The following is a 54,904-nucleotide window of genomic DNA, read 5'->3' on the forward strand; positions in this document are numbered from 1 at the left end:
GCTTGAATACGGCACGCTTGCAGGCCTGCAAAAGCAGTTGGCCGAACAAGAAGCGGCTCTGAGCGAAGGCACTGATGGCAGCGAGAAGTCCCTACTGCGCGAAGAGGTCAGCGAAGACGACATCGCCGAGGTGATCGCCAAATGGACCGGCATCCCAGTTGCCAAGCTGGTGCAGTCGGAAATGGAAAAGCTGCTCAGCCTCGAGGCGCAGCTGCACGAACGCGTGGTGGGCCAACAGCAAGCCGTCAGCGCCGTGGCCGATGCCATTCAGCGCTCTCGCGCAGGCCTCAGTGACCCACATCGTCCCATTGCCAGCTTCCTGTTCCTCGGCCCCACCGGAGTCGGCAAGACTGAGCTGTCCAAAGCCCTTGCGGCGCAGCTGTTTGATAGCGAAGACGCCATGGTGCGCATCGACATGTCGGAATACATGGAGAAGCACAGCGTCAGCCGATTGATTGGCGCACCTCCTGGTTATGTGGGCTACGAGGCCGGCGGTCAGCTCACCGAAACGGTGCGCCGACGCCCCTACGCGGTGATCCTCTTCGACGAAGTGGAAAAGGCCCACCCCGATGTGTTCAACGTGATGCTGCAGATCCTCGATGACGGTCGCGTCACCGACGGACAGGGACGCACTGTGGATTTCACCAATGCGGTGCTGATCCTTACCAGCAACATCGGCAGCCAAGCCATCCTCGACCTAGGCGGCGATGACGACCAGCATGAGGAGATGGAGCGTCGGGTCAACGACGCCTTGCGCGCCCACTTCAGGCCCGAGTTTCTGAACCGACTCGATGAAACGATCATCTTCCACAGCCTGCGACGCGAGGAACTACGCCGCATCGTGAGCCTGCAGGTGGATCGGCTGCGCAGCCGCCTGGATGAGCGCAAATTGAACCTCAGCATCAGCGATGAAGCCACCGACTGGCTGGCGAATGCCGGCTATGACCCGGTCTATGGAGCCAGGCCTCTGAAACGAGCGATTCAACGTGAGCTGGAAACACCGATTGCCAAGGCGATCCTGGCTGGGCGCTACAGCGATGGCAGTTCGGTCGACGTCACGATCGACAGCGGTAGTGGCCCCGATGGACAGCAGCGTCTGGTTCTGCGCTGATCAGCTAGCAACAGCGCTGAACCACGCAGGCCAGTCTTCATAGCTGGCGGCATTGGCCCGATTCTCACGGGCCTCCACCTTCCAACAGCAACTGCGGCTGCCGTCCCGCGCATGCAAAAGAGCATTGGCCCACTGCCACACCAGCCGGGCCGTGGACTCCATACCAACGTTCTCCATGACCCGTAGGTCTAAAGCCCCTTGGTCATGGAGGGCTTGCCACTGAGAGAGAAGGGGATCATCACCATTGACCAGAAACGTGTGATCAAACTGCTGGCGCAGCTGGGCTTCCAGGGGTCTGAGGCCGGAGAAATCAACGACAAAGCCACAGGCATCCAGCTCTTTTGCCGCAAACCAGACCGTGAAACTGCGGCTATAGCCATGCACGAAACGGCAATGGCCAGGATGTCGCCACTGCCTGTGACAACAGGGATAGCCCTCGAACTGCTTGCTGCAGGTGTAAGCGGTGGGGGGCAGAGGCATCGGGCAGAGGGACGGGACGGCACTGCGGCAGGATTCTTCCTGTCTACATCTGCAACACGCCCCGCCCGATGCAGCCGCTCACCTCAGCCTTCATTGATCAGCTCCGTTTCAATGAAGCGGGCCTGATCCCAGCAATCGCCCAGGACTGGCTGGACGGTGCCGTGCTGATGGTGGCCTGGATGAACAGGCAGTCGATTGAACTCACCTTGAGCACGGGAGAGGTGCATTACTGGAGTCGCTCACGCCAAGAGCTGTGGCACAAAGGAGCCACCAGCGGCCACACCCAGACAGTGCGGAACATCCGTTACGACTGTGATGCCGACGTGATCCTGGTTACGATCGAACAGAGCGGCGACGTGGCTTGTCACACCGGAGCACGCAGCTGCTTCTACGAAGACAGTGACCAACGCGCGCCTGGGGGAGCTGATGCGCTGCCACCACCGGCTGATGCCTGCACAGAGCTGATGCGGGTGATCGAAGCACGCCGTGATCAACCGGAGCCAGGCAGCTACACCAACAAGCTGCTTGACGGTGGCGACAACCGCATCCTCAAGAAAATCGGCGAGGAAAGCGCTGAGTTCGTGATGGCCTGCAAGGACAACAGCCCAGAAGAGATCGCCGGCGAGGCCGCCGACATCCTGTTCCACATGCAAGTGGCCCTGGCCCATCACGGTGTGAGCTGGCGGCGCGTCCAGGAAGTGCTGGCGAAACGCCGGGGGGCACCTCGCCGGGAGTGATCAGGGTGTGCAGGGCGAGTCGGAGGCGATCACCACTTCATCACCAAGCTGCACGCTGTTGAGCAGGGCCTCCATTGCCGGGCCATTCACATTGATGCAGCCACCGGTCACAGACTGACCTACCCGGCTGGGATCGTTGGTGCCGTGAATGGCAAAGCTGTACCAGCGGAATGTGCCGTCGTAGTTATTAAAACGGAATGGCTGTGGAGTGGCAGGCACAGGCGCCAGGCTGATGTAACCCTTGCCGTACTCACCGGTTTCGCCATCGCCCTTGAAATCGATGGAACTCATGTTGCGAAACAGGCTCTCGCGCAGATAGGCCTCGGTCTTGCCCGACTCTTTCACCAGCGCAGGGTCCATCTCGAAGCGGTCTTCACTGAGAATTGCATTGACACGGAAGGTCCCGAGGGGGGTCCATCCCTCCTCAAATGTCGACCCCTCGCAGGCAATACCATTTCGCCCATATCCAACCGGAAAGACCAAGGGTCCGTCTTCTCGCTGCAGCGTTGCCTCACTACTGGACGGCTGCTTGCCATCCAAGCTGATGCGGAGGTCCTGCTTCAGCTCAGGCTTGCCACCACTGACTCCATCAATCCAGCCACATCCTGTAAGCAGGGCAAGACCAAGGGGCAAAAAGGCTGAAATGGAACGCATATCAACGATGCAGCGGCGCGCATCATGACCGGTTCTCAGCCCAATGGCACGACAAGCCAAGACCCTCGACCCAGAACAAACGGTGCTGACTGAGCAGGGGACACATCGTGCGTGGTGCAACAAGGGACTATGTGCCGCTTCAACGCACCTCTGGCAACAGCGCATCCGACGGGCGCCGCCCGAAACGAGTGGGCTGCGCCTGCAACCAACGCACTGTCTCCCGATCTCGAGCCGTGAGCCTCAGCACAGGCAAGTGCCCCTGATGAACAGCCATCACATCACTTGGATCGTCACTGTGCCCCCAGAGCCCAAAAGCATGCCCCAGCTCGTGCAGGGCTGTGGACCGAAGCACGGATGCCCTCAACTCAGGCGACACCAGCACGGTGACACGAGGTTCTAATGACCAGCTCCCGCCGCGACGCACGGCGAGAACCTCCAACAAACTGCGTCCATTGCTGGCACGCCAGCCGCTGGCCAATTGACGTAAAGGGGGGCGCCGACGCTCGATCCAAATCTGGGCTCGCTCCGGCTCCTTCACGCGGGTAATCGGCAGCACTTCCTGCCAGGTTGTGAGCGCAGCATCCACAGCTGAAAGCCAGCGCTGTTCCCACCGATCGGCGGTCGCCCCCCGCGGTGGTTCCAGCCAAACGCACCAGCGAGGCAGCGTCGGCGGCCCCTGGGGAGAGGTGGCAAGTCGGTGGCCATAGCCAGGAGGATCTCCTGGCTGGGCAGCCTCAAGCGCCATATCGATGGGGCGAACGTCCTGTTGCGGCGGGCAAGGATCAGGGATCATTCAACCGTCCTCTCAACAGGCTCAGGCTGGAGGAAGGCCAACACCACGGGCCATCAAAGTGGCCAAGAAGGGAATTAGGGCAAACCCAACCAATTCAATATTGATAATCCAAGCCAGACGCGAGGCCAACGCCTCAGAGACCTTGGGGAGTTCTCCTTTCCGCAGCGGAATCGCCCAGAGCACATAGGTGATCGTGGGATACAGCGAAAGACCACCGACGGAGAGGTAAAGGCCTACCTTCCACCAAAACAAGGGGTTGACGGTATAGAACTCCGTGCCCTGCCCGAAGTAAAGCACTCTCAGAATGCCGCTCAGCAGCACCGCCAGCGCTGCCATCCCGTAAACGATGTCAGTAATCACCATCACCGTGGCGGTCCGACGGTCGGGATCGGGACGAATCAGACGACGCTCAACCACAAGCGCGGCAAAACAGAGCATGAAGCTCAGGTAATGGACGTAAGCAACCCCGGCGCTTTTGGCGATTTCGGGGGTCAAGATCGTGGCCAAGGTCATGGCAATCACCGCGGAGCCGTGAGAGTAGCGACCGTCGCCACCATCCGGTCAAGCCGGAATGGGGACGAGATCACCAGCCAAGCGGAAGCAGAACTCGCCATCAAGAACCTCTAGCCGCAACGCACTAGAGGAGAAAACAGATGCGTTGATGACATCGCAAAACATAAATAAAAAAAGAAAGCGGAATAACGCATCAATCATTAATTCCGCAGTCTTTATTACACCCCTGAGTCGCAATCATTTCCGCCCTAGGTTCAAAAAAAGACAGGAGTTGAAGATGGTGAGCTCCCTGAGCGCATTCCTTGGCGAAATCGGCAGACACCAGCTGCTGACCCCTGAGCAGGAGTTAACCATGGGCCGCAAGGTTCAAGCCATGGTTTCGATCACAGAACGTTGCATGCTTGCAGGGGGTACTGGCCCGGCATGCGTTTACAGCGATGACGAGAAGAGGACAATCAAGAGAGGAGAAAAAGCAAAGAATCAGATGATCACGGCCAATCTTCGTCTCGTGGTCAACCTTGCCAAGCGCTATCAGGGCAAGGGTCTTGATCTTCTCGACCTGATCCAAGAGGGAACTCTTGGTCTCACTCGTGCGGTGGAGAAATACGACCCCACCCGCGGACATCGATTCTCAACCTATGCCTACTGGTGGATTCGCCAAGGCCTCAATCGAGCCCTATCCACCCAGAGCCGCACGATTCGAATTCCCGTCAATGTGAACGAAAAGCTCACCAAACTACGTGCCGCCAAAGCACGATTGATGCAACGTAATGGACAGGCCGCTACTCCAGATCAGCTGGCGGAGGCGATGAATCTTTCCAGAACCGAAGTGGATGACCTTCTCGGTTGTGAATTGCGCAGTGTGACCGTGAGCCTGCAAGGCATCGTGAAATCAAAATCCGACCCTTCGGAACTGGTTGATGTGCTGCCAAGCGATGAATTACCACCGATGGAACGGGCCGAAATCGCTGAACGATCTGCCTCAGCCTGGAAGCTGCTCGACAAATCCAATCTCACCCCCAAGGAACGCACGGTGGTGATGCTGCGCTTCGGACTTGATGGTTCCAACGAATGGCGCACCCTGGCCGAGGTCGCCCGCCATATGGGCTGCAGCAGGGAGTACTGCCGTCAAGTGGTGCAACGGGCCCTGCGCAAACTGAGAAAGACCGGGATTCAGAACGGCCTGATCGAGGCCCGGGCAGAGGCCTGAGGGCGAGAGTGGGAGGAACGTGACACCAGGAGAGACAGGCCATGGCTGAGGCTTCTTCGTTCCACGAGCCAGCTGTCGATGCCGAAGTCATTGACAGCTCCGTCATCGATGAAGGCAACCTGCGGCGTCTACTGCGCCGAGCCGGTCGCAGCGTTGCCCGACCAGCCCTGGAGGTGCTTGAACTCCTGCTGGACCAAGACACTCCACATCAGGCGCGCCTCACCCTGCTCGCGGCTCTGACCTACCTGTTGATGCCCGCCGACCTGCTGCCGGATTTTCTGCCAGTCGTGGGCTTCAGCGATGATCTCGTGGCACTCACAGCCGTGATCGGACTGTGGCGACATCACATCAGTGATGACATCCGACTCAGGGCACAGCGCAAACTGGACCGGTGGTTTCCGCCCGGTCGCCCTTGACCGGCTTGCCCATGAGTCAGTGGAATAGGGCAATGGAGGAGGAGCTGGTCGTGCTGCTCAAGGACTGGCTCAAGCACCAGGGGCGAACACAGGCTGATTTGCGTCGCTGCCTGCGGGCAAGCTCCACGCGGATGCCAGCACTACTTGAGGTCCTCGAGCGGGAACATCGCCAGGGAGGGCTACCCAAATTGGCGGCTCGGCTTTGTGCGGTCGAGGCCGATTGGAGTCGTTCACCCTCTCCAGCACTCGGCAATGAGAGTGCTTCAGGGGAAGTGGCAGAGGTCGATCCTTTCGGGCAGTTGGATCTGCTTCTCCAGGAAATCCGCGACGATTCCGTCAGCTGACGCCGATCCCATGCAAAGTGTGGGAAGTCGACCGCAAGACGTGTCCGTTGGATCTGGCCTGATCGCCACAGCAGCCGCACTCATCAGCCTGCAGATGGCTGCCATCTCACCCGTGATGGCTCAAAGGGAAACCTGGCTCCTTGGCCCTGACAGCCGCACCGGCCAGGAAAGCAAGGTGGTGCCCACTGACTGCGTCCAAAACAGCGACGGATCCATTACCTGCAACACCAAGATCGAGAATCCTCCCGGGGATACACCAGCACGCCCCTCCTATCAGCCCTTCACCAACTGAGAGCATCCGTGACGCGATCACGACCCTCCTGGCCAACCTTTTTGAAGGTTGTTGATTCGGCCGAGCGCAAAGTAGCCAAGTTGCTCACCGTGATCACCGGGGTGGTGATCGTGGCCGCACTGGTGCAATTGACCATCAGGGTGGGAACTGACTTGATCAGTCCACAGCCCGCCAACTGGTTGGGGGATGGACTGATCAAAGTGCTTGGTGATCTGCTCACCGTGCTGATTGCTCTCGAAGTGCTGCAAAACGTCACCAGCTATCTGCGCCGCCATGTGGTGCAACTGGAACTGGTGCTGGTCACCGCTCTGACTGCGGTGGCAAGAAAAGTGATCGTGCTCCCCGCCAGTTCCGAAAACAAACCACAGCTACTGATCGGATTGGGCGTGGCATCCGTGTCCCTGGCTTGCGCCTACTGGTTGGTGATGCGTGCAGGAGCCGGGCGCCCCTCGCCAACGGACTCCTCCCAGTAGAGCGCCAACCACAAGGTTCCAGGGTCAGGGTCGGTGCGTTCCAGCCGATGACGACGATGCGGAGGCAGATAAAGACTGTCTCCAACCGAGAGATCGAGCATCTGATCAGGCTCGGTCAGGCAAAGCCGCGCACTGCCACGCAACAGGATGAGCCACTCATGTTCGGTCTGGTCGTACCAGAACTGAGGAGGACTGGAGGCCTCACAAGAATGAATCAGATCGAGCCGCCAGTCGGAACCGCGCTGTAATTCGCGCACCCGCTCCGTTCCTGCTTCGGGCAGGGGACTGCGCAGCAGTGGCTCGGGATCGACGCAGAATGGAGATCTGCATGGGGCATTCGCCGCGGGCGCGGCGGATTCCAGCTCCGTTGAAGCCTCACCCCAACGCCTTCCGATCTCAAAGCCCCAGCCACGGGCGAGTTGAACCACCTGGTTGTGGTCGACACAGGCCGCGAAGGCTTGACGGCGCAGAGGATCCTCCTCCAGGGATGCAACCAAGGCATTGAGCTGCTCCACTTTGCGCAAAAATCTCTGCAGATCTGCTTCCGCCAATCAATCCTCCAGACCCAACACTGTGATCCTGACAAGCAACAGGGAAAGCCATGCCCCCCGGACTTGCGCAGCAGTCTCAGGATCATCATGGCGACGGCAAAAGCCGCCGAGTCGATTGGAGCTCGAAACGACATTCCCAGGGAGTATCGATCCGCTGCAGACCTGATGACGCACGATCAACGCTGTCTGCAACCTGTAGGAGCAGAATGCCCTGCAGCAGCCTGGCGTGAATGGCAGCCGATCTGAGCCTCACCCTATCGATCCTTCGCCACCGATTGAGGAGGCAGATGCTGATTGTGGCTGTGGTGATCGGCCTTACTTGGGTTGCTTTTCCTGCCCAAGCGCTCACAAGTAGTGGCGAGGAGTTGTTCAACAACCACTGCATCGGCTGCCATGTCAATGGAGGCAACATCATCCGCCGCGGCCGCACCCTTAAACTCGCGGCCTTAAAGCGCAACGGGATCGATGATCCTGAAGCGGTCGCCAGAATTGCCCGGGAGGGAATCGGCCAGATGTCCGGTTATGGGGATGTTCTAGGTGAAGGCGGAGACCGTCTTGTTAGCGAATGGATCTGGGACCAGGCTCAAAATGCCTGGACCCATGGATAAACCTCAAGGGCCGTCCAAATCCCTTCGCGCCAATACACATCCTGCTCAAGCAGACCACGAAGCTGCTGCTCATCTGTAGCTTCAAAGATCCCAAAAACATGAGTGCTGGCTTGAGTTGGGCCCAGTGTGATCAGTGTGCCCTGTTCCTGAAGAGTCTTCAAACGGCTGAGATGCTCATCACGAAAAGGGGTGCGCTTTTCAAGAGCATTTTCGCAGTAAGTGCCCCAAAGAACGAAACGAGCCATCGACGCTTTCTGCTCCAAACCAGGGAAAATAACCCTCTGAGAATGGCACAGTGGAATCATCAAAGGCTATGTTCATAATGGTGATCTTCTCTCAAACAATCATGCTCACAGGGAGTGACCTGCTCAACAAGGTCAAAGAGCTGGGCGATGTCAGCAAATCCGATCTCGTCAGGGCCTGCGGCTACGTATCGGGCAAGAAGGATGGTGGTGAGCGCCTCAACTTCACTGCGTTCTATGAGGCCCTTCTTGAAGCCAAGGGTGTGAACCTTGGCCTCGGTGGTGGTGGCGGTGTCGGCAAAGGCGGCCGCAAGCTTTCCTACGTCGCAACCGTTCAAGGCAACGGCAACCTGCTCATCGGTAAGGCTTACACCGCCATGCTCGATCTCAAGACCGGCGACGAATTCGAGATCAAGCTGGGTCGCAAGCAAATCCGCCTCGTTCCCGTCGGCGGGAGTGAAGAAGACGAAGAGTGATTCAATCGGCAGCCTGTCTCAGCTGCCGGCAAAATTCACCAGCCTGTGCGGCAGCAGAGATTGGCTCTGTTGCCGCGATTCTTTTCACTAAAGCACTGCCGACAATCGCTCCATCCGCACCCCAGGATTTCACTTGCTTGACCTGATCGGGTCCCGAAATCCCAAATCCAACAGCAACTGGAATGGGGCAGCAGCCTTTGAGATCTGCTACGAGAGATGACACACGATTCTCGAGGCTGACGCGTTCTCCAGTCACACCCGTGACGCTCACTAAATAGGTGAATCCACGACTGGCAGAGGCGATTCTTTGCATCCGATCAGCTGGAGTGGTTGGCGCCACCAGCAGCACGAGATCAAGCCCATGGGCTTGTGCCGAAGGAGACAGGCGCTCGGCCTCCTCCAGGGGGAGATCTGGAACAACAAGGCCACACACTCCAGCGGCGGCCGCATCGGCGAAAAACTCCTCGGCGCCTCGGTTCAGCAGTGGATTGCTGTAGGTGAAGAGGATCACAGGGATTGTGAGCTTGCCCTTCAGACCGGAGAGCATCTCCAAAACGCGGCCGGGGGTTGTCCCCGCAGATAGAGCTCGATAGGCAGAGGCCTGGATCACCGGTCCATCCGCCAGTGGATCGCTATAGGGGATCCCCAACTCCACCATGTCGGCTCCGTTCTCTTGAAGGCTGAGCAGCACGTCCGAGGTAGTGGAGAGGTCGGGGTCTCCAGCCATCAGAAATGGCATCAGGGCCATCCGCCCCTGCTCTTGCAGACCGGCGAAACGTGCCGCAATCGGTGACGGGGAGTCGGCTGCGGACACGGCAGATGGGGTCATGGAAGCCAAGAACGCTGATTCAGCGCAACACAAGCACTGCGGGAGCCTACGAGTCGGCGGAGGTTTCAGAGGAGATCTGCTGCAGCAGAGCTTGTTGTTCCTCAGGGCTCAGAGAGTCAAAACGGTTCTGAAGCTGCTCATCGGTGATCTGGTCGTAACCCTCGCGGTAGCGACGCCGCTGCTCCATGTAGGTCATCTTTCCAGTCACAACGCGGAACAGATAAGAACCAGTCCACACCACCACGATCACGATCAGAACAGCTTCCGCCGCGATCCCCGCAGAAGCATCCTCGAAACCTGCTGCGGAAAAAACGCCGTAACCGATGCCCCCCATCACCAGCACGAGGAGGCCAATCAACAGAACATTGAGACGGGTCAATGGATCAGACCTCACCCTGGCCTTGAAGCCTGAAATTGAGGAAGGGAGCAAACAAAATCATGCCCGGGAAAAAGAGAAACACCATCCCGTAGACGCCCAGTCGCTCCAGCTTGCCCATGCAGTACCAGCGTTTGTTCATCCACAAATAGAGAACAAGAGGAATCACGACCAGGTAAAGGCCCCCCAAAACCGTGTAGGTGGCAAGCACAAGCAAGGTCTCAAGGCTGACCACACTGGTGAGGGCATCCGGCAACACGACAGTTCCGCTGAGTGATCGAAATCTAAGATGCCGTGCAGGGCACTGACAGGAGCCTTACCGCCGGGGGCATGGCGGAATCGGTAGACGCACGCGACTTAAAATCGCTTGGGATGAAAATCCTGTGGGGGTTCAAGTCCCCCTGCCCCCATCAATCCTGGGCATGGCCAGATCGTGCAGCGGGTCTTGAGGTCGAGGGCCGACGGGTCTTCATCCTCAGCTCGATTGCCTCTGTTCAGAGGTCACCACGCGCCAGAGCAGGGTTTCCCCGGCATGGAACAACAGGGGAGCCTGGTCAACCTCGAGAGAGGTTTCATCGCCGGGAGCGGAGAAGGGTGGATCCAGCCGTTGGGGCACGGTCTGTTCACTCCGCTCAAGGGTGACGGACTGCTCATTGAGGGGTAGCCCATAGAAACGAGGCCCGAATTCACTGGCAAAAGGTTCAAGCCGATCCAGGCATTCCTCCTGCTCGAAAATGGCGGCGTAGCTCTCTAGCGCGTGCATGGCATTAAAAATGCCAGCACATCCGCAGGCACTTTCCTTTCCAGCTCTGGGATGGGGCGCGGAATCAGTCCCAAGGAAAAAGCAGGGCTCACCACTGGTCGCAGCGCGCACCAAGGCACGGCGATGGGTTTCACGCTTCACCACTGGGAGACAGTAGAAATCGCTGCGCAGGCCACCGGCAAACATGGCGTTGCGGTTGAGATGGAGATGATGAGGCGTAATCGTGGCCGCCAGTCGCCGATCCGATCCGGACACATAATCCACGGCCTGTTCCGTGGTGATGTGTTCCAGCACAACCTTGAGACCAGGGTGACGGCGGCGCAGTGGGATGAGATGACGCTCGATAAACACCGCTTCCCGATCAAAGATGTCGACCTCCGGATCCGTGACCTCACCATGGATCAACAGGGGCATGCCCAGACGTTCCATCGCCTCCAGCACCGGATCGATCCGTTCCAGGTCAGTCACGCCTGCTGCTGAATTGGTGGTGGCGTTGGCGGGGTAAAGCTTGGCCGCAGTGATCACCCCTTGGCGGTGCCCCCTCTCCAGCACCTCTGGAGCCAAATCATCGGTGAGATAGGCCGTCATCAAAGGAGTGAAGTCCAACCCCTCCGGCACTGCCGCGAGGATTCGGTCGCGATAAGCGACAGCCGCCTCAACGGTCGTAATCGGAGGACGCAGGTTGGGCATCACGATCGCCCGAGCAAACACCCGTGCTGTGGCAGGAACCACGGCATGCAGCATCGCCCCGTCCCGAAGATGCACGTGCCAGTCGTCAGGACGGCGCAGTGTCAGACGATAGGGGGATGCCACAGGAGACGCAAAGAGGAGCTAGTTGAGGGCAGAGACTGCGCGGCGCAGGGCTTCGCAGCGATCGGAGGTGATGCACTCTTCAGGGAGCTGTTGCAACAACTTCAACTTCTCAAGCCGTTTGCGAGTCGCACCAGGCAAGAGCACAACATGCACAGTGCGTCCCACCTCAATCGCCTCCTTAATGGCATTTTCAAGCGCTAGCGAAGCGGTGACCCCGAGGTGAGAAACCTCATGCAGATCAAAGACTACGGACTCACAATCACCAATGGCGTTGTGTTCCCTGGAGATGGCCTTCGCCACCCCAAAAATCATCGGACCTGCCAACTGGAACAACAACACCCTGCCAGCGGCCTTGTCAATGAGCTCCTGCTCCTCAGCAGAGAGTTCCACATCATCATCCGCGGTGCTAATCGTTTTCACCCGCTTGGACTGCAGGGCACTCATCCGATCAATGGTCAGCACGTTGGCCACGAACACCCCGATTCCCACCGCAGCGATCAGATCCACCAGCACGGTGAGTGCGATCACGCCATAAGTAATCAGCGCTGCCTTCAAAGAGAGGTGATGAGCTCTCTGGAGGAAATCCCAGTCGATGATATCGATACCAACCTTGAGAGCGATTCCGGCAAGCACAGCCAGAGGAATCGTTGAAGCAAGCGGCGCCGCGGCGAGGATCACCACCATCAGGATCACCGCACGAATGATCCCGGAAAGGGCCGATCGTCCACCGGCCTGAATATTGACCACGGTGCCCATGGTGGCCCCGGCGCCGGGTAAGCCACCAAACAGTCCGGAGGTGATGTTGGCAAGCCCCTGCCCAACAAGTTCCTTATTGGAGTTGTGCTCTGTGCGGGTCAGGCTGTCGGCCACCACGGAGGTGAGCAGGGCATCGATGCAGCCCAGCATGCCCAGGACGGCACCGTCCACGAACATCAAACCGAGCTGATCACTGCTGAAGTTGGGAACGTTGAAACCAGGCAGGCTTGCTTTGAACTCAGGAATCCTGGCCAGATCAGCAGCTGCAAGGGCAGGCAGATAAAGAGACAGCAGTGTTCCGATCACAAGGGCCAACAGCTGAGGAGGGCAAAACCGCTTGATCGCTGCAGGTGTGAACCAAAGGATGGCGACGGTAATCAGCGCCAGAATCAGCTCAGGCTGATCCACATGAGTAATCAGGTAAGGAATACGCATCAGGGTTCCCTTCACCCCACCCTCCACCTGCTGCCCGAGGAAGGCCGGTAGCTGAAGGATCACCAGGATGGCGCCAATCCCAGACATAAAGCCGGAGATCACCGTGTAGGGCATCTGGGTGACATACCGCCCCAGGCGGAACACGCCAAACAGGATCTGGAACAGGCCCGCAAGAATCACCACGGTGAAGGCCATGGCCATCCCGGTCTTCAACTCCTCAGCACTGCTGGCTTGGGAGGTAAAACTCAGGAACACGGTTGCAAACACCACAGTCATCGGACCAGTCGGTTCCGAAATCAGGGTGGGCGTTCCCCCAAAGAAAGCCGCCACGAGGCCAATAATCACGGCTCCCCAGAGACCTGGGCCAGGGTCACCACCCGTAGCCGCCACACCGAAGGCAAGTGCCATCGGCAGGGCCACAACTGCTGCCGTCAGCCCACCAAAGGCATCTCCTTTGATGTTTTGGGTGCTGATGTGGTTCAAAAACACCGGCAGGCGTTGCGTAGGTCGCGGAATGCTAGGCCTCGCTGCAAATTGCGAGCATCCTGTGTGATCAGTAATGCAAATCCACCCGAGGCAGCAGAATCAGGCCACCTTCATCTGCTGTGATGCCACCGTTCCTACTCGCCGCCCTGGAAGTGCTGGTGGGGATCGGCCTGCTCTTCGGTGGGGGTGAACTGTTTGTGCAGGGGGCTGTGACCCTTGCCCTGATCTTCGGCATCCCTCAGCTGGTGATCGGTCTCACGGTGGTCTCGCTAGGAACAAGCGCACCGGAGTTCTTCGTGAGCATCAGCTCGGTGCTCAATCAGTCCGATGCTCTTGCCGTGAGCAATGCGGTCGGCAGCAATATCTTCAACGTGATGGTCGTCCTGGGAAGCAGTGCCTTGGTGCTGCCTCTCAAAGTGGAGAGCCGGCTGGTACGGCGGGATGTGCCCCTCCTACTCGCCGTTTCCGCCGCCGTTTGGGGGATGGCCTCGACAGGCAAAGTCACATGGCAGTCAGGCATTGCCCTGTTGCTAGCCCTTGTGATCAACACCATCTGGGAGATCCGCACCGCCAGGGAAGAACCAGAGGAAATGGAGAATGCCGAGCCTGAGATCAATGCGGAGACCGCCGAGGGAGGCTGGATCAACGCCACGATCCGTCTTGCCGCAGGCATTGTGGTACTGGGCTTCGGCGCCAGCATCCTGGTCAAAGGGGCCAGTGCCGCCGCGCTGCAACTGGGGGTGAGCGAAGCCGTAATCGGGCTCACGATCGTTTCCGCCGGCACCTCAATGCCAGAGCTGATCACATCCTTGGTGGCCGCATTGCGGGGACGAACGGATCTTGCCATCGGCAACGTGGTGGGCAGCTGCCTGCTCAATCTGCTGCTAGTGCTCGGCGGAGGAGCTCTCGCTGCCGGTGGCCGCGGCCTCAATGTGAGCCCGGAGCTGATCAATGAAGATCTCCCGGTGATGCTGCTTACCTGCCTTGCCTGTTTCCCAATCTTCTGGACCAAAGGCGTGATCTCACGCCTGGAGGGTGGCCTGCTATTGGGCCTCTACATCGTTTACATCACAGACAACGTGCTTCCCCGCACCAACCTGGCGTCCTGGTCTGATGAGTTCCGTTTGATTGTTCTCTGCTTGGTTTTGCCGGCCGTGATGGTGATCATCACGACTCAGGCCTTGGTGTACTGGCGACAGTTGCGACAACAGAGGAGCTAGAGGCGAACTTGATTTGTCGACAAAAGTGATTAGGAACGATGACCATCAGCAGGATGCTGGACATCCTTGAAGAGTGCTGCTCGGCTTGCCGATGCTCGGGCTACTGCCCCCACTGAACGACAAGAATCTCCCCTGGCTCGACGTCATCCATCCGATCATTGTTCACTTCGTGATCGCCATGGCACTGATCAGCGTCGTGTTCGACCTGATCGGTGTGATCACAGGCCGGCGCAATCTCTTTGAAGTGAGCTTCTGGAATCTGCTCGTCGCCACCATGGCGATTTTCGTCGCCATCATCTTTGGGCAGATCGAAGCAGGACTGGCCAACCCCTATGGCACCGCCCGCGACATTCTCAGCCTTCACAGCACGATCGGTTGGTCCCTGGCTGGAGTACTTGGTCTGCTCACGGGCTGGCGCTTTGTTGTCAGACAGAAGGATCCCAACCGACTCCCCGTTGGCTATTTGGCTGTCGATGGTCTGCTGGCCGTGCTGGTGGTAGTGCAGGTGTACCTCGGCGACAAACTCGTCTGGGTCTATGGACTGCACACCGTGCCAGTGGTGGAGGCAGCGCGCCGCGGAGTGCTCTCATGACGGCGCTCGCTTGGCCTTGGTTGATCGCGATTCCATCGCCGATCAACGAGATCATCGACCAGCTCGGGCCCAACAATCTGCCTTACGCGATTCCACTGCACCCGAATCTGGTGCACTTCACCATCGGCTTATTCGCGATTGGAATCGCATTCGATTTCGCTGGGGCGTTCTATCCCCTGGAGAAACGAATTTTCCGGTTTTTAGCGCTGCCGGTGACCCGGGTCGGCTTCCACGATGTGGGCTGGTACAACCTGCTCGCCTGCAGCGTGATCACCTTCTTCACGGTGGCGGCAGGCTTTTTCGAAATGCTTCTGGCCGTGCCCCTTCCTGGAGTGAAAAACGTTCTCGGCCAGAACGCGATCGACACCATGCTCTGGCATGCGATCGGTGGCGTGGCCCTCTTGCTGATCATCGTGGCCATGACCATCTGGCGAGCCTATGAACGGTTTGTGTGGAGACGGGAGCTTGGCCGTCAGGTGAGCTGGCTGTACCTGGCCAGCGGCTCATTGATCCTGGTCTTGATGGGTGTGCATGGCAGTCTCGGCGCCTGGCTGGCAAGTGAGTTCGGCGTACACATCACCGCCGATCAGCTGCTGTCATCCGGTGCCAACCTGCAGGAGGTGCTGCCATGACGAGCACCTCTCCCTCACCCCGCCAAGGCCTGCCGATCCGCCGCATTCTTGTGATCAGCCTCGCCACGCTGGTCAATCTGGTGCTGAGCATCTGGATGGCGCAATGGTCGGTCGACTGGCTGCCCGTGGCCGCCTCAACGGCAGCCCCCTATGTGGATGGTCTGTTCAGCCTTGAGGTTGGCATTGGTTGCTTCATCTTTGTCGGCTGTGTCGGCTTCATCCTTTGGTCGGTGCTATTCAGCCGGGCAGACAAATACGACGAAAGCGATGGCCTCCCGATCGAAGGCAACACCCGCCTCGAAATTGCCTGGACGGTGATTCCATTCGTGGTGGTCATGGCACTGGCCTTCTATTCGATCCACGTCAACGAACAACTGGCATCCCTCGGTCCGAAGACCAAATACGACCTTGCTGTCGACCAGCAACCTGATGCCGTCGCTGCCGCCGACAACCTCAAAGACATTGGACCCATCCGTGTGATCTCCAGGCAGTGGAGCTGGGAGTTCGTCTACCCCGATGGCGTGCGCAGTTCAGAGCTACACCTACCGGTCAGTCAACGGGCCAACTTCCAGCTCAGCTCCGAGGATGTCCTACACAGCTTTTATGTCCCGGCATTCCGGCTGAAGCAGGACATCATTCCAGGCAGCGTCATCTCCTACAGCATCACGCCAACCCGGGAAGGCACCTATCGCCTTCGGGACGCGATGTTTAGCGGTGCGTACTTCTCCAGCAACCAAACCCACGTCATCGTCGAATCGGGGGAGGCATACGACCAATGGTTGAAAAAGGCCGCAAGCCAACCGCTGGTCTCCGGCTTGAGCCAGGCCACCGAGCTCTATCAGCAACGACTCGCGAAGGGGGACCGCGGATGGGCCACGGTGCCGCCTGCAGCGCCGCCCATGGTCAATGACCCCGGCCATCCCGACGTGCTCCACGACGCCTAACCCGCATGACCATCAACTACGACCCGCGGGTGCTCAAAGCGCCGCATCCAGTGCCTGGAGCCCCAGACAACTGGAAACGGTTCTTCAGCTTTAACACCGATGCCAAGGTGATCGGCATCCAGTACATCGGCCTTTCGTTGTTCTTTCTGCTGGTGGGAGGCCTGCTGGCCATGGTGATGCGCGGCGAGCTGATCACGCCGGCTTCCGATCTCGTCGATCCCACCGTTTACAACGGCCTCTACACCATGCATGGAACAGTGATGCTGTTCCTCTTTCTCTTTCCGGTTCTCAACGGCTTCAACAATCTGTTGATCCCGACGATGATCGGGGCACCCGACATGGCATTCCCGAAGCTGAATGCCGCCGCCTTCTGGTTGGTTCCTGTGTTTGCCATCGTTCTGATGGGGAGTTTCTTCGTTCCAGGAGGACCTGCCTCAGCCGGATGGTGGTCCTATCCGCCGGTGAGCATTCAGAACCCGCTGGGACATTTCATCAACGGCCAATTTCTCTGGATCCTGGCCGTTGCCCTCTCTGGGGTCTCCTCAATCATGGGAGCCATCAATTTCGTCACCACGATCCTCAGGATGCGTGCTCCTGGCATGACGTTATTCCGGATGCCGGTGTTCATCTGGACGGCCTGGGCCGCTCAGACCCTTCAACTCATTGGCCTGCCGGCGCTAACCGGGGGCGCAATCATGTTGCTGTTCGATCTCAGCTTCGGCACCAGTTTTTTCCAGCCGGAGGGCGGCGGGGATCCGGTGCTCTACCAGCATTTCTTCTGGTTCTATTCGCACCCAGCTGTCTATGTCATGGTGCTGCCGGTGTTCGGGATCTTCTCCGAACTGATCACCGTCTATTCCCGCAAGCCTCTATTTGGCTATCGCTTCGTGGCGCTGGCCTCCTTCGTGATCACATTTCTGGGCTTGATCGTGTGGGTGCATCACATGTTCTATTCCGGCACGCCGCAATGGATGCGCAATCTGTTCATGGTCACCACCATGTTGATCGCCGTGCCCACTGGCGTGAAGGTATTCGCCTGGCTCGGAACCCTCTGGGGAGGCAAAATCAGGCTCACAACACCGATGCTGTTTGTGCTCGGTGGCCTGGTGAACTTCATCTTCGGCGGCATTACCGGGGTCATGCTCGGCACTGCCCCGATCGACATTCATGTCGGCAACACCTACTTCGTGGTTGCCCATTTCCACTACATCATCTTCAACACGATCGGCTTTGGCATCTTTGCCGGCATTTACCACTGGTTCCCGAAGTTCACAGGACGGATGTTCTACGAAGGTCTGGGCAAGGTGCACTTCGCCCTCACCTTCATTGGCGCCACCCTTAACTGGCTGCCGTTGCATTGGGCTGGATTGATGGGGATGCCCCGGCGCGTGGCGTCCTACGACCCGGAATTCGCCCTCTGGAACGTGATCGCCAGCATTGGTGCCTTCATGCTTGGCGTGGCCTCAATCCCATTCATCCTCAACATGGTGAGCTCATGGGCGCGAGGAGCCAAAGCACCCCCTAACCCGTGGCGGGCCATCGGTCTGGAATGGCTGCTGCCCTCTCCTCCTCCGGCTGAGAACTTCGAAGACGACATTCCCACGGTGATCAGCGAGCCCTATGGCTATGGCCTGGGACGCCCGCTGGTGGAAGACGAGGACTATTACGTCCGCCGAGCCCAGGAGGCATGACGCCATGAGCACCACAGCTTCCGATCTACCCCTGCAGCACACCCCTGGTCATATCAAGCACGACGGTCACAATCTCACCGGGTTTGTGATTTTTCTGTGTTCAGAAAGCATTATCTTTCTGGCTTTCTTCGCTGGTTTCATCCTGCTCAAGCTCACGGCGCCGGAATGGCTTCCCAAGGGCGTTGAGGGACTAGAAACCCGCATGCCACTGATCAACACAATCGTGCTGGTGAGTTCTAGCTTCGTGGCCTATTTCGCCGAACGAAAGCTTCATCAGGGCAATCTCTGGGGGTTCCGGTTGTTGTGGATGTTGACCATGGCGATGGGCTGCTATTTCGTTTATGGCCAATACGTGGAATGGTCAGAACTGGCCTTCAGCCTGAATAGTGGTGTCTTCGGGGGAACCTTTTATCTGCTCACTGGCTTCCACGGCCTGCATGTGATCACGGGGATCCTGCTGATGGCGCTGATGCTGGGGCGCTCATTCCGCCCCAATAACTATGCCAAGGGTGATATGGGGGTCACCTCTGTGAGCCTCTTTTGGCACTTTGTGGATGTGATCTGGATCATCCTGTATGTGCTGATCTATGTGTGGCAACGCTCAAGCTGAGCGCGGTCAAAGTCAACACAACAGTCAACACAATCGTCCCGCCTTCCTCACTCTCCAACGACCATGATCATTGATGATCGCCATTACGACGTGATCATCATCGGCAGCGGAGCCGGTGGTGGCACTCTCGCCGGAGCGCTGAGTCGACAAGGCCACACAGTGTTGGTGCTGGAACGTGGCGGGCCGATGGCCCTGGCCGATCAGAACGTTGCCGATGTGGATCTGTTCCGCAAAGATCGCTATCACCCCCGCGAGCGTTGGTTCGGCCCCGATGGGGACCCCTTCCCCCCGCAGACGATGTACGCACTCGGCGGCAACACCAAGATCTGGGGTGCCGTGCTGGAGCGCATGCGCGAAAAAGATTTTGAAGAGCTGCCTTTGCAAGAGGGCATCTCACCGGCATGGCCGTTCGACTACGCCGAGCTTGCGCCTTACTACGACCGTGCCGAACAGCTCTACCGCGTTCACGGTCGCAGCGGCATTGATCCGAGCGAACCACCCCGCAGTGCAGAGTTTGCACATCTACCAAGACCACTACCCCCCTTTCTCGAACCTCTTCGAGAAGCACTGCAGCGCCAGGGCTGCAAGCCCTACGACCTGCCCCTCAGCTGGTCAGACGACCGCGATGACCCCACTGGAGATGCCCAGCTCTATGGGCTTGCATGGGGCGACAGTCAACACCTCAGCGTTCGCCACGATGCACGGGTGCTACGCCTCCACGTCAACCCCAGCGGACGGGAGGTGAAAGGCGTGGAAGCGGAGGTAGCGGGGGAGCAATGGCTCTTCTCAGCCGACATCGTGGTACTCGCAGCCGGCGCAATCAATACCGCTGCGATCCTATTGCGCTCCAACAATGAACGGCATCCACAAGGCCTCAGCAACGGTTCCGACCAAGTAGGGCGAAACCTGATGAACCTCCAGCTGACCTCGATCCTGCAGCTGGCCACGGAACGCAACGACGGGCGCTACGCCCGTTCCCTGGGCATCAACGACTACTACTGGGGAGACAAAAACGTTAGTTTCCCCCTCGGCCATATTCAGGCAGCAGGAGGGGTGCTCCAGGATGCCCTCTTCGCCGAATCACCACCTGTGCTGTCCTTGGTTAGCAAACTGATCCCGGATTTCGGCTTGGAGCGGCTGGCATCCCGCTCGATTGCCTGGTGGGCGATGAGCGAGGTGCTGCCTGATCCCCATAACAAGGTCTGGCTTCACCACGACCAGATTCGAATCAACTATCTGCACAACAACCGCGAGGCTCACGACCGACTGGTCTATCGCTGGCTTGACACCCTCAAGGCGGCAGAAGCGGACCCAATCACCAAAGTGGTGACTGCAGCCCCAACCCATCCGCGAGGTGAAGCACCAATGAGCGTGGTGGGCTACAGCTGCGGGACCTGCCGCATGGGAGAGAACCCTGCCACTGCAGTCGTGAACAGGGATGGCCGCTGCCATGAGCTCGACAACCTGTACATCGCAGACACCAGCGTGTTCCCCAGCTGCCCGAGCGTGGGTCCAGGCCTCACCGCCATCGCCATCGCCCTGAGACTGAGCGACCACCTCGAAGCCCGACTGCATGGCTAGGGGCTGCCAAAGGGAATGAAGAGACCGGTTCGGGACCAAGCAGGAGTCAACTGAGCGACAGCCTTCAAGCCATCGTCACAAATTCTTCGGAGACCGTGGGATGCAGAGCCATCGTGCGGTCGAAATCCTCCTTGGTCGCCCCCATCCCAACGGCGATGGCGGCCATCTGGATAATTTCAGCCGCATGCTCACCAACCATGTGGCATCCGAGAACCTTGCCGCTCGACGCTTCAAGCACGAGCTTGAGCAAACAGCGGGGCCCGCGCTTAGGCAAAGCCTGAGCCATGGAGCGGAAGCGGGCGCGATGCACGGTGACCGCCTCTTTGCCAAAACGCTCTATCGCTGTTTCCTCACTCAGCCCAACCGTTGCGAGCTCGGGCTGACTGAACACAGCACTGGCAACGAGGTCGTGATTCACCTGTCGATGACGACCGGCAAAGGCGAAGTCGGCGTAAGCACGCCCTTCATCCACCGCGACCGGAGTGAGGCAGACGCGGTCTGTCACATCACCAACGGCGTGAATGTGGGGCCTGTTCGTGGCTTGATCGGCATCAACAGGAATGCGGTGGCCATCCACCGCCACAGCCGCCGCGCTCAGATTGAGCCCTTCAAGGAAAGGGCGTCGCCCGGTGGCAAGCAGCACACCACAACAACCAACAGAATCACCCTCACTGGTGACAACAGTGAGCTCACCGGGCTGACCTTCAATGGCCGCCGGACTGACCTGGAAGCGGATCTCGACACCTTTCTCCTCCATCCCCTCTTGGACGACAGAGGACAGCTCACGGTCAAAGCCACGCAGCAGATGGTCGCCACGCACGAGCTGAACCACCTCCACCCCAAGCCCTTTGAGGATGCAGGCGAATTCGCAGGCGATGAAGCCGCCGCCAACCACAACAACCCTCGCCGGAAAACGGTCCTGAAGGAACATGTCATCGCTTACCCAAGCCAGTGCAGCGCCGGGGATCTCCGGTCGATGAGGGCGACCACCGACCGCGATCAGAATGCGTTTTGCCTCTAGCACCCTGTCTTGACCAATGCCGTCGGCGTGGCTGACAGCAATCCGATGGCCATCAAGAAATCGGCCCCAACCTGGAACCAACGTCACTCCTGCCTTCGCGAGAAAATCGATGTGCAGAGCATTCAGACGATCCACCTCCTGGCGTACATGGCGCAACAGCACCGCCGTATCCCGTTGCACCGCTCCCGGAACAACGCCGTAACTCGGAGCTGAGTCCAGCTGCTCCTGCACCTGGGAGCCGTAAACCAGCAACTTCTTAGGAACACAGCCTCGGATGACGCAGGTACCGCCGACCCGATCGCCTTCCACCAACGCAACCCGTGCACCATGAGAGGCAGCTCGTTTGGCGGCTGCAAGTCCACCAGAACCGGCACCGAGAACGACCAGATCAAAGGAGTCTTCCAAATCTCCGCAGGGCACAACGCCGCCAACTGCCGGCATTGTGCACGTGCGCTGGAACACTGTCAGAAGGTGATGAACTGATTAAGTTCAGACCAAGAAAGCAAGACATCCGTGCAAGGACGACGTCACACGAACAACACTCCCCTCATGACGGCCCCCCTCTCGCTTCGAGAGATCGCAGAAACAATCACGTCAGAGGACATGAGCACCAGACTGAGCCTCCTGGCCAAGGAGGGGCGCCGAGACGACTGCCTGGCCCTAATGCAGGAGCTTGGAGACTGGCAGAGCTGTGATCCAGACCTGATCGCCGACGTCCTATACATCCCCTATCCGACCCACAACAAGCGCTAAGGGAGGATCGAATCGGGCAGCCCGAACTTTGGCAAACGTATGTCAAGACGTCGATCACAGCAGTCTGGCCAAACGAGCTAAGCATCGTCAGACTTTCCCAAGTCACCACGAGCAGCGATGCGTGCAATCTCTACTGGGCTGATGGCCAGCCTGCTGTTCGCTATCCCCGCAGCCTTTGGGGTCGAGGTGAATGGACGCAGCAGTTTTGTTGCAGTGCCAACCCAAACAGAGCTGATTAACTACGAGAGCATTTCCTTCAGCGGTGGTGCGGTTTTCTATTTAGTTCTGAAAATGCCCAAGGGCGCGGATGCCGGCCTTGCCGAAATCAATTTCAGCCAGATCCGAGGAGCCCAACCGGCTTTTTATTACGGCCCTGTGCAGCCGACCGCCTTTCTTGGCCGCCCACGACATGAAGGAAAGAGCCTGCCGGTCTCAGCAGAATTCTCCGACGACAACCGTTCAGTAGCCATCCGTTTTCAAGACCCCGTCGTTCCAGGAGAAACAGTCACCGTCGCTTTTCGCATTGGGGTCAACCCCCCAGCCGACATCTACACCTTCTCAGTATCAGCAACACCATGGGGACAACAGCCGATTGCTCAAACGGTGGGTGTCGTGCAGATGAGTATTTATGAGAACACCGATTTTTAAAGGCTCCATTGCACGCAATCGCGGCATCGTGCGCTCCCCCAATGAACACTAGATCTCTACACCTCGCCCATTACGACCGCATCCCTGATCCCGACGACGGCTTCACGTTGTTCGAGGTTGAAGTGGGCCGTCTACAACCCACACAGATGTGCATCGGGCTGGCGGAAGTACGCAGTAGGCAGCGAGATTTCCTCCAGGACAGCGAACAGGAGCGCCAGCGTTATTTGCGAACCAAACCGGTGCCCTTGGTTCGCAATGGAAGCGGAGACTTGTGGATGGTTGATCGCCATCACCGACTCAGAGCTTTGTTGGAGCTGGATCCGACGGTCACCACCTTCGGATATGTGATTGAGGAGTTAGCTCAAACCAACCGTCTCGATGTTCTCCAACACCTGCAGGACAGAGGTTGGCTTTACTTATTTGATGGTCGTGGCAATGGTCCGCAGTCTCCAGAGGCCTTGCCATCCAATCTGTTGTCGCTACTAGACGATCCCTACCGAAGCCTTGTCTGGAAACTGAAAAAGGAGCGCGCCATCAACCCCCAGCCCCTGATCCCCTACCACGAATTCCGCTGGGGAGCCTGGCTGCGGCGCCGTCCGCTTCCTCCCTTCTCTTCGCTGCAGCTTGATCCTGCCCTTCCGGCAGCACGACGACTGGTGAAATCCTCTGGAGCCTCACATCTTGCGGGCTGGACAGGCAACATCTCCTTGCATCGGTCTACCGACGACGACGGGAATCGATCTGGAGTAGATCCTTGACCTTCTGCACCTGGCTGGCGAGCTGAGGATCAGACGAGAGTTTCTTTTCCACCTGCTCAATCGCATACATCACCGTGGTGTGATCCTTGCCGCCAAAGGTTTCTCCAATCCGCGGCAAGCTCAGATCCGTGCCCTTGCGCATCAGAAACATACCCACTTGACGCGCCTGACTCACGGCTCGGCGGCGGCTACTACTCCGCATGTCATCGGCACTGACATCAAACACCTCAGAAACCTTGTCAATGACCTGTTGGGGGGTCACTTCCACACCACGACCACTCGGATCGAGCATCGGAGCGACCGATTCGACGGTCATCGGCAGACCCGTAATCGAGGCAAACGCCACCGCCCTGGTGAGGGCACCCTCCAACTCACGAATATTGGACGTAAAACGCCCAGAGATGTACTGAATCAGTTCTCGGGGCAGCGAAACTTTCTCCTGCTCAGCCTTTTTCTGAAGGATCGCCATCCGGGTTTCCAGATCAGGGGCCTGGATATCCGCGATTAAACCCATCGAAAAACGTGAAATCAAACGCTCCTGCAACCGGGGAATCTGACTGGGTGGACGATCACTCGCAATCACGATCTGACGGCCAGCTTCGTGCAAGGCGTTGAAGGTATGGAAGAACTCCTCCTGCGTGTACTCCTTGCCCTCAATGAACTGAATATCGTCCACCAGAATCAAATCTGTCGCCCGATAACGATCACGGAATGCCTGCATACCGTCCTTGCGGATCGCCAAGATCAGGTCATTAGTGAACGTCTCTGTGGAGACGTAATACACCCTGGCATCGGGATCGATCTCAAGTCGGTAGTGGCCGATGGCCTGCATCAAGTGGGTCTTGCCCAGACCAACGCCACCACAGATGAACAAGGGATTGAATTCCCGCCCTGGGGATTCAGCCACAGCAAGGGCAGCAGCATGGGCCATCCGGCTGTTCGGACCCACCACGAACCGATTGAAGACGTAACGCCGGTTCAACCCAGGCAGTCGGCGAGGCGGACGACCAGGGACACCGCTGGTCGGCGCGGCAGAGGGCAATCCTGTCGGCGGTTGCGCCGGGGTCTGCGGTGCGGCAGCTGGAGCAGCACCTCCAGAGCCGACAGAGCCGACAGAGCCGGAGGAAACTTCCTGATCCTCCTGACGGGCCAGAACGGTCACAATCACGGGATTGCCAACGATGTCGCTGGCTAGTTCAGTGATCGTGCTGAGGTAGTTCTTTCTCAACCAGTTGCTGGCAAAGCTGTTTGGGGCCTGAAGACAGAGCTCACCATCTGAGAAACCACTGCAACGCACCGGCCGCAGCCAGGTTTCAAAGGTGGGCTTGCTCAGACTGCCCTGAAGAGCGTGCTGCACCTTGTTCCACAGCTCACTCCCCGTCAGCACAATCAGCCCCCATTCGAATTGGGAATCTACGCACCTTGGTGAGTTTGCCGGCTCTTTCGTGAGACCCTGTCAGAAATCGGTGAGATGTTATGAACCGCGCCGCTCACACCCTGAAACGACGCCCTTTCTACTGGCTCGGGATCGTGCTGATTGGAGCTGGCCTCAGTGGCTGTGATCCCAACTGGAAACAACAACTGGGAATCAACCCTGAGACCACACCCGACAAGCTCCCAGAAGTGAGCGACGGGCCCAGTGCAGCTCCGCTCAAGCCTGGCCGCAACGTGATTGTGTCCGCGGTGGATCGTGTCGGCGCTGCAGTGGTGCGCATCGACACCGTCAAACGCGTCAACAATCCGCTAGGAAAACTGTTTGGAGGTGCGCCTTCAATCCAGCAGCAGCAGGGGCAGGGGTCAGGCTTCATCACCCGATCCGACGGGCTGATTTTCACCAATGAGCACGTGGTGGAGGGGGCTGATCAGGTGTCTGTGACCCTGCCAGACGGCCGCAGCTACAACGGCAAAGTGCTCGGAGGCGACCCTCTTACGGATGTGGCCGTGGTCAAGGTCGTGGCCGAGAAGCTACCGGTCGCCCCGTTGGGTGACTCCAACGACCTCAAGCCTGGAGAGTGGGCGATCGCCATTGGCAATCCCCTCGGCCTCAACAACACCGTCACCGCCGGCATCATTAGCGCCGTTGACCGCACCAATGCCCTTGGCTCCGGTCAGCGAGTGCCCTATATCCAGACCGATGCTGCCGTCAACCCTGGAAACAGTGGAGGGCCGCTGATCAATGCCGCCGGGCAGGTCATCGGTATCAATACAGCGATCCGCAAGGCCCCAGGGGCAGGTCTCAGCTTTGCCATTCCGATCAATCTGGCCAAACGAATCGCCCAGCAGATCATCAGTACTGGCCAAGCCTCTCACCCCTACATCGGGGTCCGGCTTCAGAGCCTCACACCTCAGCTCGCGAAAGAGATCAACGCCACCAGCACAACCTGCCGTGTGCCGGAGGCCAATGGCGTGCTCGTGATCGAAGTGGTCGAGAACACCCCTGCCTCTCGAGCTGGGATCAAGACGTGCGACTTGATCCAGTCCGTGAACGGCAAACGGGTGAAGGATCCCTCCGAAGTCCAACTAGCGGTCGACCGAGGCACGGTGGGAGAGCCGATGCCACTAACAGTGGAGCGAAACGGTGAAGAGATTGAACTCTCCGTACGCCCAGCAGAACTGCCCAGACGTTGATGAAAGCTGCCGATCTGGCTGGTCGGCCTGTGCTGGTGATGATGAGCCGCTGGCCAGCCTTCGGCCGCTGCAAACGCCGGCTTGGAGCCACGATCGGCAGCACGGCTGCAGCAACCGTGCAGGCCCGCCTAAGAACCCACACACTGACCGTGGCTCAAGAGCTACACAACGATGGGCTGCTCAGCTTGAGGCTCGCCCTGAGCGGAGGGCCAAGCCGGAGGGAGCAACAACGGCTGAGCGCCAAGGTGATTGATCAGGGCAAGGGCGGCCTGGGATTGCGAATGCGCAGGCAGATGCTTGAAGCCAGCAAGGGAAGCTCGCCGCATCCTGTGCTGATCATCGGCACAGATTTACCTGATCTGTCTCGCCGGGATCTGTGCTGCGCTATCGAAGCCTTGCACCATCACCCGCTTGTGCTCGGTCCAGCCCGTGATGGAGGGTACTGGCTGCTAGGGCTCGGCCGGCACCAGGCACAGGCCTGCCCTGCTTGGCTCTTCTCCGGCCTGCCCTGGGGGAGCGAGCATGTACTCAGCACCACCCTGCAGCGAGCTCAGTCCAGAGGATGGCCCGTGTGGCTGCTTGATGAGCACAACGACATCGACCGAATGGAAGACCTTTCTCCATGGCTGGCCTGACGTTGATACGACCAAGGCGGTCGTATGGCTTCTGTTGTGACTGTTCAGGGCTTGGTGCTGGTTGCCATTCCATTGATCTCCTGGATGCTGGCCCTGATCCACCTCAGGATCTGAAAACCATCAGCATGACGAACGACTGATCCCAACAACAACCTGATGTTTCTGAGCATCAGCCCCGCCAAAGGGTGATCGTGAGTCGTACTGCGATTGCGACTGGTGTTCACAATCGAAAGATTGAACGAGTCATGGGTATCTGGAGAGGCCTGGGTAGCCGAGATTCAGTATGAAACTGAATTCAAAGCCTTCGTGTGTGCTCGCACGAAATGCATGGCAACGGGACGCAGCTACCGAGTGATCAACCCCAGCCAAGAAGTCCAATGCATCATCACACTGGAGGATTGCAAAAAGCATTTCGGGCTTGGTTGAGTTGAGCAGCCAATGCGCAGAAGAGCGGAAGCGGCCAACCGGTTAGATAGAGCGGCCGTAAATCAGTTTGCAGATCTCAGGGGTGACAACAGCTGCAACATCTTGCTCCCGATCAACCACGCGATAGGTCTGACCAGTTGCCATGCACCTCGACCTCGCCTGAACAAATGCCTTAATTTCAGTCCTGTATGCGATTTCAGGAACCCAGTGTTCTTCTGATTTGCGTTCGATTGTGAACATGACTTTAACTAGTCTTCCTAAAGAGTGCAGCCAATACGAACCTTGGCCCAAAAATTCAATGATCTACTTGGGATCATCGAAGAGAAAAAAGACAGCGTCCGGCATTAGCAACACTCCTCATCCCTGAGCCAACACAAGCTCGACCGTGCTGTTGCGAGCCATCAGCACAGCACCATGCCGGCAGAAAAACCTCTACAGCAAAGAGGTCGAAGCGATGAGCATCGAGATCCAACGCTTCCCTGCTTGGCCCCATTGGCTTCAACAGCCTTAGCCAAACAGCTTTGGGCAGTGGAGCAGGTCACCAGTGGCCAGATACGCAAAAACGGCGGCTTCGAGGCTCATCCATCCACCAGCCCTAGACCAGCCGATGGGGCCAGCACCTGATGCTCAGGAGCCAAACCATTGTCTTCATGTCCAATGCTCGGCCGACCTCAATTCGCTACACAGACCGACCAAGCAGGCACTCGATCAGCAGCAAAGAAAGGAATCGAGAATGCAAAACCTTGGCCGCACCTTGAATCACGAATCCAGTTCACAAACCAGTCAATCGTCAACCCGTCGCCAATCCTGATCAGGCGATTGATGACGGCAGCAGCAGTGCTGAAAAACTCGCAAAAGGGATGGACATCAAGCTGTTTGGGACAGGCCGAGACGTCACCGCTTGCAGCCTCCCGAGACAAGCCACAGAGCAACAAGAGGGCAGACACAGCTTGAACATCACAGGGGCAGATCACCGTTGTGCTTAGCCGTACTCTTGAGCCCATCCAACTTGCTTGGTCCAGGTCGGCGCCCATTGGTGGCAACGCTTGGTGAGGTGAGCACCCTGCTGCAACTGCTTTCTCTTCAGGTTGCACCCGACCAAGGTGCGACTGTGAGCATCCATGCCATAAACAAAGTGCTGACAAGTCATGCAGATGCAAGCACCCTTCCAGCCGCTTAGCTCCTGCTCGTCAACGAAAGCCCAGCCCTCCACATAACCCCCATGCATAGTTCTTATGTACTAGGCGTGGTTGGGACCTGCGTCAAGGCCGTACCGAATCTTTCCTCAAGAGAGCAATGCTGACTAGGGGGAAACGATCAGCCATCTCTCAGCCAATCCTTCATCGCAGAGAGGGAAAGACAGCTTTGCTTGATCAATCAAGAGCTAACGAGCGGCCGAGGCATGCGAATCGACAAGCTGACCGGTCTCATCGCTGTGATTCGAAGCGATGCACTAACTGGGCTTGGCGAGGTCTGTCTCACACCTCCGGAAGGTCTAGCGAGTGATCGACAGCATCAGATCACCGCTCAGGCTGAGCGCTATCGCGTTCAATCAGAAGCACTGGGTCGAGACGAACTGATCGTGCTGACAGCTCAGGATGCAGTCAGTGTGGATGCCCCAGGTCGGGGACGAGAACACCGACAACAGCACCAACAACGTCGCAGTGGTTCACACTTGCGTCCCATGCAGGAGGCCGCGTTCAATCAGCCTGATGGATGTTTGAGACCCCCCTATGGCTGGCATGCACGCTGGGCTGCCCTCATTGAGCGTCGTCATCCCGTGCCTGAACGAAGCTGAGCGCCTGCCCCTGCTGCTTGCCGATCTGCAGTGCTGGCGGGGGAGCCTTCAAATCATGGTGGTCGATGGCGGCAGCCGCGACCACAGCAGCTGGATCGCGCGCATGGCCGGGGCCGAGTGTGTGCACGCACCAAGACCTGGGCGAGGTGCTCAGCTGCAATGCGGCGCCGCTCAGGCCCTGGCCCCCTGGCTTCTGTTCCTCCATGCCGACAGTCGACTTAACCCCGCATGGGCTGAACGTGTAATGGCCGTCATGGAGGATCCCAAAGCAATCGATGCCGCCTGGTACTTCGACCTGCGCATCGAACCTGGCCGGCCGGCTCTGCGCATGCTGGAGGCCCTAGTGGCACTACGCAGCCGATGGCTGCAGCGGCCCTATGGGGACCAGGGACTGCTGTTGCACCGAAGGCTCTACCAGCGCTGCGGCGGTTATGCCCCTCTTCCATTAATGGAGGATCTCGATCTGGTGGAGCGCTTAGCCCCTAGGGCGCGGCTGAGGCCCCTCGGACAACCACTGGTCAGTGATGGTCGACGCTGGAGCGGAAGCAGCGTGCTTCAACGCAGCTGGGGCAATGCCCGTCTGCGTCAGCGCTGGTACAACGGCGAGTCAGCAGAGCAATTGGCGGCCACCTATTACGACCGTCATGCCAACCATTAGGAGGCGTACCAGAAACCGCAACGATGACCGTAAGGCTCTAGCTCCCAGCCCAGGCGCTGATAAAAGGGCAGAACCCCAGGGTCCGCAAACAGCGTGACCCTCTCAGTGCCCATCTCCCGCAGCGCATCCAGCACGTAATCCATCAGCTGTTTGCCAAGACCAGACCCCTGATAGAGGGGATGGATCGCGACATCCCAGATCGTGGCATCGAGCACCCCATCTCCGGTGCAACGTGCGAAACCAACCAGCCTGGGCAAGCGAGGATCATGGCGCCAGAGTCCCACACAGATCAAGCTGCATTCGAGTGCACGGCGCACCCGGCGCACAGGTCTGCGACTCCAGCCCACAGACTCCAAAAGACGCTCCAGCTCGACCAGATCCATCGGGCGGGCCTGACTGAACACCAGACTGATCTGAGGGTTAGCCGTACGGCAGAAGCGGGCCTTATCGCCATAGGCCTGCACCAGCGTCTCCTGTGTGAGTGCAGGCGTTTCGATCACCCAGCCGTTGCGAACAGACTCTGATCTTGGCGTATCAGCAAGGGATGCCACGGCAAGGTGGAGATGCCAGGTCAGCTCTGATGTCCTCAACGCCTCTCGTCGTCGGCGCCCATGGTTGGCTGCTTAGCAAGAAGGTATGGACCCCTCTAGAGCGGCTCTGGGCGATGGCGCAGACGGCCAATCAGCCCCAAGGAGGCTGGAGCCTTTGGTGCCCAGACCTGCCTGGATTTGGGCAACGACCCCGACCCCACAGCCTGCGACCGACGCTTGCGGCCTACGGACGTTGGCTGGGGGATCAAGCCCTGAGCCAGGCTGCAGGACAACCGGTTGTTCTGATGGGCCACTCGCTTGGAGCCAGCGTGGCACTGCATGCAGCCCGTTATCTGCGCGAACGGGCCCCAGAGCAATGCAGAGGTGTGATCTGCATTGCGGCCGGTGGGGGCATTTATCAGCCGCGCCCCTTCCAAAAGCTGCGCCAGGGAGGACGATGGGCCGTCCGCTTGCGACCACCACTGCCGCTTGAGCTCGGTCCCTTCCAGGCAGAGCAGCGCGCGGCCCTTGGCCTCTTGGTGAATAGCACCTGCCGTGGGGCAATCCGTCAGATTCCACGTCTTGTGGCCGACCTCACCGTGGCCAGCCTCTGGATCAGCGGCAGCCGGGATCAAGTGATGGAACCCGGCTACGTCCGGCACCTCGCCGGTTACAGCCGACAGCACAGCCTTGTGATGCTTGAAAACTGCGGCCATCTGCCTATGCAGACCCACGCATCAGCCCTGAAGCAAGCCCTCGAGCCCTGGCTGAACGAACGACTCTGAGATCAACAGTTCGAACGCAGCCCTCAGAGCGTCGCCAAGCCTCGCTCTTGTAACTCCGCCAGTTCGGCATAGAGCCCTCCCAGCGCCCGAAGCTCCAGATGCGTGCCCTGCTCGATCACCTGTCCGCGGCGCAACACAAAAATGCGATCGGCCGCCTCCACCGTGGCCAAACGATGGGCAATGACCACAGCGGTGCGTTTCTCCAGCAAACGATCGAGATCCCTTTGCAGGGTGGCCTCAGTGGAAGGATCCATAAACGCAGTGGCTTCATCCATCACCAGCACAGTGGGATTGCGAATCGCCACACGGACGACTGCTAACAGCTGCCGCTCTCCAGATGAGAGGTTGCCACCACGCTCCCGCAAGGTGGTATCGAGACCTTCAGGCAGACGGTCCAAGAGGGGTTCAAGACCCAGGTCCCGGCAGATGTCGCCCAGGCGAGTGTCATCGATCGGCACATCGAGACGAAGGTTCTCTCCCACCGTGCCACTGAACAAGAACGTGTCTTGCAGCACCACTCCAAGTTGTTGGCGCAACTCCTGCATGGGCAGGTTGCGGATGTCCTGGCCATCCAGCAAGATCCGCCCCTGCTGTGGTTCATAAAGGCGACACAGCAAACGGATCACTGTGCTTTTGCCCGATCCGGTGGGCCCCACAAGGGCCACGTGCTCACCGGCAGCGATCCGGAAGCTGAGGTTGCGAAGAATCGGCTCGTCAGGTCGATAAGCAAAGCTGACGTTGTCGAACACCACCTCTCCGCCGAGGCCACGAGGGGAGCCAAGCTGGCTTAAGGGGGCAGGAGCGGAAACCTCAGCGCCGCGATCGACAATCTCCAAAGGTTCCTCCAGCAGCTCGCCGATCCGCTCGACGGCCGTGAGACCCCCCTGAATCTGGGTGAAGCGCTCAGCCAACTGGCGCAGGGGATCAAACAGCCGCTGGGAATAGAGGATGAATGTTGTGAGAGTGCCCAAACCCATGGCGCCGGCAGTGACCATCCATCCACCGAGAGCCAACACGATGGCCACGGCACCGAGGGCCACCCATTCGATGAAAGCGGAGATGCTGCTGTCGAAAAAGATGGTGCCGTTCACCGCCTGTCGGTAGGCCTGACCAGTGGCGTGAAAGCGCTTGCCGTTCACGGACTCCCGCCGGAACATTTGCACCACCTCCAGCCCCTGGAGGTTCTCCTGGAAATCTGCATTCAGCTGGGAAAGCTCCTCCCTGACGCGGTAATTGGCTTTGCGGTAGCGACGCTGCAGCCAAAGAATCACCAGCGTGACGGGAATCTGAGCTGCGAGCAGCAGCAGTCCCAGCCGCCATTCCACGAGCAACATGGTTGCCGCAATCACCACCAGAGTGACCAGGTCACCGAGCACGCCGACGGCACCACTTCCGAACACTTCGGCGAGGGCGTCGACATCACTGGTGAGACGCGTCAGGAGCTTGCCCACGGGCATGCGGTCGTGGAAGCGAACCGACAGGTTCATCGCATGGGCAAACAGATCTTGACGAATCCGGGCCGTCAGCCGCTGTCCCACAGCCTGGATATTGAAGGTCTGCACCCCTTGAAGGGCCAGACGCAGCAACACCGAACACAGCAACACAACCACGATCAGCCTGACGGCCACGGGGGTATCGAGCCCCTGAAGCAAAGGCAGCACGGATTCCTTCGTATCCCCTCCAAAGCGGCGCAGCACAGCAATCGCCTGGCCCACCAGTAAGGGCTGGATCGCCCCAGCAAGGGCCACAGGGATCAACAACACCAGAGTGAGGCTGAGGCGACGGCGGTCTCGACCGAGATAGCGACCCAGCCGCAAAACCCGTTGCAGGTCAGAACCTGCCATTAAGCCGTCACAACCGGAGTCGGGGTGGCAGCCCGCATCGCATCGATAATCTCGCCAAGCTCACCCCGATCCAGCCGCAGCGAAAGGGGGTGGCCCACCAATCGGGCCGTGGTTTGGAAGAGGTCTTCGATCGCAACCAAGCCGTTGTCTTTGAGTGTTCGGCCTGTCGCCACGAGATCAACAATCGCCTCGGCGATCCCGGTGATCGGCCCCAGCTCGACTGAGCCAGTGAGATGGACAAGCTCGACTGGGAGCTCCAAAGCGTCGAAATAAGCACGGGCACAACGGGTGAATTTGCTGGCCACCCGGCAATGGGGAGGGAGATCAGCAGCCCGCTGATAACCACTGCTTTCCTTGACCGCCACGGCCATGCGACAGCCCCCGAAATTGAGGTCCACCAACTGGGCAACAGGCATCTGGTGCTCGCGCAACACGTCGTAGCCGACCACTCCCAGCTGGGCCTGTCCATAAGCCACATAGACCGGAACGTCGCCGTTGCGCACGAGCAAAGCCCTGGCTCGCCCGCATTCGGAAGGGACCATCAGCTGACGGTTGTCGGGGTCGAGAACGGCGGAGAAGTCGAGGCCGGCTGCAGAGAACCTCGCCACCGATTCCTTCAACAGCGCCCCCTTGGCCAGAGCGACGGTGATCATGGACTGATGCGTCGACTTGGACTTTAACGATGCCCCCTTCCTCAACGGTGCTTGCCAACCCGATTCCGTTGAATGACGGCATTCACCAACTGCCGGTTCTTAACGACAACATCGTCTGGATTTGGGTGCGGGGCCAGTGGGCCGTGGTGGTGGATCCTGCTGTAGCAGAACCTGTGATCAGCTGGATTGAGACCCGTGGACTGAAGCTGGCTGCGGTGTTGCAAACCCACCACCACGCCGATCACATTGGCGGCACGCCACAACTGCTCCGGCACTGGCCGGACGCCGAGGTCATCGCTTCTGCAGCGGACCGGGAGAGGATTCCCTTCCAAACCATCTCCGTGCAAGGTGGTGACCGGCTCAGCCTGCTGGATCAGCAGATTGAGGTCATCGACGTGCCGGCGCACACCTGTGCGCACATCGCCTTTCTGCTACCAGCGGGCGGGAAGCCTGGTGATGATCCGGCCCTGTTCTGTGGCGACACGTTGTTCAGCGCAGGCTGCGGCCGATTGTTTGAAGGAAGCGCCAGAGACATGCACAAGGCCCTTCAACGCCTCGGGCTCCTGGCTGACACCACAAGCGTGCATTGCGCCCATGAATACACCGAGGCGAATCTGCGCTGGGCAGCGGAGCAACGCCCGCAAGATTCGCGAATCCGATCCCGCCTGGAGCACGTACAGACCTTGCGCCGCCGAGGCGATAGCAGCCTGCCGAGCACCCTGGCGATCGAGTGGGACACCAATCTGTTTCTGCAGGCGTCAGACCCCGACGAACTAGCAACGCTGCGCAGCCACAAGGATCACTGGCGCGGTTAAGTCGCTCCCACCAGAGCTGTTCGCTCGGGAAAAAGCAGAACGGTTTCATCCGGCCGAAGCGAAAGTCGGCAGCGTGTTCCTCGCCGATAGTCATGCTGCAGAGGGAGCCGGAGCCGGAGCTGCTGGCCGCCGGCTTCAACGCGATACAGCCATTCCCGGCCGAGGAACTCCCGACCCATGACGCAGGCATCACCATCTGGATCCAGGCGAAGATCAATCGCGGCTGGATCAACTAGCAACACGGGGTCTTCACGTCCAGGTCCCGTCGGATGCCCCTCCAGTGTCGAGTCAGGCTCTGCGCAGCGTGCCTGCTCAGGCGGGCCGAACTGAACAGCCTGCAACGGTCCCAACAGACAGTGCCAGCGGCCTGAGGCCTGCCGCTCCACAGGGAGAAGATTTCCCTGGAGGACGAAGCGACCCACAAAGGAAGAGGCTGGCGATTCCACCAGGGTGCGCGGCGTCGCGCATTGATGCAGAATCCCGTCCTGCATCACGGCCACCCGGTCACAGATCGCCAGGGCTTCGCCGGGATCATGGGTGACCAGCACTCCGGAGGTGCCACAGCGACTGAGGACAGCAGGCAATTCGCTGCGCAAACGCAGCCGCACCTCCACATCGAGGTTGGAAAACGGCTCATCCAGCAACACCACCGCAGGTGCAGGAGCAAGGGCCCTGGCCAGAGCCAGTCGCTGGCGTTGACCACCGGAAAGTTCATGGGGGTAGCGACGGGTGAGCCGCTCCAATCCCAGCAACTCCAGTAGCCAGGCCGCGCGGCTGGTGTCCTGGCCGCGCCGCAGCCCAAAACAGGTGTTGTCCCAAGCAGTGAGGTGGGGGAACAGGGCGTAGTCCTGAAACACCATGCCCACACCGCGACGCTCCGGCGGAATCCAGCGCTGAGCCGTAGCCACGGGCTGGCCATGCATGCGCACCTCTCCAAGCGAGGGCACCTCAAAACCGGCAATCAGTCGCAGCAAGGTGGTTTTGCCGCAACCGGAAGGTCCCAGCAATCCCACGAGCTCACCAGGCTCCAGTTCCAGGTCGATGCCCTGCAGCGTCCAGTCGTTATGGGCAGATCGATAGCGATGCCAAAGCCCTCGCACCTCCACCGGCGCGGCCTCAGCCTTGGGCTCCACCAGGGAACTGCGTCCCATCGAACTGTCTCTGGACACCGTCAAAGCGAATGGGTCCCCAGCATGAACACCGAGGGCGATGATGCAGTCCCCATTGTGCGTCCCAACCATGTCGCCCTCACCGACTCAGGCGATCACCACCGCTGCAGCCCCCGCCCCCGTCGGCCCCTACAACCAAGCCGTCAAGGCGGGCGACTGGCTGTACTGCTCCGGTCAGATCCCCCTCGATCCCGCCAACGGCTCAATGGTGGGTGATGGCGATGTGGAGGCTGAGACACGCCAAGTGCTCAAAAATCTCACCGCCGTTCTCGAAGCAGCTGGCACCGATGCCTCACGGGTCGTCCGCACCACGGTGTTCTTGGCCGATCTGAACGATTTCCAACGCGTCAATGCTCTCTATGCCGAGGTGTTTGGCACGGGCGTGAGTCCAGCGCGAGCCTGCGTGCAGGTTGCGGCCCTTCCCAAGGGGGCGAAAGTGGAAATCGACTGTGTCGCTTATCTGGGCTGAACCCAGAAAAACATGGGGGTCGACCAGCGATTGCATAAGTTGAGTAATGCGCTGCGAGACTCCATGGCCCAGGCCAAACTCACCATTGGTGAACTCGAAGCGGGATATCCCCTCTACTGCAAGGCCCTCAGACGCCTGCTGAAAGAGGGGCGAAGCATCGAAGACATCAAGAAAACGGTCTGCTGGGGTCACCTTGAAACCCTCAACCGCTGCTTGCCCGGGCGCTACAAAGCCCCCTCGTATCTCCTGGCCCTAATCCGTCGCGACCTTGAATCGCCAAAGGATTGATCTCTCATGGCAGTGGGGTGAGAGGGCGAGCCGGGTCCTGCCCCTCCACTTCACCTTGAAACACACGACTGCTGAGGATATCTGCTGCCGTGATTGTGATCAGATCATCGCGGCTGAGGCATTCACCCATCCGTGAGAACAAGCGATTGGCCTGGCGAAGACGCATGCGATCAATCGCATTACGAATCGAACGAGCATTGGCAAAAAATGGTAAATGACGTCGCCTAAAAATGTAGTCAGCAAAAGCCACTTTCGCCTGAACATCAAAACGATAAGCCTGCTTCTCCAACAACATCTGAGCGATCTCCATCAGCTCCTGATCGCTATAATCAGGAAAATCTACATGATGTGCAACGCGAGACTTTAGACCAGGATTAGACTGATAGAAAGCATCCATCTCATCCTTATAGCCCGCAAAGATGACCACAAACTCACTCCTCTGACGCTCCATATCCTGGAGAAGAATTTCAATTGCCTCCGCGCCATAATCCCTTTCGTTACCTGACTTATAAAGGTAGTAGGCCTCATCAATGAACAGCACACCACCTTGTGCACGCTTGATCATTTCCCGAGTTTTAGGTGCTGTATGCCCCACATACTGCCCAACCAGATCATCACGAGTCACCGTCACCACATGGCCTTTGCGCAGGTAACCGAGACGATGAAGGATCTGAGAAATTCTGACCGCAACAGTGGTCTTCCCAGTTCCAGGCCTACCTGTGAACGACATGTGCAATCCCGGCGCACCACAAGGCAGATCCAGAGCCTGACGCGCTTGTTCGACCAGAAGCAATGCAGCGATCTCACGAATCCGAGTTTTAACTGGGAGCAGACCCACCAAATCCTGATCAAGCTGCTCAAGCACTTCAGCCACGCCCGACTCGGCGTAGCGAGAGGCCAAATCAATCGAGGAGTTCATCCACACCCGCCGCGAAGGCGTGGTCGTCAGCCTGAAGGCAAGCCCCTTCACTCTCATCAAGGGGACGCAGGGTGATATTCACGTAAGTCCTACCAAAGCTGATATCAGGAAAGCGCTGCTTGTCTTCACTGAGGCTGCCCAACCGGTCAAGGAAATCACGGGTAGCGCTGTAGGTCTCGAACTCGAGCCGACGCTCAAGCCGAATTGGACGATTGCGTTCCTCCCATGCGTGCTTCACCGAGACCCCAACGCGAACTGTGGTGAACCTAGATCAACGCTTCACGACGGCAGCCCATCAGTCGCTCCGCCCAAGCTCTGGCGTGATCACGATTGGCCTGTTGGGCCTCCAGATCATTGCTATCGAGCGGATGGGGCATGGTTCCCGCGATGGCTCCGTTGGTGACACAGAACATCGACTTCTGAAAGCTCACGCAGATCTGAACATGGGCATCAACTTGGCCACGGCCATGGCTGTCGTACCAATGACTCAGTTCCTCGGGCAGATTGCGGAACATATCTTGCATGCAGAGGCTTGGTGGAATCCCTGCACCCATGCTGGGAATTGGATCGGCGTAAAGCGCTCCGTAGCGGAAACTGCCCTGATCGGGAGAAATCTGCTGGGCCTGAGCGTTGTAAGACACGGTGCCGAGAAACGGCATCCCCCGAAAGAACACCGCTTCCACATAAGGAACAGCAACATCGCCAAGGAAGGTGAGACCTGCCTCCGGCGGAAGCAGCCAGATTTGCTCACCTCCCTCGCTGACCTGATAGGTGATCGGATTGGCCGCAGCTGCTACCAGACCATCGCGGATGTGATGGACGACGTCATTGACACAGGCCACCTCACCAATGCGATAGCGGTGGGCCAAATCAATGAACAGATCACTCATCACACGCCAAAACAATCCAAGGGCGTAAATCGTGGTGAGCGATCGGATCGATTCGGGCGCGAAAGCAGGGAACAATCTGTTGACGACAGCCATCAATGGATCGCGACGGCAGCGCAATCGAATGATGCGATCACAGGCCTCAAGAAATGGCGCGGTGTCGAAGTAGGCATCCATGCCACCGGTGGCATGCCAGAACATCGCCTTTTGGCAGTACTCCGCGTATTCAAAATTGATGCGATCGCCAACCAAATGCTTCCACAAGCGTTCCAGAGAAAAACCCTCATGGAAGAAGCGCATGACGGGGAAAGGATTCAGCAACTGTGTTTCCCCCTGATACACAAGGTTCTTGCTGTAAGCATCAAGCACGATGCCATAACTCTCAAGCACATTCACCACCTGAAGAAGATGGTCTGGCGTATCCGCCAGCAGAGGCTCATCCGCCAGCAAACGGGAGATCAGCACATCGAGATCAGGGATCAAGGCTGTCTGTGTCTGGGTGGCAGTCATCAGGACAATCCTCCGGAAAACTGAGTGACGGCGATCTGACTCAGGCCTGTTGTGGCAGCTTCACTCAATCCAACCAACAAATGGGGAGCAAGACCGAGCACCAGAATCGATAAGGACAAGAGAATGGCTGGCATTTGCTGTCCCAGAGGGACAGGAAGCAACACCTTCGGATTGGGATCGGCCCCTGAAGCAATCGCCAGCCGGCCAAAGAATGCACGGTTGACCAGCAACAGGAAATACACAGCGGTGAGGCCAGACCCCACCATGCTCAGCAGGGTGGCCAGAGGGAACGCCTGAAGGCTGCCTCGGAAGATCAAAAATTCGGAGATGAAACCCGCCATGCCAGGGATTCCGGCACTGGCCATCACCCCAATGATCATCAGGGTGCCGCTCAAGGGCAGGCCTCTCTGCGGATTAAGCAAGCCGCGGAGCACCGTTAGATCGCGAGTGCCTGTGCGTTCGTAAACCACGCCCACTACAAGGAAAAGGATGGCCGAGATCAGCCCATGGCTGACCATCTGAAACAGGGCTCCAATCAGCCCCAGAGGGGTCGCCGCTGCTGCTGCAAGCAGCACATAACCCATGTGGCCAACCGAGCTGTAGGCCACCATCCGCTTCATATCGGTCTGGGCAATCGCTGCAAGGGATCCATACAGCACGGAAACCGCCGCCCAGCCAGCAAGCCAGGGAGCGGCGAGATGCCAAGCCTCTGGGAAAAGACCGAGGCAAAAACGCAACAACCCATAGGTTCCGAGCTTGAGGAGCACACCAGCCAGGAGCACCGACACAGGCGTGGACGCTTCGGTATGGGCATCCGGAAGCCATGTGTGAAATGGGAAGAGCGGAATCTTGATGCCGAATCCGATCAGAAGGGCTCCCATCAGCACCAACTGAGTGGCCATCGGCAGAGCACCAGGAACGATCGGATTCAGACCGAAATCAACGCTGCCGGTGAGCAGGGCCATGCCAAGGAATGCACCAAGAATGAGCATCCCCGACACAGCAGTGACGATGAGAAACTTGGTCGAGGCATAGGCACGGTTGCCCCCCCCCCAGACCGCGATCAGCATCCAGAGCGGGATCAATTCCAGTTCATAGAAGATGAAAAACAGCAGCAGGTTCTGTGCCAGGAAGGCTCCATTGACAGCACCGCTGATCACCAGCAGCAAAGCAAAGTAAATACGAGGTCGATTCTCAACCTGGCGAGAGGCAAGGGCCGACACCAGGCAGAGCACGCCATTCATCAGGACCAACGGCATGGAAAGCCCATCGACCGCCAGGGCGTAATCCAACCCGATGCTGGGGAGCCAGGCAAAGGTTTCAACGAGCTGCAGACCAGCCTCCGAAGCATCGAAGGGCACCAGTAGACCAACACTGGCGAGGCACTGAACAGACAGCACAACGACGCAAACGCGACGATAGAAATCAGAACTGCGATCACCCGGTAGAAGGGTGATGAGCAGGGACCCAAGGAAGGGAATTAAAAGGAGGAGGGTTAACAACATCATCAGCCGATCAACGCAAGAGCCAGCTCAACGAAGTGAGGAAGAGCAGAATCGCGGCGACAACCGTTAGCACATAGGTTTGGCTGCGGCCGCTGATGCTCAACTTGAGGCCCTCAGCACTCTGCAAGGAGAAACGGGCCATGCCATGGAGAAGACCATCCACCACGACCCGATCAAATGCGGAGGCTAGCTGTGAGAAGCCTGCCACCACATTGACAATCGTGATCCGATAGAAGCGCTCTGTATAGAAGTCGTAGGCGAGCAAATCCTGGAACCAGCGCAACCAAGGATTGATCGAGCGTGACCACGCTTTGCTCAGAGGCACAAGCGTGCCTGCGACCATCCCAACCACACCGCTTCCCACCACAAGAGCTGCTGCCCACAGAGGGAAAGCGAGTAGGCCGTCCAACGATTCCAGGCGAATCAGAAGAACAGGGGTAAGGATCACGATGACCGAGAGGGCAACCATCGGGAAGGCCATCTGCCAATTGACCTCCACTGCCCGTCGCGTCTTCAACAGCGGTTGACCGAGGAAGAGATGGCGAAACACCCGGGTGAGATTGAGGGCGGTGAGTGCATTGGTGAGCAGAAAAACAACCACCAAACCGGCCGAACGGCCACCGATGAGCTCCACGGACTGGGCCAAGCAGAGGAAGCCTCCAAGCGGGAGCAGTCCGACAAGTCCGGCAGAACCAACAAGGAAAGCACTCGTAGTCGCGGGCATGCGTCCTCCAAGACCACCCAATTCAGTGATGTCCTGGCAATTGGTGGCGGCGATCACACCGCCCACACTCATCGACAACAACGCCTTGGAGACGGCATGGGAGAACAGCAAAAGCAGGGCGAGCACAGGCACCTGCAGGGCGATCGCAATGAACACCAGGCCCAAATAGGCGGTCGTGGAATACGAGAGTGTCCGCTTGATATCCACCTGGGCGATCGACACCAGTGAGCCGCCGATGGCACTGATTGCACCGACAACCTGAAGGACAACAAGGGTGACCGGCGCATGCTGAAGCAAAGGCATCACCTTGAGAAGCACAATTGCGCCGCAGGTCACAACCACTGAGTTACGCAGAATCGAGGCTGGATTGGGCCCCTCCATCGCCTCATCTAACCAGAGGTGCATCGGGAACTGAGCACACTTGCCCATCGGTCCGGCAATCAGTCCAAGACCGATCAGGGTGGTGGCCAAAGGGGAAAGGCTGTCGGTCGCTGCCCAGGCATACAGATCGTCGAAGCCCATGACGCCAGCGAAAGCGGCGAGGGCAACAACGCCCATCAACAGCAACACGTCACCAACGCGCTTGGTGAGGAAGGCATCACGCGCGGCCGTGATGACCAACGGCTGGGCATACCAGAAGCCCACCAGCAAATAGGTGGAGAGGGTGAGCATCTCCAACAGGAAATAGCTCTGGAAAAGCGTGTCGCTCAGCACAACACCAGACATGGCCCCTTCAAAGAACCCGAGCAGGGCAAAGAATCGCGCCAAGGCCCATTCTTTGTCGAGATAGCCCAGGGAATAGAACTGAGACACAAGGCTGAGCCCCGTGATCAGCTCCAGAGCAACGACGTTGGTAAGCGAGAGGCTGAAACTGAGATCAAGCTGCAGATCGGCAACAGTCAGCCATGGGAAGTGAAGGGTTGCAGGTCCAAAGGCCATCACGTCCCTGAGCACAAGGCTGCCATGCACGAACGCAAGCAGCGTCAGAACAATGTTCAGATAGGCCGCCGGGCGATGGGCATCACGGCGAAACCAACCGGCAGCCCATGGCAGAGCAAGCAACATTCCTGTGAACCCATAGAGCGGGATCAGCCAGGACGTCTGAATGGGCAGGGTCGGATCCGGAGTCAAGGGAGTGAAAACTGCAATTGCAGCGGTGAGCCGAATTGGCAGGGGAATCTAAACTGCAAAGGTGAGAAATGACGCGGATGCATCCACGTCACCCCGAAAGGAGCTAACGGAGTCAGAGACGACGACGCGCTCCGGAGGCGATCAAGGCGGGCTCAACTTCTTCATGGGGACGGGCAATGATATGCGCGGCCACCAGACCATCTCCAACCCGCTCACAGGCATCTGCACCAGCACGGACAGCGGCGTTCACGGCGCCGGTTTCCCCACGCACCATCACGGTGACATAACCACCGCCGACAAATTCGCGGCTGATCAATTGCACTTCCGCCGCCTTCGTCATGGCATCGGCGGCCTCGATGGCAGGCACCACACCACGGGTTTCAATCATGCCCAGGGCAATCCCATGGGCCGAAGGGCTGGGGTTGGAGCTGGATGGGCGAAGCGCAGCGGTGCCACCACCTTTATTGGAGCCCCCAGAGCTGCGGCCAGCACTTGAGGAAGCACGAGCAGGCGTGGAGCGGCCGGAGCTGCGGCGAGTGGTTGCAGCAGTACTGGCACGACGGGTCGTCGTCGCACTGCTGCTGGAGCTGGTGGAGGCTGCGGGCACGGGGGTCACATCAACAGTTGTCTTGGCGGCAGAACTGGAAGCCGCAGTGGAAGCGCGAGCAGACGCTGCAACTGAGGTTGGCGTTGTCTTGCTGGTGGATGCGGATGCCGCAGCACTAGAGCGACGACGAGGGGTGGGGGTGGCCATGACAAGAAGAGGGGAATGGGATGGAAAAGGGAAAGGACTTCAGCTATCCATCCGGACTCCAGTGATCAATAATTCCGCCGATTGTGAGATCGGTGAGGACCGTGTTATCGGGACAGGCGTGCCTGGCCGCCGATCCGCTGGCCGTGAAAACCCAGTTTCCTTCTCGGGCACCGACGGGATCCACTGCCACCATCTTCTTGCCTTTGTTGTTCTTGAGAATGCGCAGGTGCATGTGATCCAAACCCGCCACGCGGTAGGAGCAGACCATGGTTCCCATTACCTGCATGATCTCCATCAACCAGCAGCTCCTTTGGGAGTGGAAGGAGTCGATGCAGCCGGGGGTGTGGTGGGCTTCGGCGGATCAGGATCCCAGTGATCAATGATGCCAACGATGGTCAGATCGCTGGGATAAGACTTACTGCCGGCGGCTTCACGGGCTGCAGAACTACTCACACAAATCACCCAATCACCAGGCTTGGCTCCAACGGCATCGACTGCCACTTTCTTGGTACTTCCATCAAGAACAACTTGAAGGTGCTTGTGCTCGAAATCAGGAATCCGATTAGTGGAAACGAGCGGCTTGATGACCTTGACGATAAGCATGATCAGTGCGCCTCCTGTTGGACAGGATCGAGGGTGGAACCTACCGCTTCGGCAGGTGTGGATTGATCACGGTCTCGAACCGTGAGCAGGGTATGAAGCAAACCATCACGCACGAGATCGGAATAACGCGTGGTGATCGCATCCTGAACACGATGACAATCAGCGATGGCACGCTGCCTGGCACCCGGGACCTTTCCGGAATAGTCGAAACGAATCACCACCGGGATAGGGAGATCGCGAGTGACATTAAGTCCTTTAAAGATCTTCACTCCCACATCCAAGTCAGGAGCTCCTTCCTCAACGGTGTCGAGGTGCGCGAAATAGGTGAGATTGCGCAGATGCACTTCCTTAAAGCCAATACCGACGCCAATAAAACGTTCAGAGTGACCAGCATCTGGATACGGACCATTGTGCAAGCTTCTGACGTAATCCTGCTGGGAGAAGTTGTTGATCAGCAGCTGACTGATGAAACGCACCATGCCTGGATCCGGTGCCTGAGGGCAATGGGTCTGAACAGACGCGGTCACAGCTTCAGAGGCCTGGGCGGCGGTGAGGGACGCGGTGCTTTCGTAAAGAGCCTGTGCACAAAGCCAGCGGTCGAGCTGGATCCCGCCATCACGATCGGGCACATGGACGCGAATCGCATCCGTATCGGTATCGAGCCCAATCAGCAACAGATCAACGGAGGCTCCACAGCAGAAGGTGTTTTCGACAGCTTCCCTGAAATCGTGGAGTCGCTGCAGGCCAGCACTGGCTGCCAGCGAATCATTGCTGCCGTGGGCTGCACATCCCTGATGGGTGGGATCGAGTGAACTGAAGTGGTAGGTGACCGTCTTCAGATAACGCGTCGGAGCATGGGCCTCGTTGGGAATGCTTTCGCGATAACGACGATGCTCTGTCTTCACCCAACGATTGACCGTGTTCTCCACATCGAACATCGCTCCAGCATGCGATCTGCGACGTACAGCACTGAAGGGAATGCGCAGGGCATAGGCGATTGAGTGGGCGAGACGCCCATCCGCGCAGGGCGTTACATCAAGAAGATGAAAGCCACAGTCGAGCAGAAAGGTATTAAAGGCATCGGAACGCGAGCTACCTGAAGCTCCTTGCAGCGGATCATCAAGAAAAAATCGCTCGCTGAAAGATTGATGCGACTGGAAGACACACCAAGCGAACAGAGCACGCATGTCCAAGGGGCAGACCCAGGACTTTTCAAGAATGTGGTCGGGAAGATCGAAGCCGAGCTCGGCACGGGTTAGACGCTGGGCCTGGGGCAGAAAATCGGGCTGATGCTGAAGCGCCGACACTTGCTGCAGTAGAGGCACAATGCGCTCGAACCTGCCCTTGACCTCGAGCTCATAGGCCTGGAGCCGTTCGTTTTCGACTCGGTCGGTGAGGGGGTGGAGTGCACCGGGAGCTCGACGGCTCACCAGGGTTGTAGAGAATCCCGTCTCTGGAGAACAGGAGGTGACTGACGTGACGGAACGGTCCTTACGACGCACCCAAACAGGCTGCTGAGCGCTCGAACGTCGCCTCTCCTGACCGGAGCGAATGCGGCCGCCACTGACGGAACTGCTGGTGAGCAATGCCGCTTTCCCTGAAGTGGTGAGCGCCTTACGTCGCTCAAGAGCCGCACTCCGAGTGGAGGACTGAACCGATTCACTCCCTGAGGTTTCAAGGGATTGATCGGATCCAGTCACTGTGGAGGGGAATAGGCCGTGCTGCATCTGCAGACGGGTAGGAGCCGTGGGGGCCTGGAGACGCCCGCTCCGCTTTGATTTGGAGCGCACCATGCGTCGATCAGCCCCGTGCGCCGCCGGAGACGGTGATCAGGGATCCTTTTTCGGTGTTACCGCTGGAACCAGTGACGCGGCTCACAGGCCATTCAGACTCTTCATTGCGCTTGCGCTCAAAAGAGGACATGGCACTCATCGGGCCGGGGCGGCTGGGGTTGCGACGGCGGGCAGAAGCGCCTTCAGTACCTGTGACGTGCTCACCACGATCCCAGTCATCTCCTGTGACCTTGGTGGAGGATCCCTCACCAGTGACCCTGGAGGTCGGTTTGGCTTCAGGCTCACTCACCACAGCGACGGTGGGCTGAAACTGACGTTGCTGACGGTCCTGAAATTCGCGGTTATCGAAGCGAAACTGCTCCGTTCCCGTCACCTTGCCGCCAGCCATATCAAAAGGGCCAGTAATCCGATTGCCCTGCTCGTAGCTGGTGCCGGTTACTCCCAATTGAGCTTCACGGCCCTGCTGAGCAGCACGGGCGGGAGAAGTCACACTGAAGCGTGTCCAAGCCGCACCATCCACGGTCTGTCCGTGGGTGTCAGTGCCAGCGGGAGCATCGGCACCACAGGCTGATGCCAGTTGGTCGGCACCGATATAAGGCGTACCGGTGACGGCCTCACAGGCTCCACGTTCATCACCCGTCATCACACCGCCGATGCCCGGCTGGAGACCTGTCATCGCAGCGGCAGGGGTGCCAAGACGCACAGGCGTGCGTTCACGAATGGCCTGGACCGCTGGAGTGCCGCAATACTGACCGGCTTGTTCGAGACCCGCATAAGGAGTACCCGTGACGGCTTTGCAGCTGCCGGGCTCATCACCGGTGACCTTCTCGGATCGGCCGGTACGAGTGCCACTCACAACCTGATTGCGATTGGTGATGCTGAAACCAACCTTGGCGGCCTCAGGTTCAGCCTTTGCACCACAGAAGGCATTCACCTGTTCAGAACTGATGTACTGATCACCGGTGACGCGATGGCAGGAACCGAATTCATCGCCGGTCACTTGGGAGGAACGACCAACCATGGTGCCAGTGACGCCGGTGCCGGAGAGGGTGCCCGACAGGCCGACCTTGGCGGCGGGGCGACCTTCGGGCAGGGGATCGGAGCCGAGGTACTGATCGCCTGTGAGATTGCGGTTGGCACCGGCTTCATCGCCGGTGACACTGGCGGAACGCCCAACCATCACACCGCTAACAGGACGGCCCTGCTCGGTGAGGCTGTGGCCCACCTTGCGGGGGGACGTGGTGCCACCGCCGCAGTAGGAAGCAGACTGGTTGGCGGAGATGTATTCAGTGCCCGTAACGCTCTTGCAGGTGCCGGGCTCATCACCGGTGACCTTCTCAGAACGACCCACCTCATTACCGGTGACCCGATTGCCGTGGCTGGTGGCGGTGACGCGCACCTTGGCCGGGGTGGTGGGCTCGGGGGCGGATTGGCAGAAGGTCTGGAAAACCTCGGCTCCCAGATACTCCGTTCCTGTGATCGAGCGACAGGTGCTGGCTTCGTTTCCGGTGGTCTTCACCGAACGGTTGGCCTGGGTGCCGGTGACCGTCTGACCGGAGGTTGTGGTGCTTTCGCCCACCTTCCAATGGGCATCCGCCGCGGCGGCCTGCTTGGCACCATGGCGATTGGGGCCTGTGGGGCGGGTCACTCCAGCACTTTGCTTGTTACGTGCTCCAGCTTTGGTGCGCAATTCACGCACCTGCTGGGCCAGTTCACGGCTGGTGAGGTCAGGATTGGCCTGACGTGCCACCGCAGCAGCGCTGGTGGGCTGCTTGCCGGCGGTCTTGCCGTGCTTGGCCATGGCCTCACGCCGTGCCAAAACAAGGGCTCGACTGGGGTTTTCAATAGCTCGCCGCTTGGGGCTAGCGGTTCGACGCTCGGCTGAAGCGCGGCGATCACCGGAGCGATTACTCAGCTCAACAGTGACTGCTGGCCGGGCTTGGGAGCCTTTTGCTGCAGAACGACTACCGCCGCAGCCACAGTCTTTCTTCGACGCATCAACCGCCACTGGAGCAGCCTTGGTCTGACGAGCAACATCGGCGCGATTGCGGTCACTGCTCTTGTCGGCTGTCTTGCCTCTGCGGGAGAGGGCTTCCCGACGAGCCAGCACAAGATCCCGGCTGGGGTCGCGCTTGACCTTCAGCGTCGAACGAGAAGAAGAAGAGGAAGCGGCACTGCTCAGGCCCTGAAGGCGGCGCGGAGCAACTGCGACGGGTTCAGGAGTGCTAACGGGTGCCGGTGCTTCAGAAGCATTGGCATTGGTGCGGGTCTGACGCGCATCTGAGGCGTTACGCACACGATTGGCGCTGCCTGTTGCTGCAACCGACGCCTTTTTACCGGCGGTGGTCAGCGCTTTACGGCGCTCAAGTGCGAGTTCGCGACTAGAAAGTCTTGCCATGTCCGCCAGAGGGTGTCGTCGTGAAGTGAAGGGATGAATTCCCTTCGAAAAAAGTTGAGCCCTGATGAAGGTCAGGGCTCGGAACCATTGGTCGAGGGATCAGCGACCCTCGAAGACCACGAAGCAAGAACCCTGGCTTTGGGTGTATGCGTCGTAACCGACGATGCGAACGTGATGGTCGGGGTAAGCGCGATGGCAAGCCTCGAGCTCACTGACCACAACGTTGAGGTCCTTCTCACCGAAGAAGGGCAGTTTCCAATATGACCAATAGGTGGCCATGGAATTGCTGGGATGGACGTGCTCGACGAGCGGGCTCCAACCCTGGGCAATGATGTAAGCGATCTGGTCGTAGATCTCGTCCTGGGTCATCGGCGGAAGAAAGCCGAAGGTCTCCAGGGTGGCGACTGTTTGGTAGTCACCCACGGTGCTCTGGAAAGGCATGGGGATCCTGGGTGTAAGAAAAAGGGATGGCCGGTTGCATCAACCGGCCGAAGAAACGATCAGTTCTGAACGTCGAGCTTGTCGACGGTGTCGAACTCGAACTTGATCTCCTTCCAGGTCTCGAGAGCGATGGCCAGCTCGGGGCTGTGCTTCGCGGCTTCCATAAGGATGTCGCGGCTTTCCTTCTCGATCTCGCGACCGGCGTTACGTGCCTTGACGCAGGCTTCGAGGGCGACTCGGTTGGCAGCTGCACCAGCAGCAGAGCCCCAGGGGTGACCGTGGGTACCACCACCGAACTGGAGAACGGAGTCGTCACCGAAGATGGCAACCAGTGCGGGCATGTGCCACACGTGGATACCGCCGGAGGCAACGGCGAACACGCCAGGCATGGAACCCCAGTCCTGATCGAAGAAGTTGCCGCGGCTGCGATCTTCAGGAACGAAGGACTCACGCAGTTGATCGATGTAGCCGAGGGTGGTCTGACGATCACCTTCCAGCTTGCCGACGACGGTACCGGTGTGAAGCTGGTCACCACCGGAGAGACGCAGACACTTAGCCAGAACACGGAAGTGGATGCCGTGCTTGGGGTGACGGTCGATCACCGCGTGCATGGCGCGGTGGATGTGGAGCAACATGCCGTTCTTACGGCACCACTTCGACAGACCGGTGTTGGCCGTGAAACCACCGGTGATGAAGTCGTGCATGACGATCGGCATGCCGAGTTCCTTCGCGAACTCAGCGCGCTCATACATCTCTTCGGGAGTGTTAGCGGTCACGTTGAGGTAGTGACCCTTACGCTCGCCGGTCTCCTGCTCGGACAGCTTGATGGCTTCCGCAACGAACTCGAAGCGGTTCTGCCAGCGCTGGAAGGGCTGGGAGTTGATGTTCTCGTCGTCCTTGGTGAAGTCCAGACCGCCGCGGAGGCACTCATAGACAACACGGCCATAGTTCTTACCGCTCAGGCCGAGCTTCGGCTTGATGGTGCAACCCAGCAGGGGACGGCCGTACTTGTTCATCCGGTCACGCTCGACCTGGATGCCGTTCGGAGGGCCGTAGCAGCTCTTGATGAACGCCATCGGGAAACGAATGTCCTCGAGGCGCAGGTGGCGCAGAGCCTTGAATCCGAACACGTTGCCGACCAGTGAGGTCAGAACGTTGGTGATGGAACCCTCTTCGAACAGATCGAGGGGGTAAGCGATGAAGGCGTAGAAGGACTCCTTGTCACCAGGGACGTCCTCGATGCGGTAGCAACGGCCCTTGTAGAAGTCGAGGTCGGTAAGGAGCTCGGACCACACGGTGGACCAGGTGCCGGTGGAAGATTCAGCAGCCACAGCAGCGGCGACCTCTTCCTTGGGGACGCCTTCCTGGCCGGTGCACTTGAAGCAGGCCAGCAGGTCGGTGTCGAGGGGAACGTAATCAGGAGTCCAGTAAGTGTCCCTGTACTCCTTAACCCCAGCGTCGTACTTCTTGCTCATGGAATAACTCCGTTAGTCGGTAAAGGAAGTTGAGAGGCGCAACCTCGTCAGAGGTTCAGCGACTGATCTCAGTCCTTCTGGCCGAGGAAGTTGCCGTTGCCCAGAGCAGGCTCAACTTCACGGTGAGGGCGGGCAATGATGTGAGCTGCCACGAGGCCGTCGCCGACTCGCTCGCAAGCATCTGCACCGGCACGCACTGCAGCGTTCACAGCACCGGTTTCGCCACGCACCAGAACGGTGACGTAGCCACCACCGACGAATTCACGACCAATCAGGCGCACTTCGGCAGCCTTGGTCATGGCGTCAGCAGCTTCGATCGCGGGGACCAGGCCGCGGGTCTCGATCATGCCGAGAGCGATGCCCATGGTTTCGTTAGCCATTGCCTACCGAGGAAGGGGGTGGAATGTTCGCCGCTGAGACTGCTGTGTCGAGAGGCGAAACGTCAAGGGATTTGCCCCATCTCCGGCATCACCGTCCATGCTGAACGCCATAAGCGGGACTAATACCCCTGTCACCGACTGTTCGAAAGGGCTGTTGGCCTCTGGGTGTCCGACTGCAAACATTCGCTTGCAAAAGTCTCCGTCATGCATAAGTTCACACTTGGAGCCAGTGCCCTGCAGCCAATGCAGGGGTGGAATGTTCAACCCTTTCTGACTCCAGCGCGACCGAAATTCAGACCCGATCCCTACCGCTAACCATCACAATGGATGCCTGATTCCGGTCTCGCTTGGGAGTTCCTGTTCTCACCATCGCCAGTGGCAATCACCTTAAAGTGAGGGAAATTGAGCACATGCTCGGCCCTCTGGAGGTCGTCGTTCAACGCCAACCCCCCGATCTGGACGTTGAGGAAACCGGTCAGAGCTATTTAGAGAATGCCCGACTGAAGGCTGAGGCCGCTGCATTGCGGACGGGGACCTGGTCTCTTGCCGATGATTCAGGCCTTGAGGTGGACGCCCTTAGTGGAGCTCCAGGCCTCTATACAGCCCGATTTGCGTCCAGTGACGCCGAGAAGCTGGACAAGCTGATTGCAGCCCTGCTCAACGACCCCTACCGCACAGCCTGTTTCCGCAGTGCCATGGTCCTGTGCGCTCCGGACGGCACCTGCGTCGAAGACTCAGAAGGGGTCTGCTGGGGGGAGCTGCTGAACACACCGGCCTATCCCAATGCCGGGATCGAATCGTTGTTCTGGGTGCGAGAAGCCCGCTGCAGCTATGGCGAACTCAATGATGTCCAACTGGCCCGTCTGGGTAGCCGAGGCAAAGCTGCTAGGGATCTGGCCCCAAGATTGCGCCGACGGCTTGGCTTGGACTGAGAGATTGGACTAACTCAGGCCCCGAAAGGGTTCAGACCAACCAGAAGCGCCTCTTCAGCGCATCGAAGAGCGAAGGTTGACCATCTCGATTGCGCGCATTGCAGCAGCAGCAGCCTCTTCAACATCACCCTCTCGCCCTGCAAGTGTGAGGCGACCGAAGGCACCGACCGCCTTCACATCGACCAGGGTGATATTCGAGGACTTTTCAGCTTCATTGGCAGCGATCAGCACGTAACCCGCTGGCTCCGTTTCCAAGATGAACATGCTCATTCCCGCCTCAATCATCGAGCCGCGGCGGTTCTGACGGTTAATCAGCACCGCATGGTCCGGAGTGATGGCTCGGATCACTTCAGTCCAGCTCACATCGGCAGGATTGCGCTGTTCGACAGAGCTACCGATCGCTTCGAGAACAACATCACCGGAATGCAAAACCGTGCTCTGATCACGGTGATAAAGAGCCATCGAACCGAAGGCTCTCTCCACCACCATTTGACCGAGACGCACATTGCTCGCCTTGAGCGCAATGTCAGTCACACGGTGAACAGCCATTCCGGGAGAGACCTCCATCCACAAGCAGGCATCACCCGGAATGGGCAGAAAGCCTTGGCTCACGGAGCCCATATAGGCCGCCAACTGAGGCTGAAGCGAGTCGATGAAGACATAGGTGCGCAGTTCAATCGACTGCACATGGCTGTTCTGACGGGACAGCCTGGGTGATTCGCTGTCGGTGGTGACCACACAGCTGGCTCCGCCGGCAGAGGGATGGACCTCCGTTCCGGTGACGAGAGCGCTTCCGCCACGTCGCCGCTCCCTGGCATCGAAGCCGGCGAAACGATTCATGGCGCGGATCTTACCGGAAGGAGATCAACAAAGGAGGGTTCAAAACTTGCGTTGTGTGATGGAGCCGATACCGTCCACGCATCAGCTTTACGGCCTATGGCTTCCGCCAAGCAAATCCCAGTTCAGCCAAGCGATCTCACCAACGAGCTCAATGCTGAACAGGCCTTGGGCCTGGTCAGTTATGGGCTAATGCAACGCCTAACCAACGATGGGCAGATCGATCTGCCCTGGCTAGAAGCCCCCAATCGGAGCCATGACGATTGTCTTCGTCAACTGCGTCAGCGCCTTGAACTCACAGCTCTGGCGATCGACACCGGGGCTCCGCTCACCACCGCCGAAGTGAGCATGCTTCTAGGGGCGAGACCTGGTGCAGAGACTGTCGAGCGCGGGGGTCTCAAGGCCAGGAAGGTCAGCCGCAACGTCTGGCGTCTCAGCCGCATTGATGACCCATCTGGAGGCAACTTCAGAGACGACCGTTTCCGTCGTCGCCTCTGATGCCTTTATGGCCTGGGGCGTCATGAGTCGCCCTTTGCCTCTCCCTCTGCAGCAGCATCGGTCTGATCATCGGAGGGCTGATTGGCATTGGCATCATCGGCTGGTCGTGGCCCGGTGGATGGGGCATCGATCTCAACGCACACAGTCACTGCGTCCAGCTGGGATCGTGCAGCCACAACGGGTGCGACCTTGTTCTGCAACTGCTGCGATGCCTGCTTGAGGGTGAGCGACTTGTCTTTGCGAACGCGCTCCACTTCAGCCTGGAAGATGGCCACCTGGTCGCGGTATTCCTTCACTTCGGCCTTCCCCAGCTCCCCTTCGGCCCCATCCAGCTTGGCAAGGGCCTGACGCAGTTTCTCCCCCGCTTGTTCCGCATCGCCAACGGTGGACTCAGGCGTGAGAGCCCCCACCTCATTCAAGGCAGCGTCCACATCCACGCGGGCTGCACAGACCGCCTCAACACGTTGCGCCACCTTGATTTGGTCGTTGGTGGCTGCTTGTTCCGCGCTCTGCTCAGACGACTGGCAGGCCGCAAGAGTGAGGGCGAGGGCCAGGGCTGCAGGTAGAACACGCCGAGACGCCATGAGCTGATGGGTCATGCACCCAAAAGCTAGGCACGTTTGTCATACGGTTCCTGAACTGATCCCGAAGAGTTTTGGTGAGATCAGCTCACCAGCGATAAGCGAGGCAAGGTGTAGGAGAAGGCTTGTGAATGGGATGAGCGCAAACCTGCTGAAGGAAACCGGACCGCGCGAGGTGTTCTGCGGCCTCACATCAATCGTTTGGCTTCATCGGCGCATGCCGGATGCCTTTTTTCTGGTGGTGGGTTCCCGCACCTGCGCCCATCTGATCCAGAGCGCCGCTGGGGTAATGATTTTCGCTGAACCTCGGTTCGGAACAGCGATTCTGAGCGAGCGAGATCTGGCAGGACTGGCCGATGCCCATGAGGAACTGGACCGTGTCTGCTGCGAACTGCTGCAACGCCGGCCGGAAATCCGGACCCTCTTCCTGGTTGGGTCCTGCCCAAGCGAAGTGATCAAACTCGACTTGGCCCGAGCCGCTGAGCGGCTCAACGAGGAACTTCAGGGCCGGGTGCGAGTGGTGAACTACTCAGGCAGCGGTATCGAGACCACCTTCACCCAAGGAGAAGACGGCGCCCTGGCCGCTCTGGTACCTCTGCTTCCCGCCAGCGACGAACGCCAGCTCTTGCTGGTCGGCACCCTGGCAGATGCCGTTGAGGACCGGCTGATCCACCTGTTTGGCCGCCTCGGCATTTCAACCATTCGCAGCCTGCCACCACGGCAGTCCACCGAGCTACCTGCCGTGGGTCCTGGCACCACAGTGCTGCTGACCCAACCCTTCCTGACCGAGACAGCGCGACTGCTCAAGCACCGAGGCGCCACCGTGCTGACGGCCCCGTTCCCTCTGGGAGCCGAGGGCAGCAGACGTTGGATGGAAGCAGGCGCCGCCGCCTTCCATCTGCCCAAGGAACGGGTCGCAGAGGTGCTCGACCCATTGGAGGAGCGAGCCAGAATCGCTCTGCGCCCCCATCGAGAGGTTCTCGAAGGGAAGCGCATTTTTCTGCTTCCAGAGTCACAACTTGAACTTCCTCTCGCACGCTTCCTGCAAAGGGAATGCGGGATGGAACTGGTTGAAGTGGGAACCCCTTACCTGAACCGTGACCAGATGGCAGAGGAATTGGCGCTGCTCCCCGAGGACACACGCGTTATGGAAGGACAACACGTTGAACAGCAGCTTGACCGAGTCCGCGAACACAAACCCGATCTGGTGGTCTGCGGCATGGGTCTGGCCAATCCACTGGAAGCCGAAGGAATCGCGACCAAATGGTCTATTGAGCTTGTGTTTAGTCCGATCCATGGCATCGATCAGGCCGGAGATCTGGCCGAGCTCTTTTCCCGTCCGCTCCGTCGCCGGCAGCTGATTCATCCGGGACTGCACCCGATCAACCCCGACCAACCCGTGCACGCCTAAACCGATGCAACTCACGCTCTGGACCTACGAAGGCCCCCCTCACGTCGGCGCCATGCGCATTGCCGCCTCAATGGAAGGGGTGCATTACGTGCTGCATGCGCCTCAAGGAGATACATATGCCGATCTTCTCTTCACGATGATCGAGCGCCGTGGCAAACGGCCACCCGTCACCTATACGACTTTTCAGGCACGTGATCTGGGAGGCGACACCGCAGAACTGGTCAAACGCCATGTGCGTGAAGCCGTGGACCGATTCAAGCCCAATGCGCTGCTGGTGGGAGAAAGCTGTACCGCTGAACTGATCCAGGATCAGCCGGGAGCACTGGCTCAAGGCATGGGCTTGACGATGCCCGTGGTGAACTTGGAGCTACCGGCTTACAGCAAAAAGGAAAACTGGGGGGCAGCTGAAACCCTCTATCAATTGGTGCGCAACCTGCTGAAAGATCAGGTTCCATCGCAGCCCAGCCATGACCCCAACGCCTGGAAGGCGGAAGGTCGTCGTCCGCGCGTCAACCTGCTGGGCCCTTCGCTGCTGGGCTTCCGCTGCCGCGATGACGTACTGGAAGTGCAGAGACTGCTCACCATGCATGGCATCGACGTCGGCGTGGTCGCACCACTC

65 protein-coding genes and 1 tRNA gene (2 of these 66 only partly in view) are annotated in these 54,904 nt (G+C 58.9%); 34 read left to right on the forward strand and 32 right to left on the reverse strand.

The annotated features are described in order from the left end of the window. Window positions 1-1,111, forward strand: partial view of an ATP-dependent chaperone ClpB gene (gene clpB, locus DXY10_RS05460; protein WP_115016977.1) — the 3' portion only. 1,502 nt of this gene lie to the left of the window's left edge; the window shows 1,111 of its 2,613 coding nt (coding positions 1,503-2,613); its start codon lies off the left edge, out of view; the stop codon is at window positions 1,109-1,111. Here the strand turns inward: clpB and DXY10_RS05465 are convergent, their stop codons facing one another. After that, window positions 1,112-1,591 (reverse strand): 6-carboxytetrahydropterin synthase, encoded by a 480-nt coding sequence (locus DXY10_RS05465; RefSeq protein ID WP_115016979.1) that lies wholly within the window; start codon window positions 1,589-1,591, stop codon window positions 1,112-1,114. It lies immediately after the preceding gene. Window positions 1,592-1,659: 68 nt separating this feature from the next. Between DXY10_RS05465 and hisIE the strand changes: the two genes are divergently transcribed. Further along, entirely contained in the window at window positions 1,660-2,328 is a 669-nt protein-coding gene (hisIE, locus tag DXY10_RS05470) for a bifunctional phosphoribosyl-AMP cyclohydrolase/phosphoribosyl-ATP diphosphatase HisIE (RefSeq protein WP_115016981.1), read from the forward strand. Here hisIE and DXY10_RS05475 read toward each other — a convergent pair whose 3' ends face one another. The 3 genes from DXY10_RS05475 to DXY10_RS05485 form a co-directional block, all read right to left on the reverse strand. Beyond that, on the reverse strand, window positions 2,329-2,982 hold the full coding sequence (locus tag DXY10_RS05475) for a L,D-transpeptidase (protein ID WP_115017390.1): 654 nt from the start codon (window positions 2,980-2,982) through the stop codon (window positions 2,329-2,331). It lies immediately after the preceding gene. Window positions 2,983-3,121: 139 nt separating this feature from the next. Next, complete coding sequence (locus DXY10_RS05480) at window positions 3,122-3,775, reverse strand: matrixin family metalloprotease (protein ID WP_115016983.1); 654 nt, start codon at window positions 3,773-3,775, stop codon at window positions 3,122-3,124. A gap of 21 nt (window positions 3,776-3,796) precedes the next feature. Further along, on the reverse strand, window positions 3,797-4,288 hold the full coding sequence (locus tag DXY10_RS05485) for a DUF2214 family protein (protein ID WP_115016985.1): 492 nt from the start codon (window positions 4,286-4,288) through the stop codon (window positions 3,797-3,799). 277 nt (window positions 4,289-4,565) lie between these two features. Here DXY10_RS05485 and DXY10_RS05490 point away from each other — a divergent pair, with 277 nt between their 5' ends. From DXY10_RS05490 to DXY10_RS05510, 5 genes are all read left to right on the forward strand, one after another. After that, complete coding sequence (locus tag DXY10_RS05490; protein ID WP_115016987.1) at window positions 4,566-5,498, forward strand: sigma-70 family RNA polymerase sigma factor; 933 nt, start codon at window positions 4,566-4,568, stop codon at window positions 5,496-5,498. Window positions 5,499-5,539: 41 nt separating this feature from the next. Next, window positions 5,540-5,914, forward strand: a complete 375-nt coding sequence (locus DXY10_RS05495; RefSeq protein WP_115016989.1) for a YkvA family protein — start codon at window positions 5,540-5,542, stop codon at window positions 5,912-5,914. Window positions 5,915-5,925: 11 nt separating this feature from the next. Continuing rightward, window positions 5,926-6,258, forward strand: a complete 333-nt coding sequence (locus tag DXY10_RS05500) for a hypothetical protein (RefSeq protein ID WP_115017392.1) — start codon at window positions 5,926-5,928, stop codon at window positions 6,256-6,258. A gap of 94 nt (window positions 6,259-6,352) precedes the next feature. Then, a complete protein-coding gene (locus DXY10_RS05505; protein WP_244281963.1) occupies window positions 6,353-6,550 on the forward strand; it encodes a hypothetical protein in 198 nt (65 codons plus the stop codon). Window positions 6,551-6,558: 8 nt separating this feature from the next. Beyond that, complete coding sequence (locus tag DXY10_RS05510; protein ID WP_115016993.1) at window positions 6,559-7,023, forward strand: phosphate-starvation-inducible PsiE family protein; 465 nt, start codon at window positions 6,559-6,561, stop codon at window positions 7,021-7,023. Here the strand turns inward: DXY10_RS05510 and DXY10_RS05515 are convergent. Then, the gene (locus DXY10_RS05515) at window positions 6,963-7,574 is read right to left on the reverse strand and encodes a Nif11 domain/cupin domain-containing protein (protein WP_115016995.1); all 612 of its coding nucleotides are present in this window, start codon (window positions 7,572-7,574) and stop codon (window positions 6,963-6,965) included. The two genes, DXY10_RS05510 and DXY10_RS05515, sit on opposite strands and share 61 nt — an antisense overlap. An 87-nt stretch (window positions 7,575-7,661) precedes the next feature. Here DXY10_RS05515 and DXY10_RS14495 point away from each other — a divergent pair, with 87 nt between their 5' ends. Together DXY10_RS14495 and DXY10_RS05525 are read left to right on the forward strand one after the other, a co-directional pair. Then, a complete protein-coding gene (locus tag DXY10_RS14495; protein ID WP_170955710.1) occupies window positions 7,662-7,820 on the forward strand; it encodes a hypothetical protein in 159 nt (52 codons plus the stop codon). Beyond that, entirely contained in the window at window positions 7,805-8,182 is a 378-nt protein-coding gene (locus DXY10_RS05525) for a c-type cytochrome (RefSeq protein WP_244281949.1), read from the forward strand. The genes DXY10_RS14495 and DXY10_RS05525 overlap by 16 nt, the downstream gene beginning before the upstream one ends. Here the strand turns inward: DXY10_RS05525 and DXY10_RS05530 are convergent. After that, the gene (locus DXY10_RS05530; protein ID WP_115016999.1) at window positions 8,158-8,427 is read right to left on the reverse strand and encodes a YciI family protein; all 270 of its coding nucleotides are present in this window, start codon (window positions 8,425-8,427) and stop codon (window positions 8,158-8,160) included. The two genes, DXY10_RS05525 and DXY10_RS05530, sit on opposite strands and share 25 nt — an antisense overlap. A gap of 101 nt (window positions 8,428-8,528) precedes the next feature. On the opposite strand from DXY10_RS05530, the gene DXY10_RS05535 reads away from it, so the two are divergent. Further along, window positions 8,529-8,900 (forward strand): AbrB family transcriptional regulator, encoded by a 372-nt coding sequence (locus DXY10_RS05535; RefSeq protein WP_115017398.1) that lies wholly within the window; start codon window positions 8,529-8,531, stop codon window positions 8,898-8,900. A 1-nt stretch (window position 8,901) separates the two neighbouring features. Here DXY10_RS05535 and trpA read toward each other — a convergent pair whose 3' ends face one another. Genes trpA through DXY10_RS05550 form a run of 3 tightly spaced genes read right to left on the reverse strand, consistent with a single transcriptional unit; the run spans window position 8,902 to window position 10,364 of the window. After that, a complete protein-coding gene (gene trpA / locus DXY10_RS05540; RefSeq protein ID WP_115017001.1) occupies window positions 8,902-9,729 on the reverse strand; it encodes a tryptophan synthase subunit alpha in 828 nt (275 codons plus the stop codon). A 46-nt stretch (window positions 9,730-9,775) separates the two neighbouring features. Beyond that, window positions 9,776-10,108 (reverse strand): DUF3007 family protein, encoded by a 333-nt coding sequence (locus tag DXY10_RS05545; RefSeq protein WP_115017003.1) that lies wholly within the window; start codon window positions 10,106-10,108, stop codon window positions 9,776-9,778. 4 nt (window positions 10,109-10,112) lie between these two features. Continuing rightward, window positions 10,113-10,364: an NAD(P)H-quinone oxidoreductase subunit L gene (locus tag DXY10_RS05550; protein ID WP_115017005.1), complete on the reverse strand. Its 252-nt coding sequence runs from the start codon at window positions 10,362-10,364 to the stop codon at window positions 10,113-10,115. A 65-nt stretch (window positions 10,365-10,429) separates the two neighbouring features. Here DXY10_RS05550 and DXY10_RS05555 point away from each other — a divergent pair. Beyond that, window positions 10,430-10,515 (forward strand) — tRNA-Leu (locus DXY10_RS05555). A 65-nt stretch (window positions 10,516-10,580) separates the two neighbouring features. On the opposite strand, the gene pyrC is transcribed toward DXY10_RS05555, so the two are convergent. Then, window positions 10,581-11,681 carry a dihydroorotase gene (pyrC, locus tag DXY10_RS05560; protein WP_115017007.1) on the reverse strand — a complete coding sequence of 367 codons (1,101 nt, stop codon included), beginning with the start codon at window positions 11,679-11,681 and terminating at the stop codon, window positions 10,581-10,583. An 18-nt stretch (window positions 11,682-11,699) separates the two neighbouring features. Further along, a complete protein-coding gene (locus DXY10_RS05565) occupies window positions 11,700-13,361 on the reverse strand; it encodes a SulP family inorganic anion transporter (RefSeq protein ID WP_115017009.1) in 1,662 nt (553 codons plus the stop codon). A 119-nt stretch (window positions 13,362-13,480) separates the two neighbouring features. Here DXY10_RS05565 and DXY10_RS05570 point away from each other — a divergent pair, with 119 nt between their 5' ends. The 7 genes from DXY10_RS05570 (at window position 13,481) to DXY10_RS05600 (ending at window position 20,628) form a co-directional block, all read left to right on the forward strand. After that, the gene (locus tag DXY10_RS05570; RefSeq protein WP_115017011.1) at window positions 13,481-14,578 is read left to right on the forward strand and encodes a calcium/sodium antiporter; all 1,098 of its coding nucleotides are present in this window, start codon (window positions 13,481-13,483) and stop codon (window positions 14,576-14,578) included. Window positions 14,579-14,669: 91 nt separating this feature from the next. Beyond that, entirely contained in the window at window positions 14,670-15,170 is a 501-nt protein-coding gene (locus tag DXY10_RS05575) for a DUF2231 domain-containing protein (RefSeq protein WP_115017401.1), read from the forward strand. Further along, complete coding sequence (locus DXY10_RS05580; RefSeq protein ID WP_115017013.1) at window positions 15,167-15,802, forward strand: DUF2231 domain-containing protein; 636 nt, start codon at window positions 15,167-15,169, stop codon at window positions 15,800-15,802. The genes DXY10_RS05575 and DXY10_RS05580 overlap by 4 nt, the downstream gene beginning before the upstream one ends. Next, complete coding sequence (locus tag DXY10_RS05585; RefSeq protein ID WP_115017014.1) at window positions 15,799-16,746, forward strand: cytochrome c oxidase subunit II; 948 nt, start codon at window positions 15,799-15,801, stop codon at window positions 16,744-16,746. The genes DXY10_RS05580 and DXY10_RS05585 overlap by 4 nt, the downstream gene beginning before the upstream one ends. A 5-nt stretch (window positions 16,747-16,751) precedes the next feature. Then, entirely contained in the window at window positions 16,752-18,437 is a 1,686-nt protein-coding gene (locus DXY10_RS05590; protein ID WP_115017016.1) for a cbb3-type cytochrome c oxidase subunit I, read from the forward strand. Window positions 18,438-18,441: 4 nt separating this feature from the next. After that, on the forward strand, window positions 18,442-19,047 hold the full coding sequence (locus DXY10_RS05595; protein WP_115017018.1) for a heme-copper oxidase subunit III: 606 nt from the start codon (window positions 18,442-18,444) through the stop codon (window positions 19,045-19,047). Window positions 19,048-19,110: 63 nt separating this feature from the next. Continuing rightward, window positions 19,111-20,628 carry a GMC oxidoreductase gene (locus tag DXY10_RS05600; RefSeq protein WP_115017020.1) on the forward strand — a complete coding sequence of 506 codons (1,518 nt, stop codon included), beginning with the start codon at window positions 19,111-19,113 and terminating at the stop codon, window positions 20,626-20,628. A gap of 64 nt (window positions 20,629-20,692) precedes the next feature. Here DXY10_RS05600 and gorA read toward each other — a convergent pair whose 3' ends face one another. Continuing rightward, window positions 20,693-22,054 (reverse strand): glutathione-disulfide reductase, encoded by a 1,362-nt coding sequence (gorA, locus tag DXY10_RS05605; RefSeq protein ID WP_115017403.1) that lies wholly within the window; start codon window positions 22,052-22,054, stop codon window positions 20,693-20,695. A 198-nt stretch (window positions 22,055-22,252) separates the two neighbouring features. On the opposite strand from gorA, the gene DXY10_RS14500 reads away from it, so the two are divergent. The 3 genes from DXY10_RS14500 (at window position 22,253) to DXY10_RS05620 (ending at window position 23,808) form a co-directional block, all read left to right on the forward strand. Then, the gene (locus tag DXY10_RS14500) at window positions 22,253-22,402 is read left to right on the forward strand and encodes a hypothetical protein (RefSeq protein WP_170955702.1); all 150 of its coding nucleotides are present in this window, start codon (window positions 22,253-22,255) and stop codon (window positions 22,400-22,402) included. Between the two features lie 141 nt (window positions 22,403-22,543). Beyond that, on the forward strand, window positions 22,544-23,050 hold the full coding sequence (locus DXY10_RS05615; RefSeq protein ID WP_244281950.1) for a DUF2808 domain-containing protein: 507 nt from the start codon (window positions 22,544-22,546) through the stop codon (window positions 23,048-23,050). A 41-nt stretch (window positions 23,051-23,091) separates the two neighbouring features. Next, window positions 23,092-23,808, forward strand: coding sequence for a ParB-like protein (locus DXY10_RS05620; RefSeq protein ID WP_115017026.1), 717 nt, complete (start codon window positions 23,092-23,094; stop codon window positions 23,806-23,808). Here DXY10_RS05620 and dnaA read toward each other — a convergent pair. Next, a complete protein-coding gene (dnaA, locus tag DXY10_RS05625) occupies window positions 23,768-25,198 on the reverse strand; it encodes a chromosomal replication initiator protein DnaA (protein WP_115017029.1) in 1,431 nt (476 codons plus the stop codon). The two genes, DXY10_RS05620 and dnaA, sit on opposite strands and share 41 nt — an antisense overlap. Window positions 25,199-25,284: 86 nt before the next feature. Here dnaA and DXY10_RS05630 point away from each other — a divergent pair, with 86 nt between their 5' ends. From DXY10_RS05630 to DXY10_RS05670, 5 genes are all read left to right on the forward strand, one after another. Next, window positions 25,285-26,436 (forward strand): trypsin-like peptidase domain-containing protein, encoded by a 1,152-nt coding sequence (locus tag DXY10_RS05630; RefSeq protein ID WP_115017031.1) that lies wholly within the window; start codon window positions 25,285-25,287, stop codon window positions 26,434-26,436. After that, window positions 26,436-27,071, forward strand: a complete 636-nt coding sequence (locus tag DXY10_RS05635; RefSeq protein WP_115017034.1) for a TIGR04282 family arsenosugar biosynthesis glycosyltransferase — start codon at window positions 26,436-26,438, stop codon at window positions 27,069-27,071. Before DXY10_RS05630 ends, DXY10_RS05635 begins: the two co-directional genes overlap by 1 nt. 840 nt (window positions 27,072-27,911) lie before the next feature. Further along, window positions 27,912-28,121: a hypothetical protein gene (locus DXY10_RS05650; RefSeq protein WP_115017037.1), complete on the forward strand. Its 210-nt coding sequence runs from the start codon at window positions 27,912-27,914 to the stop codon at window positions 28,119-28,121. Window positions 28,122-28,899: 778 nt separating this feature from the next. Continuing rightward, window positions 28,900-29,295 (forward strand): hypothetical protein, encoded by a 396-nt coding sequence (locus tag DXY10_RS05665; protein ID WP_115017040.1) that lies wholly within the window; start codon window positions 28,900-28,902, stop codon window positions 29,293-29,295. Continuing rightward, entirely contained in the window at window positions 29,261-29,953 is a 693-nt protein-coding gene (locus tag DXY10_RS05670; protein ID WP_371411123.1) for a TIGR04283 family arsenosugar biosynthesis glycosyltransferase, read from the forward strand. Before DXY10_RS05665 ends, DXY10_RS05670 begins: the two co-directional genes overlap by 35 nt. Here the strand turns inward: DXY10_RS05670 and DXY10_RS05675 are convergent. Further along, complete coding sequence (locus DXY10_RS05675; RefSeq protein WP_115017043.1) at window positions 29,950-30,453, reverse strand: GNAT family N-acetyltransferase; 504 nt, start codon at window positions 30,451-30,453, stop codon at window positions 29,950-29,952. The genes DXY10_RS05670 and DXY10_RS05675 overlap by 4 nt on opposite strands. An 80-nt stretch (window positions 30,454-30,533) precedes the next feature. On the opposite strand from DXY10_RS05675, the gene DXY10_RS05680 reads away from it, so the two are divergent. Further along, window positions 30,534-31,268 carry an alpha/beta fold hydrolase gene (locus DXY10_RS05680; protein WP_170955712.1) on the forward strand — a complete coding sequence of 245 codons (735 nt, stop codon included), beginning with the start codon at window positions 30,534-30,536 and terminating at the stop codon, window positions 31,266-31,268. Between the two features lie 23 nt (window positions 31,269-31,291). Here the strand turns inward: DXY10_RS05680 and DXY10_RS05685 are convergent, their stop codons facing one another. Then, complete coding sequence (locus tag DXY10_RS05685) at window positions 31,292-33,112, reverse strand: ABC transporter ATP-binding protein (RefSeq protein WP_115017044.1); 1,821 nt, start codon at window positions 33,110-33,112, stop codon at window positions 31,292-31,294. After that, a complete protein-coding gene (hisG, locus tag DXY10_RS05690; protein WP_115017045.1) occupies window positions 33,112-33,765 on the reverse strand; it encodes an ATP phosphoribosyltransferase in 654 nt (217 codons plus the stop codon). Before hisG ends, DXY10_RS05685 begins: the two co-directional genes overlap by 1 nt. Before the next feature lie 29 nt (window positions 33,766-33,794). Between hisG and gloB the strand changes: the two genes are divergently transcribed. Continuing rightward, a complete protein-coding gene (gene gloB / locus DXY10_RS05695; RefSeq protein WP_115017046.1) occupies window positions 33,795-34,580 on the forward strand; it encodes a hydroxyacylglutathione hydrolase in 786 nt (261 codons plus the stop codon). Here the strand turns inward: gloB and DXY10_RS05700 are convergent. Further along, window positions 34,577-35,731, reverse strand: a complete 1,155-nt coding sequence (locus tag DXY10_RS05700) for an ABC transporter ATP-binding protein (RefSeq protein WP_115017410.1) — start codon at window positions 35,729-35,731, stop codon at window positions 34,577-34,579. The two genes, gloB and DXY10_RS05700, sit on opposite strands and share 4 nt — an antisense overlap. 88 nt (window positions 35,732-35,819) lie before the next feature. Here DXY10_RS05700 and DXY10_RS05705 point away from each other — a divergent pair, with 88 nt between their 5' ends. Next, a complete protein-coding gene (locus DXY10_RS05705) occupies window positions 35,820-36,218 on the forward strand; it encodes a Rid family detoxifying hydrolase (protein ID WP_115017047.1) in 399 nt (132 codons plus the stop codon). A gap of 63 nt (window positions 36,219-36,281) precedes the next feature. Beyond that, window positions 36,282-36,506 (forward strand): DUF3136 domain-containing protein, encoded by a 225-nt coding sequence (locus DXY10_RS05710; RefSeq protein ID WP_115017413.1) that lies wholly within the window; start codon window positions 36,282-36,284, stop codon window positions 36,504-36,506. 4 nt (window positions 36,507-36,510) lie between these two features. Here the strand turns inward: DXY10_RS05710 and cbbX are convergent, their stop codons facing one another. From cbbX to DXY10_RS05775, 13 genes are all read right to left on the reverse strand, one after another. Then, entirely contained in the window at window positions 36,511-37,425 is a 915-nt protein-coding gene (gene cbbX, locus DXY10_RS05715; RefSeq protein ID WP_115017048.1) for a CbbX protein, read from the reverse strand. Beyond that, window positions 37,409-37,663, reverse strand: coding sequence for a 4a-hydroxytetrahydrobiopterin dehydratase (locus DXY10_RS05720; protein ID WP_115017049.1), 255 nt, complete (start codon window positions 37,661-37,663; stop codon window positions 37,409-37,411). Before DXY10_RS05720 ends, cbbX begins: the two co-directional genes overlap by 17 nt. Window positions 37,664-37,691: 28 nt before the next feature. Then, entirely contained in the window at window positions 37,692-38,822 is a 1,131-nt protein-coding gene (locus DXY10_RS05725; RefSeq protein WP_115017050.1) for a CO2 hydration protein, read from the reverse strand. Further along, window positions 38,822-40,327 carry an NADH-quinone oxidoreductase subunit M gene (locus DXY10_RS05730; RefSeq protein WP_115017416.1) on the reverse strand — a complete coding sequence of 502 codons (1,506 nt, stop codon included), beginning with the start codon at window positions 40,325-40,327 and terminating at the stop codon, window positions 38,822-38,824. Before DXY10_RS05730 ends, DXY10_RS05725 begins: the two co-directional genes overlap by 1 nt. A 10-nt stretch (window positions 40,328-40,337) precedes the next feature. Continuing rightward, complete coding sequence (locus tag DXY10_RS05735; RefSeq protein ID WP_115017051.1) at window positions 40,338-42,182, reverse strand: NAD(P)H-quinone oxidoreductase subunit F; 1,845 nt, start codon at window positions 42,180-42,182, stop codon at window positions 40,338-40,340. Between the two features lie 112 nt (window positions 42,183-42,294). Continuing rightward, complete coding sequence (locus tag DXY10_RS15075; protein ID WP_305791063.1) at window positions 42,295-42,936, reverse strand: BMC domain-containing protein; 642 nt, start codon at window positions 42,934-42,936, stop codon at window positions 42,295-42,297. A 43-nt stretch (window positions 42,937-42,979) separates the two neighbouring features. Continuing rightward, window positions 42,980-43,231: a carboxysome peptide B gene (locus DXY10_RS05745; protein WP_115017052.1), complete on the reverse strand. Its 252-nt coding sequence runs from the start codon at window positions 43,229-43,231 to the stop codon at window positions 42,980-42,982. Then, window positions 43,231-43,539: a carboxysome peptide A gene (locus tag DXY10_RS05750; protein ID WP_115017053.1), complete on the reverse strand. Its 309-nt coding sequence runs from the start codon at window positions 43,537-43,539 to the stop codon at window positions 43,231-43,233. The genes DXY10_RS05745 and DXY10_RS05750 overlap by 1 nt, the downstream gene beginning before the upstream one ends. A gap of 2 nt (window positions 43,540-43,541) precedes the next feature. Next, the gene (locus tag DXY10_RS05755) at window positions 43,542-45,332 is read right to left on the reverse strand and encodes a carboxysome shell carbonic anhydrase (RefSeq protein WP_115017054.1); all 1,791 of its coding nucleotides are present in this window, start codon (window positions 45,330-45,332) and stop codon (window positions 43,542-43,544) included. A 7-nt stretch (window positions 45,333-45,339) separates the two neighbouring features. Beyond that, window positions 45,340-47,730, reverse strand: a complete 2,391-nt coding sequence (locus tag DXY10_RS05760) for a CsoS2 family carboxysome shell protein (protein WP_115017055.1) — start codon at window positions 47,728-47,730, stop codon at window positions 45,340-45,342. Window positions 47,731-47,829: 99 nt separating this feature from the next. Further along, a complete protein-coding gene (locus tag DXY10_RS05765) occupies window positions 47,830-48,171 on the reverse strand; it encodes a ribulose bisphosphate carboxylase small subunit (protein WP_115017056.1) in 342 nt (113 codons plus the stop codon). A 59-nt stretch (window positions 48,172-48,230) separates the two neighbouring features. Beyond that, window positions 48,231-49,646 (reverse strand): form I ribulose bisphosphate carboxylase large subunit, encoded by a 1,416-nt coding sequence (locus DXY10_RS05770; protein WP_115017058.1) that lies wholly within the window; start codon window positions 49,644-49,646, stop codon window positions 48,231-48,233. Between the two features lie 68 nt (window positions 49,647-49,714). Then, window positions 49,715-50,026, reverse strand: coding sequence for a BMC domain-containing protein (locus DXY10_RS05775; protein ID WP_006169870.1), 312 nt, complete (start codon window positions 50,024-50,026; stop codon window positions 49,715-49,717). Between the two features lie 347 nt (window positions 50,027-50,373). Here DXY10_RS05775 and DXY10_RS05780 point away from each other — a divergent pair, with 347 nt between their 5' ends. Next, entirely contained in the window at window positions 50,374-50,958 is a 585-nt protein-coding gene (locus DXY10_RS05780) for a non-canonical purine NTP pyrophosphatase (protein WP_115017060.1), read from the forward strand. A 54-nt stretch (window positions 50,959-51,012) separates the two neighbouring features. Here the strand turns inward: DXY10_RS05780 and DXY10_RS05785 are convergent, their stop codons facing one another. Beyond that, on the reverse strand, window positions 51,013-51,798 hold the full coding sequence (locus tag DXY10_RS05785; RefSeq protein ID WP_115017062.1) for a BMC domain-containing protein: 786 nt from the start codon (window positions 51,796-51,798) through the stop codon (window positions 51,013-51,015). A 96-nt stretch (window positions 51,799-51,894) separates the two neighbouring features. Here DXY10_RS05785 and DXY10_RS05790 point away from each other — a divergent pair, with 96 nt between their 5' ends. Then, window positions 51,895-52,293: a hypothetical protein gene (locus tag DXY10_RS05790; protein WP_115017064.1), complete on the forward strand. Its 399-nt coding sequence runs from the start codon at window positions 51,895-51,897 to the stop codon at window positions 52,291-52,293. A gap of 20 nt (window positions 52,294-52,313) precedes the next feature. On the opposite strand, the gene DXY10_RS05795 is transcribed toward DXY10_RS05790, so the two are convergent. Further along, complete coding sequence (locus DXY10_RS05795) at window positions 52,314-52,892, reverse strand: hypothetical protein (RefSeq protein ID WP_244281951.1); 579 nt, start codon at window positions 52,890-52,892, stop codon at window positions 52,314-52,316. Window positions 52,893-53,010: 118 nt separating this feature from the next. On the opposite strand from DXY10_RS05795, the gene DXY10_RS05800 reads away from it, so the two are divergent. Continuing rightward, entirely contained in the window at window positions 53,011-54,285 is a 1,275-nt protein-coding gene (locus DXY10_RS05800) for a ferredoxin:protochlorophyllide reductase (ATP-dependent) subunit N (RefSeq protein ID WP_115017065.1), read from the forward strand. Between the two features lie 4 nt (window positions 54,286-54,289). Further along, window positions 54,290-54,904 carry the 5' end (the start) of a ferredoxin:protochlorophyllide reductase (ATP-dependent) subunit B gene (locus DXY10_RS05805; protein ID WP_115017067.1) on the forward strand. 966 nt of this gene lie beyond the right edge of the window, so 615 of the gene's 1,581 nt are visible here — the first part of the coding sequence; its start codon is at window positions 54,290-54,292; the stop codon falls past the right edge of the window.

It is taken from the genome of Synechococcus sp. UW140, from assembly GCF_900474295.1.
Classification (GTDB): domain Bacteria; phylum Cyanobacteriota; class Cyanobacteriia; order PCC-6307; family Cyanobiaceae; genus Synechococcus_C.

Coding starts and splice junctions, on each gene's coding strand:
- DXY10_RS05465 (WP_115016979.1), bottom strand. CDS start 1,591: ATGCCTCTGCCCCCCACCGCTTACACCTGCAGCAAGCAGTTCGAGGGC.
- hisIE (WP_115016981.1), top strand. CDS start 1,660: ATGCAGCCGCTCACCTCAGCCTTCATTGATCAGCTCCGTTTCAATGAA.
- DXY10_RS05475 (WP_115017390.1), bottom strand. CDS start 2,982: ATGCGTTCCATTTCAGCCTTTTTGCCCCTTGGTCTTGCCCTGCTTACA.
- DXY10_RS05480 (WP_115016983.1), bottom strand. CDS start 3,775: ATGATCCCTGATCCTTGCCCGCCGCAACAGGACGTTCGCCCCATCGAT.
- DXY10_RS05485 (WP_115016985.1), bottom strand. CDS start 4,288: ATGACCTTGGCCACGATCTTGACCCCCGAAATCGCCAAAAGCGCCGGG.
- DXY10_RS05490 (WP_115016987.1), top strand. CDS start 4,566: ATGGTGAGCTCCCTGAGCGCATTCCTTGGCGAAATCGGCAGACACCAG.
- DXY10_RS05495 (WP_115016989.1), top strand. CDS start 5,540: ATGGCTGAGGCTTCTTCGTTCCACGAGCCAGCTGTCGATGCCGAAGTC.
- DXY10_RS05500 (WP_115017392.1), top strand. CDS start 5,926: ATGAGTCAGTGGAATAGGGCAATGGAGGAGGAGCTGGTCGTGCTGCTC.
- DXY10_RS05505 (WP_244281963.1), top strand. CDS start 6,353: ATGGCTGCCATCTCACCCGTGATGGCTCAAAGGGAAACCTGGCTCCTT.
- DXY10_RS14495 (WP_170955710.1), top strand. CDS start 7,662: ATGGCGACGGCAAAAGCCGCCGAGTCGATTGGAGCTCGAAACGACATT.
- DXY10_RS05525 (WP_244281949.1), top strand. CDS start 7,805: ATGGCAGCCGATCTGAGCCTCACCCTATCGATCCTTCGCCACCGATTG.
- DXY10_RS05530 (WP_115016999.1), bottom strand. CDS start 8,427: ATGGCTCGTTTCGTTCTTTGGGGCACTTACTGCGAAAATGCTCTTGAA.
- DXY10_RS05535 (WP_115017398.1), top strand. CDS start 8,529: ATGCTCACAGGGAGTGACCTGCTCAACAAGGTCAAAGAGCTGGGCGAT.
- trpA (WP_115017001.1), bottom strand. CDS start 9,729: ATGACCCCATCTGCCGTGTCCGCAGCCGACTCCCCGTCACCGATTGCG.
- DXY10_RS05570 (WP_115017011.1), top strand. CDS start 13,481: ATGCCACCGTTCCTACTCGCCGCCCTGGAAGTGCTGGTGGGGATCGGC.
- DXY10_RS05575 (WP_115017401.1), top strand. CDS start 14,670: ATGCTCGGGCTACTGCCCCCACTGAACGACAAGAATCTCCCCTGGCTC.
- DXY10_RS05580 (WP_115017013.1), top strand. CDS start 15,167: ATGACGGCGCTCGCTTGGCCTTGGTTGATCGCGATTCCATCGCCGATC.
- DXY10_RS05585 (WP_115017014.1), top strand. CDS start 15,799: ATGACGAGCACCTCTCCCTCACCCCGCCAAGGCCTGCCGATCCGCCGC.
- DXY10_RS05590 (WP_115017016.1), top strand. CDS start 16,752: ATGACCATCAACTACGACCCGCGGGTGCTCAAAGCGCCGCATCCAGTG.
- DXY10_RS05595 (WP_115017018.1), top strand. CDS start 18,442: ATGAGCACCACAGCTTCCGATCTACCCCTGCAGCACACCCCTGGTCAT.
- DXY10_RS05600 (WP_115017020.1), top strand. CDS start 19,111: ATGATCATTGATGATCGCCATTACGACGTGATCATCATCGGCAGCGGA.
- DXY10_RS14500 (WP_170955702.1), top strand. CDS start 22,253: ATGAGCACCAGACTGAGCCTCCTGGCCAAGGAGGGGCGCCGAGACGAC.
- DXY10_RS05615 (WP_244281950.1), top strand. CDS start 22,544: ATGGCCAGCCTGCTGTTCGCTATCCCCGCAGCCTTTGGGGTCGAGGTG.
- DXY10_RS05620 (WP_115017026.1), top strand. CDS start 23,092: ATGAACACTAGATCTCTACACCTCGCCCATTACGACCGCATCCCTGAT.
- DXY10_RS05630 (WP_115017031.1), top strand. CDS start 25,285: ATGAACCGCGCCGCTCACACCCTGAAACGACGCCCTTTCTACTGGCTC.
- DXY10_RS05635 (WP_115017034.1), top strand. CDS start 26,436: ATGAAAGCTGCCGATCTGGCTGGTCGGCCTGTGCTGGTGATGATGAGC.
- DXY10_RS05650 (WP_115017037.1), top strand. CDS start 27,912: ATGCCGGCAGAAAAACCTCTACAGCAAAGAGGTCGAAGCGATGAGCAT.
- DXY10_RS05665 (WP_115017040.1), top strand. CDS start 28,900: ATGCGAATCGACAAGCTGACCGGTCTCATCGCTGTGATTCGAAGCGAT.
- DXY10_RS05680 (WP_170955712.1), top strand. CDS start 30,534: ATGTCCTCAACGCCTCTCGTCGTCGGCGCCCATGGTTGGCTGCTTAGC.
- DXY10_RS05685 (WP_115017044.1), bottom strand. CDS start 33,112: ATGGCAGGTTCTGACCTGCAACGGGTTTTGCGGCTGGGTCGCTATCTC.
- hisG (WP_115017045.1), bottom strand. CDS start 33,765: ATGATCACCGTCGCTCTGGCCAAGGGGGCGCTGTTGAAGGAATCGGTG.
- gloB (WP_115017046.1), top strand. CDS start 33,795: ATGCCCCCTTCCTCAACGGTGCTTGCCAACCCGATTCCGTTGAATGAC.
- DXY10_RS05700 (WP_115017410.1), bottom strand. CDS start 35,731: ATGGGACGCAGTTCCCTGGTGGAGCCCAAGGCTGAGGCCGCGCCGGTG.
- DXY10_RS05705 (WP_115017047.1), top strand. CDS start 35,820: ATGTCGCCCTCACCGACTCAGGCGATCACCACCGCTGCAGCCCCCGCC.
- DXY10_RS05710 (WP_115017413.1), top strand. CDS start 36,282: ATGGCCCAGGCCAAACTCACCATTGGTGAACTCGAAGCGGGATATCCC.
- cbbX (WP_115017048.1), bottom strand. CDS start 37,425: ATGAACTCCTCGATTGATTTGGCCTCTCGCTACGCCGAGTCGGGCGTG.
- DXY10_RS05725 (WP_115017050.1), bottom strand. CDS start 38,822: ATGACTGCCACCCAGACACAGACAGCCTTGATCCCTGATCTCGATGTG.
- DXY10_RS05730 (WP_115017416.1), bottom strand. CDS start 40,327: ATGTTGTTAACCCTCCTCCTTTTAATTCCCTTCCTTGGGTCCCTGCTC.
- DXY10_RS15075 (WP_305791063.1), bottom strand. CDS start 42,936: ATGGCCACCCCCACCCCTCGTCGTCGCTCTAGTGCTGCGGCATCCGCA.
- DXY10_RS05745 (WP_115017052.1), bottom strand. CDS start 43,231: ATGGAGATCATGCAGGTAATGGGAACCATGGTCTGCTCCTACCGCGTG.
- DXY10_RS05750 (WP_115017053.1), bottom strand. CDS start 43,539: ATGCTTATCGTCAAGGTCATCAAGCCGCTCGTTTCCACTAATCGGATT.
- DXY10_RS05755 (WP_115017054.1), bottom strand. CDS start 45,332: ATGGTGCGCTCCAAATCAAAGCGGAGCGGGCGTCTCCAGGCCCCCACG.
- DXY10_RS05760 (WP_115017055.1), bottom strand. CDS start 47,730: ATGGCAAGACTTTCTAGTCGCGAACTCGCACTTGAGCGCCGTAAAGCG.
- DXY10_RS05765 (WP_115017056.1), bottom strand. CDS start 48,171: ATGCCTTTCCAGAGCACCGTGGGTGACTACCAAACAGTCGCCACCCTG.
- DXY10_RS05770 (WP_115017058.1), bottom strand. CDS start 49,646: ATGAGCAAGAAGTACGACGCTGGGGTTAAGGAGTACAGGGACACTTAC.
- DXY10_RS05775 (WP_006169870.1), bottom strand. CDS start 50,026: ATGGCTAACGAAACCATGGGCATCGCTCTCGGCATGATCGAGACCCGC.
- DXY10_RS05785 (WP_115017062.1), bottom strand. CDS start 51,798: ATGAATCGTTTCGCCGGCTTCGATGCCAGGGAGCGGCGACGTGGCGGA.
- DXY10_RS05790 (WP_115017064.1), top strand. CDS start 51,895: ATGGCTTCCGCCAAGCAAATCCCAGTTCAGCCAAGCGATCTCACCAAC.
- DXY10_RS05795 (WP_244281951.1), bottom strand. CDS start 52,892: ATGACCCATCAGCTCATGGCGTCTCGGCGTGTTCTACCTGCAGCCCTG.
- DXY10_RS05800 (WP_115017065.1), top strand. CDS start 53,011: ATGAGCGCAAACCTGCTGAAGGAAACCGGACCGCGCGAGGTGTTCTGC.